Source organism: Sphingobacterium sp. WM (assembly GCF_029542465.1).
GTDB lineage: Bacteria > Bacteroidota > Bacteroidia > Sphingobacteriales > Sphingobacteriaceae > Sphingobacterium > Sphingobacterium cellulitidis.
The window spans coordinates 115,343-173,013 of sequence record NZ_CP120709.1 but is presented as its reverse complement, the minus strand read 5'-3'; the positions used below and the strand labels follow the sequence as shown (position 1 = coordinate 173,013).

The window sequence follows — 57,671 nt, the reverse complement described above, 5'->3', positions numbered from 1 at the left end:
ATTGCCCACAGACTATCAACCATTCAGAAGGCAGATAAAATAATCGTCTTAGACAAGGGTGAAATCAAAGAAATTGGAACTCACCATGAATTACTTGAACTGGAAGGTTATTACAGAAAGTTATATGATCTGCAGTTTAATTCTGCAGGAATTTAAATAGACTTCAAGTTGAAAGTCCTTATAAACAAAAAAGCTCGCAATAACTTGCGAGCTTTTTTGTTGTATTAGTTCAATCCTCTTTTCTTCATCAAATGGATTGGATCTGGATCTGTTCCGCGGAATTTGCGGTACATTTCAGCAGGGTTTCCGGTTCCACCTTTCTCAAGGATGTTATTACGGAAGGACGCCGCTGTATTTTGGTCATAAAGACCTTTTTCTTTAAATGCTGCGAAAGCATCAGAATCCAATACTTCTGACCAGATATAGCTATAATATCCAGCAGAGTATCCACCACTGAAAATATGTTGGAAATAAGTACTTCTATAACGAGGGATAATCGCGTCGATTAATCCGATTTTGCCCATTGCTGCTTTCTCAAAATCATTCGCTTTCACTTTGATTGGAGAAGTAGCGCTGTGGTAGTTCATGTCCAACATAGATGCTGCCAAGTATTCCACTGTAGCAAAACCTTGATCGAAGGTACCTGCTTTTTGCATTTTTTCGATTAATGCATCAGGGATAGCTTCTTTAGTTTGATAGTGTTTTGCATAAGTTTTCAACACCTCAGGATCCGCTGCCCAGTTCTCCATAATTTGAGAAGGAAGTTCAACGAAGTCACGAGGAACAGATGTTCCAGCTAAACTTCTATATTTTACGTTTGAGAACAAGCCATGTAAAGCATGTCCGAATTCATGGAATAAAGTAGTAGCCTCATCAAAAGTTAATAATGCTGGGTTATCACCTACTGGTTTTGTGAAATTACATACAATAGAGATAACTGGAGCAATACGTTTACCGTTTTGACGGCTTTGAGAGCGGTATGAAGTCATCCAAGCACCTGAACGTTTCGATTCACGTGGGAAGAAATCTGCGTATAATAAACCTAAATGAGAACCATCCTTATCGCGTACTTCATATACTTCCACTTCTGGATGATAAACAGGAACGTTATTTAAAGCCACAAATGAAATACCCCATAATTTATTGGCAGTAGCAAATGCACCTTCACGAACATCTGTTAAGCTGAAATAAGGTTTAATTTCTTCTTCATTCAAAGCAAAACGTTTTTGACGAATTTTCTCCTGGTAGTATCTCCAGTCGTAAGGAGCTACCGTAAATGTATCTTTTGCTGCATCAATTTCTTTTTGGATATCCGCTGCTTCGATTTTAGCTTTTGCTAAAGCTGGCGTCCAGATCTTGTTCAACAATGCATTTACATTTGCAGGATTTTCAGCCATAGACTCCTCTAATACATAAGCTGCATGTGAAGAATAGCCTAATAATTTAGCTTTTTCCAAACGTAGGTTAGCGATTTTTACTAAGATTTCCTTGGTGTCACTATCATTGTCGTTATTACCTTTCAATTGATAGGCTTCCCAAATTTTCTTACGCAATTCACGGTTATCTGCATATTGCAGGAATGGCATCACCGATGGATTCTGAAGCGTAAATAACCATTTACCTTCTTTGCCTTTTTCTTTCGCTGCTGCAGCCGCTGCCGCTTTTAATTCTTTTGGCAATCCCGCTAGGTCTTCCTCTTTGTCAACAACCAATTCAAATGCATTGGTTTCTGCCAATAGATTTTGACCAAACTGAGTGGATAATACTGAAAGTTCAGAATTGATTTTCTTCAATTTCTCTTTATCCTCGTCTTTCAGATTTGCTCCTGAACGAACAAATCCTTTGTATGTTTCTTCTAATAATTTTTGATCTTCAGCATCCAATCCAGCGTTTGCTCTTGCATCATAAACGGTTTTCACACGTTTGAAAAGCTCAGGGTTCATATTGATCTCATCTCTATGAGCAGACAATACTGGCGCCAGTTCCTTTGCAATTGCCTGGATGGAATCGTTGGTATTCGCACTGTTTAAGTTGTTGAAAACAGTAGCAACACGAGTTAACAGTTGTCCTGCATTTTCTAATGCGAGGATTGTGTTTGCGAAATTTGCAGGTTCATCGATTTTTAAAATAGAATCAATCTCCGCATTGTGTACTTTTAATGCTTCTTTATAAGCAGGTCTGAAGTGTTCATCTTTGATAAGATCAAATGGTGGAACTTCAAAGTTAGTTTCGTACTTGGCTAATAATGGATTTTTCAAATCTACAGCTTCCTCTTTTTTAGTTTCGTTGTTACACCCTACTAACAAGCTGGCAATCACCAAGCAGTAAGGTAAAAACCCTTTTTTATTCATTCTCTTCTAGTTTGTTTCAATTTTTGTGCAAAGGTACTAATCTTTTGATTAAGTATACCATTGTTTATATCTCACAAACTACTAAGAATTTATATTTTTTTCCTTATTTAGATGTAACAAAACTAAATCCTTTGCGTCTAATAACTAAAGCATTAACATATGAAAGAATTCTTTTTCTGGTGCGCTGGGGTTCATAAGGAAACCTTAAACCGTTTCCCTGAGGAGCAGAATAAATATATAAGCATTGGTGCGACCATTTTTTTCACTGGCCTATTTGCTGCCTTGGCAGGCGGATATGCCTTATATTTTGTATTTAGTGGTAGCTCATTTGCCCTATTCTTTGCATTAATATTTGGTATTATCTGGGGATTGGCGATTTTTAATCTGGACCGCTATATCGTATTGAGTATTGACAAAAGCCGTAGTGGCTGGATGCAACTCCTACAGGCTTTGCCGCGGATTCTACTAGCCATCCTAATAGGTTTGATTATTTCAAGACCCTTGGAGTTAAAAATCTTCGATAAAGAAATCAGAGAACACCTTCGGGCTGAATATCTTGTCCAACAAAAGGCAAAGATTGACACGCTAAACAAGACCTTTGAGAACAAATATCGCGTTGAATACAGCCAATTGAAGGCCTTGACAATACATGCGGATTCTTTGGAATCTAGCATCAAAACCTCAAGACAACAATTAAATCATGAAATCTTTGGGACAAAAACCGATGAGACTTCCGGAGTGATGGGTTATGGTCCATATGCAAAGATGAAGGAAGAAAACCTCAATAAGCAACAAGCTTATTTGGATAGTTTAAGGGGAAGGTTGCAGGCCAAAGAGTCGGAACTATTACAGCGAAAAACCGCCGAAGGGTTAATGGATCAACGAATATTATCCGATAAATCTTTAGATAGCGCAGTCAATGTTGCTGGATTTGCTGACCGTAATGCCGCCTTGAGCAATTTGCACAAGAAGCCAGACGGTACAATCAATAAATCAACAGAAAATGCGGTTATTTTTATCGCCTTGTTATTTATCTTTTTTGAATGCCTTCCAGTATTTGTCAAGTTGATGAGTGGCCGAGATGCTTATGATAATGCCATCAAAAATCAAAAACAAATCCATAATTATGAATCCGATACGGGGGTCAATGTAGAAAAAACAGCCATTGATAAAATCGATGATTATCGGGTGGAGGCTTCTATCAAAAGACGAATGGATAATCTCCAAAAAGAATTTGCGGAAGAATAAAGCGCCTGTCTAAAGATTTCAGTATACTTGCCATTCAATAATCTTCACCTGTTTCTACAAGAGTGGAGACATTTATTGACCTATGAATAAGTACAAAAAAATCTAAACACCATGAGCAAGCGTTATATGTTATTAGCCCTAGGGTTAATTTCTATCTTTCAACTAAGCCAAGCACAAGAAAAAAGAGGTCGTATTCGGGACTTCGGAATTCAAATCGGTATTCTTCCAACGGGAAATAACAATGCAATTACAGATGTTGCCGGTATCACTGTAGGACAAAAAACAATTATCAAAGGAGACTCTGTTCGCACTGGAGTTACAGCCATCATACCCCACCAAGGAAATATCTTTCAACAAAAAGTCCCTGCAGCAGTTTTTGTTGGGAATGGATTTGGCAAGATGATGGGTATCTCTCAAATTGAAGAACTCGGAAATATTGAAACCCCAATTTTACTGACCAATACCCTGAATGCTCCAAAGGTAGCCAATGGCTTGATCGACTATATGCTGTCCTTGCCAGGCAATGAAAATGTTAGGTCAGTAAACTCTGTTGTTGGAGAAACTAACGATGGCGGGTTGAATGATATTCGCGGGCGTCATGTTGAGGCTGCTGATGTTTTGGAAGCAATCAAAAATGCTCATTCAGGAAAAGTCGAGGAAGGAAATGTGGGTGCAGGTACTGGGACTGAATGTTTAGGATTTAAAGGTGGAATAGGCACCGCATCGAGAAAAATTCCTGCTTCTCGCGGAGGTTATACAGTCGGTGTATTGGTGCAAACCAATTTCGGCGGAGTCCTAAATATCAATGGAGCACCTGTTGGTCGTGAACTCCACAATTATTACATGCAAGAGCCTAAAGAAGCTCATAAGGTGGATGGATCCTGTATGATCGTTATTGCTACTGATGCCCCTCTATCTGCTCGTAATCTCGAAAGACTCGCAAAACGATCCTATATAGCTTTTGGAAATGTTGGTTCCTTCTCCTCAAATGGAAGTGGTGATTATTCTATCGCATTCTCCACCAACCCTGCTAATTTAATTCCGCATGAAAGCAAAGACATCGAATTAACAACTAACGAAGTGGGTAATGATTATATGTCCCCTCTTTTCATGGCAGTTTGGGAAGCAACCGAAGAAGCTATCCTCAATTCCATGTTTATGGCTGAGGATATGAAAGGCATTAAAGGCCGGACCGTAAAGGCAATCCCTATCAAAGAAACTCTAAATATATTAAAGAAATACAAGGCTCTAGATTATGATAAACTTCCGAAAGCTGTTAAAAACTAAAATTAAAACTGCTTTTGTTGTTTGTTTCTTCTTGATCCCTCTGACTCACTTGAGTGCGCAGGACAAGAAAATAGCCATTCAACAAATAGCAGAGAAAAATGAAATTCCTGCAATTCAGTTGAACTACCAAAAGAAAGGGAAGGACCATTTATATTCTTACGGATTAAAAAAGGTTGACCAACAGGATTCAATCGATAAAAACACGGTTTTTCAAGCAGCTTCCTTGACCAAGGTAGTTGCGGCTTATACTTTTCTAAGATTGATGGATCAGGGCTTGATTGAATTGGATAAACCCCTATGGGACTATTATCAGTACGACCGATTAGCGAACCACCCCTTCAAGGAAAAGATAACAGCCCGAATGGTGTTAACCCATCGCACTGGCCTATTAAACTGGGAAGGTGATGTTCCTTCTGAAGAATGGCGAAAGTCAGCCCTTACCTCGCAATTTGAACCCGGAACTGATTACATGTATTCTGGTGAAGGCTTTTACTTCCTCCAAGAGACTATGGAGCATATCAGTGGAAAGTCTTTTCAGCAATTGGTAGAGGAGGAAGTTTTAACTCCTTTTATAATGAGCAATTCCGCAATAGTTTGGCATGATGATTTAGCTGCAAACGCTGCATTCGGACATTTGGAAAACGGAAATGCTCGAAAATTAGGTATGTATCGGAAAAGTAATGCTGCCTATACGCTCTATACAACAGCTGAAGATTACAGCAAGTTTATCAGTAAATACATCTTTGATGGTTTCGGCTTAAAGAAAAAAACACATAAACTCGCCTTGAGCAAACTATCTGAAGCCAAAAAGTCTGATGGAATTAGCCCTGATGATCAGTACGTACCATGTGCTTTAGGCATGCGGTTGCAAATCAACGAAGTCGGTTCTGCTTATTGGCATACCGGTTCCAACCCAGGCTTCCGATGTTTCTTTTTGGCCTATCCGAAATCGAAAGAATTATTAGTCGCATTCACCAATTCCGAAAATGGTTTTAAGACCATTCCTGATTTATTGGCGTTATTTTTGAATAATAAACAGACATTCTGGATGTATAAATGGCGCCAGGGTGAGTTAGACTAAAAGGATATAGATATGATTGGAATTGTCGGCGGCGTAGGCCCTCTAGCAGGGGTAGACGTCCTTAAAAAAATAATTGAAGAAACGAATGCACGCAGAGATCAAGATCACTTACCGGTATTATTGTCTTCGCAATCACATAGAATTCCCGATCGAACTGAATACCTGTTAGGGAAAGAACCGGTAAACCCCGGGATTGCTATTTCTGAAATTGCATTGGAACTTGAAAAAGCAGGAGCAACTGTAGTGGGAATCCCCTGCAACACAGCTCATTCCCCAAGGATTTTTGAGGTGATCCAAGAAGAATTGGAAAAACATAATTCAAATATACAATTACTGCATATGGTGGCTGAAACTGCTAAGTTCATTCAAGAACATTCTCCTAATGCAGCCGTGGGAGTATTGTCTACCATTGGAACCCGGAATACAGGCCTATATAAGCAGGTTATCGAAGCCCATAATTTAAAATGTATCGAGCCTAACGATGAATTGCAGAATAAGGTACATGCGTCCATTTATGATGAAACTTATGGAATCAAAGCATTTTCATCACCCGTAACAAACCGTGCGCATGATCAATTGGTAGCTGCAATCCAGGAATTGAAAGGCCAAGGTGCTCAAGTGATTATTCTAGGATGTACGGAATTACCACTTGCATTAAGGGAAAAGTCATATTATGGACTACCGGTTTTTGATCCTAATCGCATACTAGCTAGAGCTTTAATAAATGCTATAAATCCATCAAAACTTAACCCTGTAGCGGATTAGGCACATGCTTCGTATTATGTAGACATAATAAAAATGAAAAACATGAAACAAAGCAAACTATCTGCTCTTTTAATTTTAATGCTAGGATTATTTTTAATGCCACAAGCATCTAAAGCACAAGAAATGCTAATGAAAGTGAATACCGACATTTTCCCGAAACCTGAAAAAGGATTTAAGAAAATGGTAATCGAAGTACCTTACTCTGATTCGGACAAAAATAAAAAGATTGAATTTACAGTAGGAAAAATGATGGAGGTTGATGGCTGCAACCATTATGGTCTTCAAGGAACAATTGAGACTAAAGATCTTGAAGGTTGGGGATATAATTATTATGTCTTCAATTCAAATGGTGAAGTCATTTCAACTCAAATGGCATGTCCTGATGCGCCGAAGAGAAATCTTTTTGTGTCAGCACAACCGAATCTAGTACCATACAATGGTAAAATGCCAATTGTAATCTATATTCCTGAGGAATTTGATGTACAATTCAAGATATATACTAGTAATGATGAAGTTTTCCGCGCACTAGAAGATAAGTCTAGCAACAAGTAATTTCACATTCTTTAAAACAGTTAAAAACCCAGACATGAGTATGACCTGGGTTTTTATTTTATTACTTATTTTTATTGTTTAGGCAATTTCTATGGCATACACGACTATTTCAGAAATAGATAAAATATATCAGGCACAACTCAAAAACAAATCTGCAATAAAACACAGTACCGCAGATAAAAGAGTCGCTTGGATAAAAAGTCTTTTAGCAGCGATCAATAAAGAGGAGAAAACTATTGAACAAGCGCTATATCAGGATTTTCATAAATCTGGAATAGAAACTGCCATTACCGAAGTCCTTGCCGTTCAATTGGAATTGAAACATATTTCCAAAAATCTAAGAAGCTGGATGAAGGACAGGTCGGTAGGTAGGTCCATGATGATGCCTAATGTCAATGCCTATCTTCATTATGAACCTAAGGGGAATGTCATGATCATTACCCCATGGAATTATCCTTTTCAACTCCCATTGGTTCATCTGGCCGCTTGTATTGCAGCTGGAAATACTGCCATCCTCAAACTCTCCGAATTCTCCCCGCACAGCAACAAGGTAATTAAGAAAATCATTAAGGATTTATTCCCAACAGACCATATTGCCGTAGTTGAAGGCGCTGTAGAGGAAACCACGCATTTATTGAATTTAAGGTTTGACCATATTCATTTTACGGGATCTCCTAAAGTTGGAAAGATCGTTATGGAGGCCGCCAGTAAAAACCTAACGGATATTACACTCGAATTAGGAGGTAAATCTCCTGCAGTAATTGATAAAAATGTCAACCTCAAACAGGTTGTAAAGAATCTGATTTGGGCCAAATTTATCAATGCCGGGCAGACTTGTATCGCGCCAGATTATGTCCTTGCACATCGACACCAAAAGCAACAAATTGAGGAATTATTTAGAAGAGAATTGGAAGAGGCTTTTGGAACAGACGCATTGAATTCGCCTGATTACGCAAGAATCATCAATGATAGACAGTTTGAGCGATTGAATGATAGCCTGGAATCTGCAAAACAATTAGGCGCAACAATCATCGCTGGAGGAAAGACTGACGCTAAACTTAGGTATATAGCCCCTACAGTCGTTACTAACATCGCTTTGAACAATTCCCTCATGACTGATGAAATCTTCGGCCCTATCCTTCCTATTGTCTATTACGGGCAAATCCAGGAGGCTATTGACTTTATCAATTCGAAAGAAAAACCATTAGCCTTATATGTGTTCAGTAAAGACTCAAACTTCAATAAACATGTTATCCGTCATACAAGTGCGGGATCGACCTGTATCAATGATGCCGTCATCCAAATTATGCAACCCAACTTACCATTTGGTGGAGTTAATAATTCTGGAATAGGGCAATCCACAGGGAGATACGGTTTTAAGGCTTTTTCACATGAAAGAGCAGTGGCCGATGTCAAACTGTTCCCGGTATCTTCCATGTTCTGGTATCCCTATACGGAGAAGACCAATAAGATGTTGCAGTGGATTAGGCGATTATTTTAACCGAAAATCTTGTTCCAAAGGCTTTTCTTAATCCCTACATAAAACTCACCATTTTCTTTTTTCAAAGGATAAATCCGGATAAAGTTATGCTGTGGTTCATCGCCTTTTCCATTTTCTATATTGAATTTATGACGATGGAAAGGACAAACTAACTTTCCTCCTTCACACCATCCATTTGTTAAATCCGCGCCTGCATGCGGACAACGGCTTGAGGTAACCGATAGAACATCCCCCTCCCTGATCAAACAAAGCTTTTTCCCAGCTACATGCAAAGCCTTGACATAATTCCGGCTCTCATCTATTTTTGTTGGCACTTTATGCCATTCTAAATCGTCATTTTCAAAATTATCCATCTCTATGAACATTGATTTATAAAGGCAAGTTAACAAATGAACACAACAAAAAAGAGGCGAACCTGTAGGTTCGCCTCTGATATTTTATGTAATTGCTAAATTCTAAACGAATCTCTTAGCATTTACTTTACGCTCATTTTCTGTTAGGTAAATCTTACGCAAACGGATACTTTGTGGAGTAACCTCGATGTATTCGTCAGCTTGGATATATTCCATACATTCTTCCAAAGAGAATTTAATCGCTGGAGCAATACGTGTATTATCATCAGAACCTGATGCACGCATGTTTGTCAATTGCTTTCCTTTAGTAACGTTGATAGTTAAATCATTATCACGGATGTGCTCTCCTAGAACCTGTCCTTCATAAATCTCAACTCCTGGATCAACGAAGAAACGACCACGATCTTGTAATTTATCAATTGAATAAGCTGTTGTAGAACCTGTATCTAAAGAAATCAATACACCTGCCATACGTCCAGGGATTGTACCTTTCCATGGCTCATAACCTTTCAAACGGTGCGCCATTACAGCTTCACCAGCTGTAGCTGTCAATACGTTATTACGTAATCCGATAATACCACGTGAAGGAATTGAGAACTCTAGGTGTTGCATTTCACCTTTAGTTTCCATAATCAATAACTCACCTTTACGTTGAGTAACTAATTCAATTACTTTACCAGATACTTCTGCAGGAACATCAACTACCAATTCTTCGATAGGCTCATGTTTCTGACCATTGATTTCTTTAACGATTACTTGTGGTTGACCTACTTGTAACTCATAACCTTCACGACGCATCGTTTCGATCAATACGGACAAGTGAAGAATACCACGACCATATACTAACCATGCATCAGGTGAATCCGTAGGAACAACGCGTAATGCTAAGTTCTTTTCTAATTCTTTCTGAAGACGGTCATAAATGTGACGAGAAGTCACGAATTTACCTTCTTTACCAAAGAATGGAGAGTTATTGATGGTAAACAACATGTTCATTGTCGGCTCATCAATGTGCATAACTTCCAATTGCTCTGGGTTTTCAAAATCAGCAATAGTATCACCAATTTCAAATCCATCGATTCCCACAACAGCAACAATATCACCAGCGTGAACTTCTGAAACTTTCACACGACCTAATCCTTCAAATAATTGAAGTTCTTTAACACGTGATTTTACAATTTTACCATCACGTTTTACCAATGATACAGGTTGGTTTTCTTTAATAGTTCCTCTTACAACACGACCAATCGCGATACGACCAACGAATGTAGAGTAATCTAATGAAGTAACCTGCATCTGTAAAGTACCTTCTGATACTTTCGGCTCAGGGATATGTTTGATGATTGCTTCTAATAACTCAGTGAAGTCTGTAGTTGGTTTAGTCCAATCAGTTGACATCCATCCTTGTTTTGAAGAACCATATAATACTGGGAAGTCTAATTGTTCTTCTGTAGCACCTAAGCTGAAGAATAAGTCGAATACATTCTCGTATACTTCTTCTGGGCGACAGTTTTCTTTGTCTACTTTATTTACAACAACAATAGGTTTGATACCTAATGCCAAAGCCTTACCTGTAACAAATCTTGTTTGAGGCATAGGACCTTCAAATGCATCTACTAATAGAACAACACCGTCAGCCATTTTCAATACACGCTCAACCTCACCACCGAAATCGGCGTGACCTGGAGTATCAATAATGTTGATCTTGGTGTCCTTATATTTTACAGATACGTTTTTCGATACGATTGTAATACCACGCTCACGCTCCAAGTCATTGTTATCCAGAATTAATTCTCCTGAATTCTCATTGTCCCTGAATTGATTGGTGAAGTGTAAAATCTTGTCAACTAGGGTAGTTTTACCGTGGTCAACGTGCGCGATAATCGCTATGTTTCTGATATTCTGCATTGAGCAATAATGTGTTATAAAAATAAAGAGGTGCAAAGATATATAATTTGCACCTCATTTCTTACTAATTCCTATTAATATTTTATTAGCATGTCGTTTATTTATGATTAATTCTCAAAGACTTGACTCTAAATCTCGCAATAAATTAGCCCCACAAAGGATTCCTTCAAACCAAATTTTACCCTAATTCAATCCCCATACTCCAATATTTTGACCTAATCAAACCTCATTTATTGACAACGTAACGACAAAAAGAGAAAAAGTAAAGCCTTATCAATCAAATATTTTTTCCGTATTACGGTTTTTTGTGGGCTAAAACCTATTATTTATCGATAAATAAGAATTATTTTTGCTCCACTATTAAGCCATATTAACATGAAATTTTTAAATTTATCTATCGCAGGCATTGCTATGCTTATGCTCTTCAGTTGCTCAAAAAGCGACTCCAACGTTGAACCAAACCCTTCAGACAAATTGCACACTGTGAAATTTACTGTGGATGGCTTCACCCAATCGTACAAACCTATCGATACAAAATCAGCAACAACAACAAGCACCGCATCAAGCCCAATTAATGAAATCCTTTATATCCTTTTGGATAAGGATCAATTACCAATTGACACTTTAAAAAGACCTGTTTCAGGAAATTCCAGCAGCATCAATTTGAAACTTCTAAATGGTAATTATACTCTGAGAGCAATTGGATATAATAATTCGAATTTAGGAAACCTTTATACGAAATACGAAAGGGTAGCTACGGTTTTTCAACCAAAAGAAATTTTTAAAATTAAGGATTATGATATAAGCGATATCTTTACCTTGAATACTGAATTTCAGGTTTCTAAGGACTCTACCTATAAAAGTCAAACTCTAAAAAGAATTTCTTCAAAATTAGAATTGAACATATTAGATAAAATTCCTGCACAAGCAGCTTATATCGAAATCTCAACAATTTCAAGTAATCATTTTTACGGTGCTTCGAAAGATTTAAAGAATAATATTACCTTAACATATAATACAAGTTATGTAAGCAATGTAATTGACATTACCTCCCTAGCATCCTTAACAAACCAAACAATTTCAACGAATGTCCTAACAGACAACCAAACTTACACAGCCCCGGCTGAAAGAACCACACCAGTAAAAATCAATGTATTGAACAGCACTGGTGCTGTTATCATTAGTAAAGAAATTTTGAATGTAAAATTGATGCCGAATACTATCACTAGGCTATCAGGTAAGCTTTTTGAAGATTTGAATAGCGAAAAGAAAGGAAACTTTGCTGTAACTATCAATCAAAACTTCAACACGAATATTATTACTCAAACTTTTTAAGTCAATAATTTAGCTTAAAAAAGCTAAACACAAAAAAAAGTTGCTATTCGCTTGAATAGCAACTTTTTTTAAATTAATGAGGCTTATTTTATTACCCCTAGCTCCTTACCAACTTTCGTAAAAGCAGCAATAGCTTTATCTAAATGATCTTTTTCATGTCCTGCTGAGATCTGAACACGGATACGCGCCTTTCCTTGAGGAACAACTGGATAATAGAATCCAATGACATAAATACCTTCATCCAACATCTTCGAAGCAAACTCTTGAGCTAATTTAGCATCATAAAGCATGACAGGAACAATTGGGTGAAATCCAGGTTTAATATCAAATCCTGCTTCAGTCATTTTATCACGGAAGTATTTTGTATTATCTTCCAATTTATCACGAAGCTCAGTAGTTTCGCTCAACATATCCAACACTGCAACCGAAGCACCTGCAATCGCCGGAGCTAATGTATTAGAGAATAAATATGGACGAGAACGTTGGCGAAGCATATCGATAATTTCCTTACGACCTGAAGTAAAACCTCCTGACGCACCACCTAATGCCTTACCTAAGGTACCAGTGATAATATCCACACGGTCGATTACATTGAACAATTCGTGAGTACCACGACCTGTTTTACCAATAAAACCAGAACAGTGCGACTCATCGATCATCACCAATGCTTCGTATTTATCTGCTAAATCACAGATTTTATCTAATGGAGCAACTGATCCATCCATTGAAAATGCACCATCAGTAACAATAATTCTATGACGAGCACCTGAAGCTGCTTTCAACTGCGCTTCTAAGTCTTCCATATCACAGTTCTTATAACGGAAACGTTGTGCCTTACACAAACGAACACCATCGATAATCGAAGCGTGGTTCAGCTCATCAGAGATAATCGCATCCTCAGCACCTAACAATGGCTCAAATACACCACCATTCGCATCAAATGCCGCAGCATATAAAATAGTATCTTCTGTACCTAAGAATTTCGAAATCTTAGCTTCCAATTCTTTGTGGACATCTTGAGTACCACAAATAAAACGAACTGAGGACATCCCATAGCCATGGCTATCAATAGCCGCTTTCGCCGCTGCAACAACCTTCGGATGTGAAGACAATCCTAAATAGTTGTTTGCACAGAAGTTAATAACTTCCTGTCCAGTACTAATTTTAATATCTGCTCCTTGTGGAGTTACAATAATGCGTTCTTCTTTGTATAATCCTGCATCCTTAATTTCTGCAAGTTCCTTTTCAAGAGCCGGTTTTAAAGTTTTATACATAGTATTTCAATTAATCCGCATAAAGATAACCTTTTTTTATCTCTCCTAATTACGAAAACGATTGTTCAAAATACATGAACTCATGAAACCCAATACAATAGCCCTTAAAAAAGAAAAAGGAATCATTTCTGATTCCTTCCTTTTTCTCTATTTAATCCGTTTCCAAGACTCTGTACGCCCGATTAAACTTATTCCGATGTAACCTCGGATATCCAGCTGATCATTCCCTTTCAAGGTCATTTTACAGCTGTAAGTCTTTCCGGACTTAGGATCATAAATCTCACCATCAACATAAGTCTTGCTGTCTTTACGGAAATTGGTCAGGATTTCTAATCCTTGAATATTCCGCGACCGCAACTTTGGATCTGGATTTTTAACATCTTTCTTCGCGGCATCTTTTATCCAATAAAGCTTGCCGTAAAACTTATCATTCTTTTTGTAAATCTCAATTCTGCCCTCTCCGCTCTGGTTTTCCCATTTCCCTAAAATCGGATCATTATTCTGAGCAAATAATGTTATAGTAAATAATAAGGCACAGAATGTTGCAACTAGTTGTCTCATAACCTTCATGTTTAAAATTGTTGGTTGAATATACATATATTTTTCTATGTTAGCATAATAATATTTTTGTTACCCCTAAAATTAACGCCTTTTAAACCGCTTTATTGGCATTAATTTTGAACCATTTTCGTACACACAAATAATTTAAGTTATGAGGTTCATTATTAGTCTCTTAGTCACAGGTTTAGTCGTTGCAATCGCGTCCTGGATCATTCCTGGTGTAACTGTAGCTGGTTTCGGATGGGCTATCCTAACGGGTTTGGTTATTGGCTTGGTAAATGCAATTGTAGGTGGAATTCTACGTTTATTTACTTTCCCATTAAATTGGTTAACTTTTGGTCTTGTATCATTTATCATCACCGTGTTGATGATTATGTTATCCGATAAAATCATGGGATCAAAATTTGATGTAGCAGGATTTTGGCCAGCTTTCTTCTTTGCAATTATCGTTGCTGTTATTGAAATGATAATCGGCCGTATGGGAAGCGATAACAAATAAAAACTCAAAAAACCACTATTTTAAAACAAACAGAACGCCTAGCTTATTTGCTGGGCATTCTTGTTTTATCCAAATCCTAGGTCAATTTGCATTAAAAAAGGGCTTGACCATCACAGCCAAACCCCATAGTATAAAGAGAAATTTTAATCCTATTTTGATTTTTTCTTCATTTTATTGATCCAAATCATTACTCCTGTAACAGGCAATGATGTCGCAATTAAACAAGAAATGAAATATAGCAGTTTCGTAAATGGCCCATAGATATCACCAATATGCAAAGCCTTGATCGAAGCTGAAGCTCTTTCATTAAATGGCTTCTCACGAAACAAATCTCTTTCCAACACTTCACCACTATATTGATCTAATACTAATTTATCCCCTGCAGATGGTGCAAAAAATCCCACTCTGTTCTTACTGATTGATACAGTTCCGACACTATCTTTCGCAAAATTGATCGTAACATCCCCATCATAAGGAAGGATTTTATTCACCGCCAAGATCGTTTCCTCAATATTCAAAGCTTTCTTTCCATCAGCAGGAATATTGGATAATACCGGAGCCTTTTCCACTTTTGCTGCATCTGGAGACTTGTATGTTCCCCAGGTCTTTTGCCAACCAGCACGGTACCAGTCAAATGACCAGAAAGGACCAGTTACGGCCATAAAGAACAATATAATACAGCTGTAAAAACCTAACGTATTATGTAAATCATGGTTCACGCGTTTCCAATTCGCATTCCAACGAATATTTAAACCATTCTTCCATGATCTCAACTTATTCGGAAACCAGATTACAATCCCGGTTATTACTCCTAACAAAAACAATAAGGTAGCCGTCCCTGTAATCCAAGATCCCAATTTCCTGTTTTCAACTCCTTCAAAAATGGGTTCTTCAATTTCATTTAATAACAACCAACGGTGCAAGCTAAACATCTTACCCATAAACTCAGCTGTCTTAGTCTTCACATCACTTGGATCACCAATGATTTGTCCAGTATATGGATTCACAGCCAATTGATTTGCTCTTGGTCCACGACCGCCTCCAGGACCTCCAGGTCCCGCTTTCGCAGCTGCTGGAGCAGCAGGTTTTCCTCCTGAAACTTCTTTATTCTCGGATTTCCCTATCTCGGCTTGAGCTGGTGCCGCTTTCTCAGGCTTCGTACTTTCAGCCTCTTTTCCTTCCCCTTCTTTTTCTTTCTTATTGTACATGAACATGGTCGTTGCATTCTCTGCAAACGGAACCTTAACACCTACAATCTTGCCATTTACCTCCGGCTCTACTATTGACAAAAGCTCATCAGCATTTTTCTTAGTTCCTTCAACTTTTACCTTATTGAACTCTGGCATTGCCATCGCCCTAATCTCAGTGTTGTAGGTATAGATTGTCCCTGTGATACAAACAATGAAGACTACAATTCCTGAAATCAACCCGCCCCATAAATGGATGTCGTTGAACAGCTTCCGCACCTTCATCCAGGTTGTTGATTTTCTTACTTTTTTACTCATTTTTCTCTTTGTACTATTTAATGAAAAAATCAGGTGAGCAATTGAATGCACACCTGAATTGATAAATTATTGATGTATTAATAAATACCTATGTATTGATTTCCAGTTTTGTTGACAAGCTTCGCTCCAACAGTCATCGCTCCTGTTTTTCTATTGAAAACATAAATGTTTCCATCTTTACCTACGGCAGCAACAGCAATAAATACATCATCTCCTTCTAAAGCAATGTTTTGAATTTGACGGAATTTTAAATCTGCCTCACCTGGTATATCGTATTTCTTAGCAGTATTATTTTTCAAGTCAACTCTAGCGATATAACCACCATTTCCAGCAACATTATAAACTACATAGCCAATACCATCACCAACATATTTCCAAGTCTCAATGTAAGAGTCCTTAACTCCTAAAGCTTGATCCAAGCTAAATACATAAGAAGCATCATAATCATTGGTAGAGCTGTTAATTCTTAAGATTTTTGAACCACCTGTACCAGCAGCCTCACCAGATGTTGCCTGATAAACATGACCATCCGTACCAACATATTGCATCGTACTACGGTAGCCATTTGTATTACCTCTAGTTTTATTTGAAGTGATAACTTTTGGATTCGATAAGGATGGGTAATCCAATACCAATGTTTTAGCCCAGCTTTTTTCTCCAGTTCTGTCTGTTGCCCAAGTTGGTTTACCATCTGTTCCTAGTGTGAATTGCTTGGTATTGTCTTTAGAAACTGCAGCACCAATAAATACTTTATTACCCGCTTTATTGATTACAGGAACATCAATACGGCTAAAATAATAACCAGCAGCAATCTCTTCTGCAGTCATTTTTAATTCAAACTTATTGGTCTCTGTGATTCTAGGATTGTTCAAATCCAATGAAATTACATCAATAGCCGAAGATCTTTCCTTATAAACAAAATTCGGAGCTGAACCTGTGTAAACAACATCATTACCTGCCGCCTTAACAGCAACTCCAATTCCTTCCGCTGCTTTTAACCAACGTGGTGAGGTACTTACATAAGTCGCCGTTTCAACTTCCGGACCATCTGGCGTTAAATTCTTGCCGCCACGAACTCTATATTTATTGAAAATACCACCATCATCACCCGTATATTGGATGTTATACAAATATTTCCCGTCAGCAGATCCTTGTAAACGCGCTGTTCTTGATGACTTAACATGCAAGCCTTGGTCAAATACATTTACTGAAAAACTTGGATTCTTCGCCTCTTCCGGTTTCATACTGAAAACCATGGTCCCAGCATTACCATCACCTGGCTCGGCATCCATCAATGCCCCAGAAACTGTAATCCAACGAATATTATCTTCTACCTCAACTTCAGGTCCTGAACTATCCTTAGAACAACTTGAAAAAGTTATGTTTGATGCAATTGCCGCAAGTACAGCAAACTTTAAGAGATTCGATTTCATATGATTATTATTTGAGAGTAATTATATTTTGTTAATTGAGTAATTCAGCTTTAAATAAAACCCACGCCCTGGCTTTTGAACCGCAAAATTGTCGTAGATCTCCGCGTTAAAAATATTCTTGACATCCAATGCCACAATTATCTTCTTGCTCGGAAAAACATAACTCATACCAAGATTCTGTGCATACTGCGAAGGAGTAATGAAATTATCCGATTCTGGCCAAACCGTGCTGAATGGTGCCACATAGCCAATATTATAGAAGAGGTTTAATTGAGATGATTTTTGAATCAAATTATCCAGACGATAATGGATATTTCCATTCATGGTGTAAAAAGGTTCGTTTGGAATTTGCTTATTGTAATAGGTCATCTTTTGACCTGTCGTCGCATCAAACTCCTGCTTGAACAATGAATTGAATTTTGAAAAGTTAAACATCAAACTCAACTTATCTTTATAGCCATAACTGAATTCTCCTTCAAAACCCAAGGATTGTGATTTACCTAAGTTTACAAACTGGGTCAACTCTATTTCTTGGCTGTTTATCAATTCATTCGCCCTTGGCATAATTCTATCTTTGGTGTTTCGCCAAAACACATTGGTCCCCAGCACAAATTTGTTATCGCCAAATTCAAACGTTCCTAAACGAAATCCAGCATTATAATTATCACTGACTTCAGGCAGTAGAACAGAGTTTGACAAAACATTATCTTCAGGGCTACCAAAAATCTCATTGTCTGAGGGCATGCGAACAGCCTTTTCAGCTGAAGTCAATAGAATAAACTGGTTAAATAATTTATAAGATACCGCCAAGCCATATCCTGAGTTAAACCTGTTATCACGAATTTCATCCTTCACGATAACAGTCTGACCATTTTCTATTACACCCTTATATTTGATATCTCCCAACGATTGCTGGTAAAGCTTGTAGAATAGATTCGTCGTTAATTTATTATTGAAAGTCTGGGCTTCATAATTAAAGGAAAATACGCTCTTAGATAAATCATTTGAACTATTTACCCCTGAATTACCATCCTTGATCAATAAGTTTTTGTCCTTACGATCAACTGTATAAAACACATGGTTTACAGATAATCTATGTCCTGAGAAAATATCATAACTAAGATTCGAACGGATATTCGTCACCTGACGATTAATATCTGTCAAGGAAGGTTTCCCTTGTTGTGCCCCATCGCTACGTTTAACAGGATTACCCTTAAAATCTATGCGGATCTGCCCATCCCAGTTATATGCCCATGGAATAGTATCCACGATATTGGTATTACGGAAACTATGCACCGCATTTAAATTCAACCTCAAACCCGGTACAAATAAATCCTTCTTATTATAGGTCAAGCTTAATACATTCGCCGTAGCATCTGAGGTCCTGCCCATATAAGGAGTCCCCATCGTCTGGCCATGCTGAATTTCTTTATGTGAATCTGAAATATTATACCCTAAGAAAAAGACATCCGCCCATTTTACATCCGTAAAACCAAATTCAAAACGACCTGAAATTGCTTTATAACCATCAAAGAAACGTTTTGTCCGGTAATTACGTTGCACTACTCCATCTGGCATGATGTATTTTGAAAACTTCCCCCAAATCTCATAGTCATTATCAGAATTTAAGAAACTCCCTGAAACCCGAGCCGTAAATCCATTTTTGGAATTTCTATATAATCCACTCACATCCGATTGGGTTGTATTGAAAGAACCGTATGAAACAGATGCCGATAAATTATTGGTAGAAGTTCCTTTTTTAAGAACAATATTGATAGCACCACCCAATAAATCCCCACTTAAATGCGCTGGCAGAACACCCTTATAAACCTCAACCCGCTCAATCATCGATGGAGGAATATTATTTAGATTAAAGGAAGAACCATAGGTGGAAATCTCTATCCCGTCAATAAAAATCCCAACTGAACGACCTGTCATCCCATTTAGGTTATATTGAACTTCTGATCCTAATCCGCCACTCTGACGAACCCGAACTCCAACCGTACGATCTAATAGCTCATTGGTTTGGATATTACGAGTAGATGCTTCCTTTGTCTCAATCACATTAACAGCAAAACCCTTGGTCTCAATCTCGCGTTTGACCGAATTTCCTTGAACTCGAACCTCGTCTAAACTGATGTCTCCACGCGGATCAATATGAATATGTAAATCATAACTCTCCTTTTTAACATCCAGGGGAAGTCTTTTGGGTTTGATTTCAATAGATGTTACTAAAATCGTTTGCTTCCCATAAGGTACAGCCTCTAATTTATAGAAACCATTATGGTCTGAAACACTTGCAATTGGTGTCCCTTCAACTCGAACAGTCGCCTGAGCAACCGCAGTGCCATCTAATAAATGAACCTTACCTGTAATAGTAGAAGTCTGTCCATAAACGATGGTACAGAGGATAAAAAATAAATTGGTAAGGTAAAATTGTTTCATTATTACAGAATAATATACTAACTTCGACTTTCTTTAGAACAAGTCTAAATAAATACTGCTGCAAATGTAGAATTATTCTAAATAGCAAAATGACGCAATCGGAAAAAAAAGCTACGCAATCGGAAAAATTATCGGAATCCAATAACAGTTTGTCAGCTAACATGCTGGAACTGGGGACTCTTATGTATTTTACGGTCTTAAAAGGTCGCCAAAGATTCAACTTTATTTCCCCAATTGAAGGCTATTTAAATCTATTGATCCTCGATGACTCAGCAAATTGTACCATTCAAATACAACAAGAAACCTACCTCCTCAATGCTGGAGACAACTTATTAATCCATTTGAATAAGGCTGACTTGTTCGACCTCAAAAGCATCTGCCTTGACAATCGAATTCTTTTAATGTTGATCCCGAGCGATAAACTTCTTGCATTTCACGATAAGTATATCACTGATAAAAACAGGTTTCAACATGGTCTTTTGACCAAAGCAGACGCAAGAATTGAACTTTCTCTGCAACAGATCTTTGATCTTTATGAAGCTGATTCTTATATCAATCAGTTGAAAATTCAATCCCTTCTGTTGGAAATCATTATTCATCAGGTGGAAAGTCTGTATGTAGAAAATGAAAACAAAGAAATCATCGTCAATAAAAACCATTATGACAAAATTCAGATGGCCAAGAAATTAATCGATGAGGATCTTTCAAAAAATCATACAATTTCAGACTTAGCCAAGTCGGTAGGAACCAACGAACAGTATTTAAAGAAACATTTCAAGCAATTCTATGGTAAGACCATCATGAATTACATCACTGAAATGAAAATGGAGCATGCTAAAAAGCTTATTTTAATGGGAAAATACCGCATCTCTGATGTGGCCCGAATGACAGGTTATAAACATTCAACCCATTTTACAACCGCTTTTAAAAAGTATTTCGGAATCATCCCAAATTCCTTGCGCTATACCTTCTTGATCGCTCATGAAGGTGTGCAAGCCTTGCCGGATATCCTAAATAATATTCACATATTTTAAAACTCTTTATCCTTAATAATTACAAAAAAAACCGGATTGTTTAGACAACCCGGTTTTTCTTTGCTTCTGATTTATTAAAACTTATAACTCAATGTTCCTGTAAAACTTCTTGGCGGAATAGGGTTCACACTATAATTCTCATGAACATAGTAATTGAAGGCATCTCCAATATTGCTCACTTTTCCCAGGATACTCCAATTTTTATAACTATAACCCGCAGAAAAATCAAATGTGCTGAATGGATCCACGGCAATCAATCGGTCTAAACCATCCTTGATATTTGCTTTGGTATTATTCCATCCTGCATTCCTTTTACCTGTGTAAAAGGCTGATAAACCAAGTTTCAATCCTTTCAAATTACCATTTTGGAAAGTATAAAAAGCCGTTCCATTGGCTGTATGAGCCGTTGTCCCAACCAAACGAACCCCTTCAACATTCCCTAAATCATTGGTTTCCAAATATCGCATAAAGTTATAGCTATAACCTGCCATGATATTTAACCCCTCTGAAATCTTACCTGTTAAATCCAACTCAACTCCATCTGAAGCTGTTTTACCAGTAAATTCCTTCATATTTACATCAACTTTGGTCGGATCTGTTGGGATAATAGACTGTGCAAATCTATTATTTACAATTCTATACCAAGTCAGATTCGCTGATAATCTACCTTTAAAGAAATCATTTTTTACCCCTGCCTCGTATTGATCAATTACAGACGGTCCCATAGGCTGATAATTGATATCATATCCTGAATTAGGAGTGAAATTATTAGAATAACTTACAAAGATACTCGTAGTCGGAATAGGTTGATAAATAAAGGCAAACTTAGGAGACCATGCTTTATCTACCTTATTGCCCATGTCAACATCATCTTTTCCTTTATTTGGAGTAACTGTCGTCTCGCCTTTCGCATAGTCGTAAACCTCCGCATTTTGGGTAGTTTGATGGGTATAACGAATACCTGCCAACACTTTAAATTGTTCCGTTAAGGAGATCAAATCCTGAACAAATACACCATAACGGTAGATATCCGTACTGGTTCTGGTTTTTAATCCAACTCCTGGCATATCCGTACGCTTAATCGAATTATACGGATCAAAGATATTTATGGTATCATAAACCGCGTTTGGCGCTACATTGAGCCCATTCGCAAAAATATTGAAGGCATAATTCTTCGTGTTCGATTGGTCCGCATCTGCTCCAATGACAAGCTGATGTTTCAGACCTCCTGTTTTTAGGTTTCCACGTAAATTAACTTGTTGATTGAAAGTAATCTCATCCTGTTCTGTTCGATTTAAATTCCGAGGAAACATGGAAGACTTCGCTTGAATTCTTTCTGAACCATAATAATCCCGGCCATATTGCTGGTAACTCGCTATTGCTTGCAAATTCCAATTCTCTGAGAAAACATGCTCAAAATTTAATTGACCATTCTTAGAATTGGTTTTATTGAAAGCCCAGCCTGTATTCAAGAACGTATTTCGACCAACTTCTTTATTGATTTTTCCATCTACTGAACCAATTCCGAAATCTGGTGTATAATCAGATTTCAAATAATCGAACATCAGGTTAATACTAGTTTTATCTGAGATTTGATAGAGTAGGGAGGGGTTAATATAAAACCGTTTACTTTCAACATAATCGCGATAGCTTTCTGCATATTCTCCAGTTCCAACTACTCTAAATGCTAATTTCTTTGAAATAGGCCCATAAACATCCACAATGGGTTTATACTGATTATAACTACCTACACGCATCGAAACTTCACCACCATATTCAAACTTTGGCTTTTTAGTAACCAAATTGATAACCGCACCGCCAGTTACACCTCCATATAAAATCGCGGCACTTCCTTTTAATATTTCAACAGATTCCAAGGTGCTGGCCTCAATCGATCCACCATTATTTGTTCGGGCGTCGTTTTTAAAGATATTATTGGCACCTAAGCTATATCCACGAGCATAAAAATTCTCATTGACACCACCACGATTCGCCCCCATAGCAACTCCATTCGCATTCTTCAAAGCATCACTCAATCTATTTACCTGTTGGTCGGCAATGACTTGCTTGTTTATAATTTGAACCGCTTGTGGCAAGTCCCGATCAATAATCCCTGCCTTGCCTACATTCAGTACTTTATCATTGATCGAGTTGTATCCTGTAACTTCTACTTCCTGGATTTTTTGATTCGATTGCCTTACTACTATGGTTCCTAATTGCGTAGTGAATTCCTTTGGATTTACATATACGGATTCCTTGTCATAGCCAACCCCTGTGATTTCAACGTTGAACGAACCAGAAAAGGGAATATACAATTCGAAGTACCCATTGGCATCCGACATCGTTACTTGATCCTGAACCTTTACATTTAATCCCGAAATGGATTCATTGTTATTGCTGCTGACTTTACCCTTTAAGGTGGTTTGTGCATTCGCTGCAGTAAAAATAGTAGTTGCTCCTATCAGAGCTAATATATATTTTGTCTTCATTACCTTTATTTGTACTAATTCTAAATAGTATGCAAAAGTAACCTTGACTTGAATAGCAAAAAATAAACAATCCGACAAAAACTTTAATAATCCGAAATTTTTAATAAACATTTCATTTATACAGCTTTCTTCCCATCAAATCAGCCTGCTGAAAACAAGGACATTAAAAAAGCAGCTGTCCGATGTGGACAGCTGCTTTCCTTAATTAATATATACTTTATTAAAATTTCCAACGAACGAAAGCCTCTATTGCTTCGTAGTTCGCAAGGCCTAATTGATGATATAGACCCGCTGTTTCACTAGTACGGTCTTCCGCACGAACCCAAAATTCTCTTGGATCATCTCCTGGGAATACAGGAAGATCTTTTTGAGATTGGTGTTTGAAAATCGCCAAACGCTTGCGCTTTACTTCTTGTGGTGAAAGTGGTACAGCCATTTCGATATCATGAATAGGATACTCATGCCATGCTCCTCTGTATAACCATAACCAACAATCCTTAGTCCATTCATCTGTCTCTCTTAAACGCAATAATGCTTCTAAGATAATGTCGAAACAAACTTTGTGGGTTCCATGTGGATCCGCGAAATCACCAGCAGCAAAAACCTGTTGTGGTTTTACCTGACGTAATAATTCCATGGTTTGTTGAATATCATCCTCAAAATCAATCTCTTTGGAGAATTTACCACGATCGTAGAATGGAAGATCCATAAAGTGAATATTCTCATCTGGAAGACCAACAAAACGTGCTCCAGCAATTGCTTCACCCTTACGGATTAATCCCTTAATAGTTCTGATAATTTCAGGATCTACTTGATTTGGTTGTTTTACTTTGAAAAACTCACGTGCATCGTCATAGATCTTACGAGTTACCCCATTGTCATCTTCAACAACAACGGCATAGTCTTGTACAAACTCTAAATAACGCAATACATCATCATCCCATACGGCAGTGTTACCTGAAGTTTGGTATGCCACATGCACATTATGACCTTGATCTGCCAAACGAATGAAAGTACCACCCATGGAGATCACATCATCATCTGGATGTGGAGAGAATAATATTACATTTTTATGTGCCGGTTCAGCTCTTTCAGGGCGATTAGAATCATCAACCCCTGGTTTACCACCTGGCCAACCTGTAATAGTACGTTGTAAATCATTGAAAATACGGATGTTAATACTATAAGCAGTACCTTGCTCAGTAATCAATTGAGCCATACCATTATTGTTATAGTCATCATCTGTAAGTTTCAGAATAGCTTTATCCAAATGTAAGGAAAGCCATACCACAGCCTTTTTAACTAAATTATCAGTCCAAACAACATCATGCGCTAACCAAGGCAAGTTGAACCTCGTCAATGCTGAGGCTGCATCCTCGTCTAGAATAAACTCTACATGGTCAGACATCTGTAGATAAGTCGCTGGAATATCCGAAGAAATTTCACCTTCAACTGCTTTTTTAACAATTTCCGCTTTCTTCTCATTCCACGCCATCAAAACAATTTCCTTGGCTTTAAAAATTGTTCCAACACCCATCGTAATCGCTTTTGTAGGTACATTTTCCTTACCACCGAAATCGCGTGATGCATCTCTTCTTGTAAGGTCATCTAAGGTTACTAAGCGAGTACCTGAGTTTGGCGCTGAACCTGGCTCGTTAAAACCAATGTGTCCTGTACGACCAATTCCCAATAATTGAATATCCAAACCTCCTAAACTGGAGATCTTCTGCTCATATGCTTCACAAAATTTTTGGACATCTTCCGGCGCTAATGTACCGTCCGGAATGTTGATGTTCTCTCTAGGAATATCAACTAGATTGAACAAATGCTTGTTCATGAATGCTACATAACTTTGCTCCGCAGTAGGTAACATCGGATAATACTCATCCAAATTGAATGTTACTACATTTTGGAAGCTTAAACCTTCTTCTTTATGAAGACGAACAAGTTCTTTGTAGACTTTAATAGGCGTTGCTCCTGTGGCTAATCCAAGAACAGCCTTTTCCCCTTTCGCATCCTTGTCTTTGATAATCGAAGCAATGCGCTCAGCAACTTTAACAGATGCCTCGTCTTGAGAGGGATAAACCGTTACCGGAACTTTCTCAAACCGGGTTTCCTCTAATAAATTTAATCTTGCCATTTAAATTGAAAAATACCTTAGTGAGCCTCAAATTTAACAATTTATAAGGCTGTCAAAGCAAAAAATACAAATCTTTTTATTTTTATCGCCATTTTTGGCAAAAATCACAGCCAATGCAATTATTTTAATCATTAATTATCCCAACCACACTACTATTATTTATTAATTTATTTTTTTCTACTATAGAACATCAAGAAAATTTTACAAAAAATAATCTACCAATTAAGTAGTTTATTTATAATTTTGTCGAACAGAAATCAACATATGAAGAATTTTATATTATTTATAGCATTCATCCCCAGTTTATTATTCGCTCAAACGAAGGAAGAACTCATTGCTCAAGTCAAAGCAAATCCTAAAGAAATCAGCTCCATTCGTCTAATTCAGAAGGTCGGTGGTTATTACCCTGATTACAATGAATTAGCAGCATTATTTAAAAAACTAGATAAAAAAGTTAGAAAATCTAATGAAGGAAAGCTCTTTGACCGCTATTTAGATGCATTAAAAAACACATTGCCCGGAAAAACTTCACCAAGCATTACTCAATTGGACTTAACTGGTGAACCTTATTCCTTATCAGATTTAAAAGGTAAATATGTTCTGATTGACTTTTGGGCATCATGGTGTCCTCCTTGTCGAGAAGAAAACCCTAAATTGGTAAAAACCTACGCCGAATTTAAAGACAAGAATTTTGAAATCCTTGGTGTTTCTTTCGACAGAGAGTTTGATGCATGGGCTAAAGCGGTAAAAGATGATAATCTGACTTGGAAACATGTATCCGATCTTCAAGGCTGGGATAATTCAGCAAGTATAGCCTATGGTATTAAAGCCATTCCTCAAAATATCCTCGTCGACCCACAAGGTAAAGTGATTGCTAGAAACCTTCATGGGGATGACCTGAATAATAAATTAAGAGAATTACTGAAATAGAGATATTCCAAAACACAAAAAGGATTCAAGTTAAACTTGAATCCTTTTTTTATTTCCTTTATTGGCTATTAATCCAGCCTATAAGCTACAACGCTATTATTCAAAAAGGTAGGAACATATAAAATTCTTTCCTTTTGATTATAACCTAGATCTGCCGTTTTCATTTTACCTTGAACATCAAGAAGCTCAGTTACGGTTCCATTGGCAGCGATATGATAAATCAATCCGCCCCAACAAGTAACCAAAAAGCTACCATCACCTACGGGTTCTAATCCATCTCCTCCAAGCTTCAATCCTTTTGCAAGTACCGTATATCCTTTGTTAGGCTCAATCTTGCAAAGCTCCGGACCTACCATCGCATATAAAACCCCGTCAATAACTCTCAATCCATTGACATCCTTCAAATCTTTCATATATAAAGAGGGTTTATTATTATGAATTAAATAGATTTCTCCTCTTCTGGTATCAGATACATAGACCTTACCATTTTTATCAACCGTAACATCATTCAGGAATTGAGCATCAGGAATCTTGATTTCATTGATAACATTGCCAGTAATCATATCAATTACGACCACTTGATCAATATCAGCTACATAAAGTAAATCCTTGTGCATCGCCAGACCTTTCGGAGCATTTAATCCTTGTACCCAAGTAGCATCTTTTAAACTACCATCCATATTCAATATTGCAACACCGCCTTTACCATCTTTGGCAACACCATCGCCATCAATCAATGAAACATATAAAACTGATTTATCTGCATCGTATAAGACCGATTCAGGAGTCGGCAATTGCTCTTTAGATTCCCATAATTGGGTCAATTTCGTCTGACCAAAGCCTAGTTGTGAACATAAGACCAAAAGTGAAATAAATAATGTCGTTTTCATATATAGTTGTTTTTGACGCGATTAAATATAAATATAAGATTTTTTTAAAGGTTTTTGATAGCTTTTAAGCGATTATTACTTATTTTCAACCACACTCAATTCTAAACTTAAAAAATAATAACAAGAGAATATGAAACCATTCTTGGACGAAAATTTTTTGTTGCAAAGCCAAGTAGCAGTAGAACTGTACCATGATTACGCCAAAGATCTCCCAATAATAGATTATCACAATCATTTACCTCCAAATGAAGTAGCTTCGAATAAGCAATTTTCAAATATCACGGAAATTTGGTTGCAGGGAGACCATTATAAATGGCGAGCCATGCGTGCAAATGGAATTGATGAAAAATATATTACTGGAAATTCCTCGGATCTCGACAAATTCAAGAAATGGGCTGAAACTGTTCCTTACACCTTGAGAAATCCACTTTATCACTGGACACACTTAGAACTTCAACGTTATTTTGGTATCCATGATTTACTTTCTGCAGATAATGCTAATCAAGTTTTCGAGAAAGCCAATCAGGACCTTTCCAAACCTAATATGTCAGTCCATGGTTTGTTGGAACAGATGAAAGTCGAAACTATCTGTACCACAGACGACCCCATTGACTCTTTGGAATTCCATCAGGCATACCTTAAAAATCCAGGTAAGTTCAGTATGTTCCCTGCTTTCCGTCCTGATAAAGCCATGGCCCCAGAAAATAAAGAAGCCTTCAATCAATATGTGAATAAGCTTGCTGAAGTTGCAAATACAGAAATAAACAGTCTCCAAGACTATTTGGACGCTCTAAAATCAAGACATGATTACTTTGCTGAAAATGGCTGCTGTGTATCAGATCATGGCCTAAGCCATCTTTACGCCGAAGATTTTACTGAATCTGAAATCAATGCGATCTTTAAAAAGCTGAGATCTGGAAACAACCTGAGCCTAGAAGAAGTCAATAAGTTCAAATCAGCCCTATTGATTCAATTCGCAGAATGGGATCATGAAAAAAATTGGGTGCAACAGTTTCATGTGGGCGCATTTAGAAACACGAACTCGGGTTCCTTACAAAAATTAGGACCTGATACGGGCTTTGATAGTATCGGTGATTATTCTCAGGGATTAAGTTTAGTGAAATTCTTGGATCGTTTATCAGCAAATGACAAACTCGGAAAAACAATACTTTATAATTTAAATGCTTCCGATAACGACCTGTTCGCCGCGATGTGTGGAAACTTCAATGATGGAAGTATTGCTGGAAAAATTCAATTTGGTTCAGCTTGGTGGTATCATGACCAAAAGGATGGTATGACCAAACAGATCAATAGCCTCTCAAACATTGGCTTAATCAGCCGTTTTGTGGGGATGTTGACCGACTCCAGAAGCTTCTTATCTTTCCCAAGACATGAGTACTTCAGAAGGTTGTTATGTAATATCTTCGCTGAAGACATCGTAAATGGCGAACTTCCACATGATATTAAATGGATTGGCAAAATAATTCAGGATATCTGTTATTATAATGCCAAAGCCTATTTTCCTTTCAACAATCAAAAATAAATCAGGATTTTTCCAGATTTAACCATTTTGGAACAGGTGGAGCTTCATACGCCTCCATTTGTTCCAATAAATCCTCAATATTATCAGCATATAAAATCATCCTTTGATTTTCCTCCTTCAATAACCCCGTATCCACCATATGCTGAATAAATGCAATCAGATGATCATAAAATCCATTAATATTTAATATCCCTATTGGCTTTTTATGTAGTCCTAACTGACCCCATGTAGTCATTTCAAATAACTCCTCCATGGTTCCAAAACCTCCCGGCAAGGCAATCACCCCATCACATAGAGCATTCATTTTTGCCTTGCGTTCATGCATCGTATCAACTTCGATCAAAGTTGTAATTCCGTTATGACCAATTTCCTTGCTATTCAAAAACTGTGGAATAACCCCAATTACCTGACCTTGATTCTCCATAACCGCATCCGCAACAGCACCCATCAAGCCTACTCTGCCTCCCCCATAAACTAAAGTAATCCCACGCTCAACAAATACACGACCAACCTCACGAGCTGCATTCACAAAAGTCCCCTCATGTCCAGGACTTGAAGCACAAAAAACAACTATTTGATTTAATTTCATTGAATAAAGTTATACAATCCACCCGAAAAGTCTATACCCGAATCACAAAATCTACCCCAATTTGCTTTCATTGTTAATTGAAATTTGTGGTCAACATACATCAGGGACAGACATCGGTCTAAATACTCTATACTAAATACTAAATACTAAATACTTCAAAAACCAAAAGGCCCCAGTTTGGGAGACTGAGACCTTTATTAACTAAACATTGAAACAAAGTTCTTTATTAGTTCACTGACACCCGATCTTTTTCCTCATTTTTCGAGTCACTTTTACGGATTTGTTGTTTTAAGTTTCCGAATTTATATGTGAAAGTCAAGCGGACTGTTTGATTATCATTGTATTGACGAATTCTTGAACGAAATTCGTTGAAATCTGTATCTAAATTATTTCTACTGCTCCTGAATACATCGGTCATCGCCAATTTTAAAGAGCTTTTCTGATCTTTAAAGTTGTAGTTTACACCCAAGTCGGTATTAATTCTACCCTGGATTTTAAACAGGTTGTATATAAAAGGCGTGTTTCCATTGACTGAGGCCTCGAATGACCATTGTGGATTTACCCTGAAATTATGAAAGCTATTTGCTTGGATAAAAAAGGATCCACGGTCAACAACCGAACCGGCGATAGGACCTTTAAAATGCATATAGATTCCCGTAATATTATTATTCATCGTCCAGAACTTACCAACTTTGAACGGTATATTCATGTTTAAATAGGAGGTTACAGAACGACCTAAGTTCTCTCTGGTCACCCATGTCTCATTCTTGATAGAGTCTTGACCCATACTTTCAACAATCGCATCGTTCGTAATATCAGTTCCTAAGGTGAAATTGAACATTTGCATCAGCGTATAGTTCAATGTGAAACCATGCGTATACTGAGGCTTAACATCTGGATTACCTAATTGATACGTTTTCTCATCAATATAATATCTGAACGGATTCAAGAACCTATAATTAGGACGAGTTATTTTCTTTGCATAGCCCAAGGAGAAAATATGATTCTCACTTAAGTTATAACCTAGGTTCGCCGATGGGAACCAATCCAAGTAATCCCTTTCAAAATTCTCGCCTGTGGATACAAATTCTGAATTCGATTTCGTGTATTCTGCACGGATGCCAACTTTGGTAGTCCATTTACCGAAGGCTCTGCTGTAATCCATATATCCCGCAGCAATTTGCTCATCATAAATAAAATGATTTGATCGATTAGCGATATTTTCCCAAACATCCCCTTTTAACCGATCATAGATCATGTTATTATCAGACTGAACTTTACTGTATTTCAATCCAGCTTCTAAGTTTCCTTTCTTGAATGGTTTTACATAATCCAATTTCCCAACATAAATATCAATATCGGTTGGCATGATACTACGATCAAATGTTTCCGGCTTTACCAAGGATCCATTTGGAAATTCCATACGATTATGGTAATTCATGTTCGCATCATTATTGAAAATACTCCAGTCTAAGTCCAAGGTCAATTTCTGACCCAAAGTATCCATCTTATATTCATTATTGAAGTTCAGGGAAACACGACTTAAACTCATATCATTCACTGCTGGTGACCTCAAAATGGAATCAATCACTGAAACCGATTTCCCAATCGTTGTCGCACTTGTATTTTCTGAATCTTCAGAGTATTTGTTGCCTGAAACCTGAAACATCATCGTATTATTTTCAGATGTTTTCTGCTCAATCCCAGCACGGAAGTTATGGCTATTATTTTTCTCTAAGATCTGTGCTTTTTGATCGAAATAAGTAATATTGCCCGCATTCCTAATCTCACGATATATATTCAACGTATTCTCTTCCTTATTATTGGTATATGCGTACGAACCAAACAAGGTTGTATTGTTCTTTTTATAATTGATATTTAAAGAAGTATTCCCTCTTGGATGTTTACCATGTGCCGCGCTAGCGATAAATGATCCATTAAAACCTTCTGTTTTGCTTTTCTTCAACACAATATTGATAGTCCCTACAGCACCTTCAGCATCATCTTTTGCCGAACGTGTAGTCGTTACTTCAACACTCTTGATTTGACTCGCGTCTGTAGATTTTAAAAATGTCGCCAATTGCTCTCCTGTCATATAGGTCTGACGCCCGTCAATAGTAACCGTTACACCCTGCTGACCCATCAATTGAAGGTTATCATCCTTATCAACACTTACACCTGGCGCACGCTTTACCACCTCTAATGCATTATTTCCAGCAGCTAAAGTCGAATTCTCAACGTTTAATACAAGCTTTCCATTCACATTTTGAACCAGAGGTGCTCTACCTTCAACAGTGACGGCCTCAATAGCTTGACTGCTTGGTGAGATCTTAATATCCTCAACCTCATAAGTCTTATCCCCAAGTTCGAAAACCGCAGATTTACTCTTGCCATACCCCACAGAACTTACCTCTATATAATATGAGCCCTTAGGTGCTTTGATGATTGTGTAAACTCCATTCTCGTCTGTAACAGCACTTTTGATTAATACATTTGCCGTACTTGACATTAAATATACCGAGGCCGAAACCACCGGTTGATTATCCTGATTGACGACCTTCCCCTTGATATCAGTATCCTGTGCCTTTGGATTTGCAAGGGCTTTCCCGACGACCGATGCAAGAAAAAGGATCATGATTGTAATTATTCTTCCCATTATAGTTTTTCGCTAGTTAGTTTTTTGTAAAATGTTTAATTGTTTTTTTTGCCCTTATGCGTTATTCTCTTCTGAAGACGCTTTTGCGCCTTCAGTAGTTGCTTCTTTATTTTCTTTTTTTAATTTTTCTTTCGCTTCCTCTTCAGCTTCCTTCGCTTTCTCCTCTGCTTCTTTCACTTTTTCCTCAGCTTCCTTCGCCTTCTCTTCCTCTAGCTTAAGAATACATTTCAATCCATTCTTGGTCATTATCCACTCTGAAAATTTCGATTCCTCTTTACCATGACATTCATGTGCCCAGATGTCACGAACTTTCCATTCCATATTTCGATTTAATAATACCTTCGTGCCCACAGGAAGGTATACATTCATCCGAACATGTTGATCGCGAATTAATTGCTTATCCTGTAATGCAAAATGACTATCAAACATTAAGTTATCCGCATTCTGATTCACTTGATAAGAGATTTTCGATGCCCGAGCTGATGCTGCTGCATAGGATGCCCCCTTAGCAATATAATTGTACTGTATATACGGTGCTTTCAAGGAATCAACTGGTTCTATATGAACCGAAATGTCATTCCTTAAGTAATTACCAATCAATAATCCATCTTTCCCATGATTGATTCTTTTCTTGATAAAGTCTTCATCTGTTGCCTTGATCACGCGAACATCATTCTCTGAAATAATATAGGTATCCTTTTTATCCAGTGTTTTCTCAACAGAAATTGTGCTTTCTTCTACAAAATCCTGATTAGTAACAACTACGAAGTATAAAATCATCACGATAGAAACTATCCAAGTAGCCAACAAAGTCATACTTGCATAATTATTCATCGGTCTTGTTTTAAACACGACCCGTAACATCACAAAAAACAAGGCTAGAAGTGGAATAATGATCGCTACAGTTCCCGAAAGAATAGCAAAAAATGCCGATGTTGGATCTAGTACCTCCAATGGTGGGAAGAATATAGGATTTTGATATCCCATGATGTTCAATACGTTGAACACGAAGAAGATAAACATACCTATGATACTCAACCCTGCCCAGATTAATACCAATACCGCTAAAATTTTTCCGATGATCGAGAAAAAAGATCCTAAAGAGTCTCCAACCGAACGTGCTCCTCGACTAATATGCTCGCCGGCCCCGGTAAAATTTTCACGAATACCTTTCATTTCTTCATCAAATGACTTCTTGAAATTATGAAGGTTCGCCTGCTCCCCACGCATCGCTAATTTATCCGCACGGGTTACTGCTTTTGGCATGACAGCCCATAACACGAAATACAATAACACGCCTGATCCACCAAACAAAAAGAATAAGATGAAAATTACACGAACCCATTTGGTCTCAATGTTGAAGTAATGGGCTAGACCACTACAAACACCACTTAAAACCTTATCATCCATGTCGCGCATCAACTTCTTAGATGTTAAATACTCCGTAAAGTTAGGCTCAGGGCTAGGTTCTTGAGCCGGTGCCTCTTGTGTCTGTCTAGCTTCATCGCCTTCTGCATAATCTGAAAATGCCGCTTTTGGCTCGGTCTCCATTCTAGGCTCATCGCCATTCTCCAACTCAAAATCGCTAACACGACCCATTTGAGATATCACTTGCTCAACATCCTCACGATTGATAACTTCCTTGCGCCCCGTTTGAATACGCTCCGAAAACATCTCTGCAATACGATTCTCTATATCCTCTAAGATCTCACGGCTATCTTCTGATTTTCCAAAATGTCTCTTAATCTCGATCATGTATGACCGAAGGGTTTCATAGGCATCCTCCTCAATGTGAAAGACGATACTATTTATATTGATTATTATTGTTTTGTTCATGACTTTATTTAGTTAATGGTGTAGTTAAGGTATAAGTTAAATTTCTCTGTTTTGTAGGGACGTCTCAACCGCAAAAAGTAATTCCTTCCATGTAACATCTAAACGTTTTAAGACCTCCATCCCCTCTAAAGTGATTTCATAATATTTTCGTGGCGGACCTGAAGTAGACTCCTTCCAGTTATAACTCAATAGACCATTGTTCTTTAATCTAGTAAGCAATGGATATAATGTCCCCTCAACCACCAACAATTCAGCTTTCTTTAATTCGCTGATAATGTCTGAGGCATATATTTCTCCCCGAGAAATAATTGAAAGAATACAGTATTCCAGTATTCCTTTCCTCATTTGGGTTTGTGTATTTTCAGCTATCATAACAATACAAAGATATATCCTTTGGATGGTACTTTGCAATACATAGTACTATATTTTTTCAATGTTTAATCACAACACACTGATTTACAGGAGAATAATTTTTTGTCCAACTTCCAAACATTCTTTTCAAAACCAAAAAAATTGTTATAAAAGCTTTTATATCTGACTTTTAAATACGATTTTTATCATCAATGAATTGGATAATTAATTACGCATGGGCAATCTTATGGGCAATCATTATGATGCTCCTAATGTTATTGCCAGCAAATGACTTCCCAACGGGAGGTTTTTTTGAAGGTTTTGATAAATTAGTTCACACAGGAAGTTTCTACCTACTAACTACTTTAATTCTATTCGGAAGAATTGTTGATACCAAAAGAAGAGCAACGAAATTAAAGACGATTATCGTTGTATTTTGCGTTTCTTCCCTGTTTGCTTTCTTTACTGAAGCAGCTCAAATGTATTTCACATCAAGCCGTCAAGCTGATTGGTGGGATATCTTTGCTGATTATGTGGGAATTGGAATGGCGCTCTTCAGCTATTTACTTTTGTATAATCGGAAATTCCAATATAATTAATCCGATCTTTTCCTGAATTTATTTTATGCTCGGGCTATACTAGCAATGTATAGCTTGCAGTCGGGCATGGTCGCTAATAATTCCACGGCTGCAGAAGTTATGGTCGACCCCGTGGTTAATACATCATCGACCAATAAAATACGTTTGTCTTTCCATTCTTCTGAGAATTTACAGATAAATATATCCTCAACATTATTGATTCGCTCTTCTGTGGCCATCTTTGTCTGACTTTTTTGATATTTCCTACGCTTCAAGACAGTGCAATCCACTGAAACACCCATGCTTCTTGATAAACCGCGAGCAAATACTTCACTTTGATTATACCCTCTTTTTAGAAATCGCTTTGGGTGCAATGGAATCGGAATAATAACATCTATCCCCTTAAAATAGGGCGATTCCATTAATTGGAATCCATACCGTTGCCCCAAGAAGTATCCTACCTGCGGATGATTATTATATTTTAAATTATAGATTAATTCCTCCACAATGGAACCTGGCTTCAGGATCAACATCGAACTCGCAAATTCAAACCTGAACTTTCCCTTCAGCAATTGAACTGCTTCATTATTACTATCAAAATGAAAATCCGTCCCTGGTAAATGAAACAAGCAACTCGTGCAGAGCATATTTTCTTGACTAACAAGAACTTCCTTACAACCCATACATACCTGAGGATAAAATAAGTCCCACACCGATCGCCAAACTTTAATCATTGGTTTTTATTTTTATTTATAAATATAATTTATTTAACCATTATCGAGCCGCTTTTACCGGATTTATTTTAAAAAAAAATCACTTCTTAACATATATCAATTTTCAAGAACAATATTGACCGTACTTTTGTAGCATAAGAAAGAAAGATTAAAGATGATGGAATTAGGAATAGGTATGTTTGGGGATTTACAAATAGATACTCAAACAGGTAAAATACAAGCTCCCCAACAAAGACTACAGGAAATAATCGAAGAGATTAAGCTGATGGACGAAGTTGGTGTTGATTTCTTCGGAATGGGAGAACATCATAGGGCTGATTATGCCGTTGCAGCTCCCGAAATTGTCTTAGCAGCAGCTGCAACCGTAACAAAACGAATTAAATTGGGCTCGGCAGTATCCGTATTAAGCTCCGCCGACCCCGTAAAACTATATCAGGATTTTGCAACCGTAGATTTAATCTCGAATGGAAGGGCCGAAATTATGGCCGGAAGAGGTTCTTTTATCGAATCATTCCCCCTTTTTGGATTCGACCTGAAAGATTATAGCTCCCTGTTTGAAGAGAAATTAGATCTTTTGCTTCGAATCAATAACTCTCAAACAGTAAACTGGACCGGAAAACATCGCTCCAGCTTAATCAACCAAAGCATATATCCAAGAGCCGTAAACGACAAATTACCAATCTGGATTGCTGTAGGTGGAACCACCGAATCTGTAATCCGTGCAGGTAGATTGGGCCTACCAGTTATGTTTGCCATCATTGGAGGCTCTCCAATAAATTTCAAACCTTTGTTTGAAATCTACGAACAAGCCTATAAAGACAATGGTCATGACATGAGCAAATATCAGGTCGGTGTACATATGCACTCTTTCTTCGGAGAAAATTCTAAAGAAATCGCAGATTGGTACTATCCGTATTATTCAGCTCAGATGAATAGAATTGGTGCTTCCAGAGGATGGCCTCCATACCAAAAAACGCAATACGATTACGGCCGCTCAAGCCATGGACATCTTATCGTCGCTGATGTTAATGAATCCGTTGATAAGATCCTCCAAATTCAGGAAACTTTTGGTCTAACTAGATTTTCCGCACATACGGATGTTGGTAGCCCAGACCATAGTAAAATGATGAAGGCTATTGAACTCTATGGAAATCAAATCATTCCAAAAGTTAAAGACGCATTGAAATAAATACAAGAACTATTAATAAATAAAAGAAGAGCCTCGGTTCTTCTTTTTTTATGGAATTTGATACCTTCCTGCATCCCCCAATAAAATTAAGCTATGAAAAGAATCTTTATTTGGCCAATGCTCTTGTTATTAACAATGGCATCATGCAGAAATAACCATCAGGAAGATGTGGCCTCAGCCGATCAAATGGAAGCGGCTAGCAACGTAGATAATGTTATGCTAGAACCATCAGCGTTGAAAGGCAACAATGTTGATAGGAATGATGCATCGACAAATGAACCTATTCAAAATCAACAAAATAATAACAGCAAAATAATCCGTTCAGGCAATATTTCCCTGGAGTCCAAAAAAATAGAACAAAGCAAGGCAAATTTAGATGCACTATTAAAAAAATTCAATGCCTATTATGAACAAGAAAATACGAGTAATAACAACGATTTCACTTCTTATAACCTGACAATCCGCATCCCAGCAAACGCATTTGATAATTTCTTGAGTGCCCTGGAGAAAGGTGAAGATAAGCTTACGGATAAAAACATCAGTGCTCAGGATGTTTCTATTCAATACTATGATTTGGAGTCCAGGTTAAAAAGCAAAAGAGCTTTTCTTGAACGCTATCAAAATATGGTGAGTAGTGCAAAGAATGTTAAGGATCTACTTGAAATCCAAGAACAGATCAGACAATTGCAGGAGGATATCGACAGTAGCGAGGCAACTATGCGAAACCTTAGCAACCAGGTAAATTATTGCACATTAACAGTTAATCTATTCGAATACCAAGCAAACCTTCCAATGGGTAGCAACTCATTCTGGGTAAAAATGAAAGATTCATTGGTGTTCGGCTGGAATATGATCCAAACACTAGTTCTAGGAGTAATTGGAATATGGCCAATCTGGATTATTGCTGCAGTAATTATCCTGACCATCCAAAAAATCAGAAAAAACAAGAGGGCAAAAAAGATTAATTCTTAAAAGTCAAAGCAGCACATTTCTGACGATCTAAAATCAGATAACTTGAGGAATATGCATTAGCTTGAATATAGGAACTTAGGTTCAATTGATCCTTCTTAATCCGAATGATCTTTTGAACCTGATTCCTTTGTAGGAAAACCAGATATCCTACTTCAGGATCGTTGGTGGATAGATTTTCCGGAAGTACCACTCCCGTTTCCTCCAGTATTTGCCCACAATAATGGTAAGATGCCAATAACATGAGTGAATCCCATGGAAAGCAATCCATGCGCTGAAAATCTATTTTTGATTCGGGTTTAACTTGGCTGAAAGTAGATTGAAAATCTCCAATACAAGCATTCCTTTTTAGCTGTGTACAAGAACACAACATCATCATAAACAATACAAATAAAAGACTGATTTTCATTTTATTAATACGGTCTGGTACAAAAACCCATGTAATTATAATAATAGTTAGAAATAGAAATTGTAGCTCATCAAAGAGATAACAAATTGATAACGAAAATTTATCATGAAAGTCTATTATTCGGCCTAACAGAATTTTATTACTTCTAGCTTATATTTTTTGATGTATCTTTGTACCGTGGAAAAAGCAGTAAAAACGGTAGATATCAGGAGTTTGAGTTTAACTCAGTTAAAAGATTCACTTGTTGAAATGGGTGAGCAGGGATTTCGCGCTAAGCAGATTTATGAATGGCTTTGGCAAAAATCCTGCACTGATTTTGACGAAATGAGCAACTTGAGCAAGTCTCTTCGGGAGACCTTAAAAGCCAATTTTACCATCAATGCTGTAAAAGTTAAACAATCCCAGATCAGTTCAGATAAAACCATCAAAAGCACGTTCAGTTTATATGACAACAATGTCATTGAAGGGGTACTTATCCCTGCTGATGACCGTATGACAGCATGTGTGAGCTCTCAGGTAGGATGTAGTTTAACCTGCAAATTCTGCGCTACGGGTTATATGGATAGAAAAAGAAATCTGAATGCCGATGAGATTTATGATCAGGTAGTTTTGATTGCCAAACAAGCCGAAGAAAAATACGGACATCCCCTAACAAACATTGTTTATATGGGAATGGGTGAACCCTTGTTGAACTACAGCAACATGATGAAATCTGTAGACCGTATTACCTCTCCAGATGGCTTAAACATGGCTGCAAAAAGAATCACAGTATCCACTGCCGGAATTGCCAAAATGATTAAAAAACTGGGAGATGATGAGGTTCGTTTTAACCTAGCTCTTTCTCTGCATGCAGCAAATGATGATAAAAGAAATGAAATCATGCCTATTAATGAGCAAAACTCATTAGCAGCATTAGCAGAAGCATTGAAGTATTTCTACGCCAAGACTAAAAGCCCAATCACATTCGAATATATCGTCTTCAACAATTTCAATGATGAAATCCAAGACGCCAAAGAATTAGCAAAATTCTGCAAGAATGTTCCCTGCAAGGTCAATATCATCGAATATAACCCAATTGCATTAGCAGATTTCGTCAATGCAGAAGCCGACAAAATCGACCAATTTGCAAATTACCTACGCAGCCAAGGTGTAATCACCAATGTCCGTCGTAGCCGAGGAAAAGATATCGACGCCGCATGTGGCCAATTAGCCATCAAAGATAAAACCGAAAGCGCTTCGTAGGGGCGTATTGCATACGCCCCCCTTAAACAACCGCATACGCGACTAATATCGACTCGGCTTTTCGACCTAATATCGACTCGGCTTCTCGACCTAATATCGACTCGGTTTCTCGACCTAATATCGACTCGGCTTCTCGACCTAATATCGACTAGGCTTCTCGACCTAATATCGACTCGGCTTCTCGACCTAATATCGACTCGGTTTCCCTACCAATATCACAACCGCATACACCATGTTTCATCCGGAAACATTTTATAGAAAAGGGCTTATGCAATAAGCCCCTACCTGATTATCCGTGGATATGTTCCTTCGTTCCGTAGGATTGGATTAATTCCCCTTCAAAGTCCAACCACTCTTTCCAGCGTTTATCGACATCTACGTCTTTGGTATATTTTTTCGCAAAATTCAAAAAGGTCGTATAATGATTGGCTTCTGAGACCATCAGATCATAATAAAACTTGGCTAGTTCCTGATCTTTTATGTTTTTGGAAAGGACTCTGAATCGTTCACAGCTTCGGGCTTCTATCATCGCCGCAAATAATAGACGATCAATAAAAGCTTGATTTCTCGAACCATCCTTCTTGGCAAATTTCATTAATTGCCCTACATAATCATCCTTGCGTTCGCGGCCTAATTCATAACCGCGCTCTTTGATAATATCAATCACCATCTTGAAATGTTCCATTTCTTCAATGGCAATGGCAGTCAATTCATGAACCAAATCCTCAAGCTCGGAGTTTTGGGTAATTAAGGAAATAGCATTGGAAGCTGCTTTCTGCTCACACCAAGCGTGATCCGTCAAGATTTCCTCCAAATTAGATTCCGCAATATTTGCCCAACGTGGGTCCGTCAAAAGTTTAAGTCCTAACATAGTAATCAAAATTTCAACAAAGGTAATGAAAACAAAATCATCCCCCTAAATACATGAAATAATGCTAATTTGCAGCATGAGAAAAACAATACTTTTCATCGGTTTAGTATGGCCAGAACCAACCTCCTCTGCAGCAGGTTGGCGAATGCTCCAACTCGTGGACCTATTTCTTTCTCATGGTTATAAAATAACCTTCGCTTCTGCGGCAAGTAAGTCAGAGTTTAGTTTCCCTCTACTGGAAAAAGATGTGCAGGAAATCGAAATTACATTAAACGACTCTTCTTTTGATGAAATCATAAAGGAGCTAAACCCTGAAATAGTGCTATTCGACCGATTTATGATTGAGGAACAATACAGCTGGAGAGTTGCTCAAAATTGTCCGGATGCCATCCGAATTCTGGATACCGAAGACTTACATTTCGTAAGACAAGGACGTCAAAATGCATACAAGAAAGGAATCGAACTCGATGATTCTCTTTTATATTCTGACCTTGCTAAAAGAGAACTAGCAGCAATTTATCGCTCAGATTTAAGCCTGATTATTTCTGCTTTTGAAATGAACCTCCTTCAAGAAGAATTCAATGTCCCTAAGTCCTTATTATGTTATCTGCCTTTTCAGGTTTCACATAATCAGGAACAATCAAATTATGGTTTCGAGGATCGGGAACATTTTACCTTTATTGGCAATTTTCTACATGAACCTAATTGGAAAACCGTTCAGGTCATTAAAGAATTATGGCCTTCCATTCGAAAAAGATTACCTGAAGCAGAAATGCATATCTATGGCGCCTATCCTACTGAAAAGGTATGGCAGCTAAATCAACCTAAACAAGGGTTTAGGATAATGGGCCGTGCAGATCATGCCATTGAAACCCTAAAAAAGTATAGGGTTCTTTTCGCGCCAATCCCATTTGGAGCTGGATTAAAAGGAAAATTTATTGACGCTCTTTATGCTGGTACTCCTTCAGTCAGCTCAAAGGTTGGGGCGGAGGCCATGTTTCAAAATCAAGAATGGCCAGGTACAATAGCGAGTACAACGAATGAATTAATTGATGCTTCAACAGCACTGTATCAAGATTCAGTAGCATGGAATACCGCATCCAAGACCGCTGAAAAAATCCTGAAATCCCTAATAGATCCTAATTGGGGAATGGAGTTTTTAACGCAGATTGAAAAATTAGAAACTGATTTAAATAGATTGCGAATGAAGAATATGGTTGGCCAAATTTTATGGTCCAATCAATTTCTCGCCTCAAAATATCTATCGCAATGGATTGAGGAAAAGAATAAAAAATAAAAAAGGCATACACGTAATACGCATATGCCAGTTCTCAAAATTAAGTTTAATTTCTACTTTCTTTTAAACTCTATCTTCGTATTTGCTGCATTATCCTGTCCGGAAATAGAAAATCTAATCGTAGACTGAATAATACTTTCGTTTATCTTGTATTGAACATTATCAAAATACATAGTTTTTGAATTTTCAATTCTGTATGCAAAAGACTTTGAACCACCTTTACCATCATAAACATAGGCATAGCCGTCTTTATCAAAATCTAAATAGGTTCCTCTGCTCGTTGAAGCAATGGTATCCGTAATCTCTTTTCCATCTACAGTGGTAGTTTTCACTACATTCTTCCATTCCCCAGTACGAATTGCATTCAGAGCAATATCATTCTCCGCACTATTCAGGGTTTCTTTACTACATGAAGCAAATCCAATTGCCACTAAACCCAAAATCATTAACTTTTTCATAATGCTATAATCTAATTTCTTTAAAACTCATTTACTCCTCGGGCATACTTCCAATCATTATGCCAAGAAATGTTAAGAAAAAGATTTCTATCCTTAGACTAAGCGGTAAAAATCTAGTTTTTTATCCATTTAGATAGACAGAAACAACATTTTTAGTCAAAAAAAACACCTTTGAAAAAATTTTCAAAAGGTGCGCCTTTCATAGGTACTTTACGAACTAATTCGCTATCAACCAAAATAGGAGGCAATCACAGCTATAGCAAATACCTTCCTGCAAACCACCGGAAAAAGACCCACTGATTTTGCAAATGATTTGTTACCAACTTAGATTTTAGTGTTTCAAATACACTATTTAACAGATTGATTTCCTATATTTAGTAAAACTATTATTTTATGAAAACATTAAAAGGTCCGGGTATATTTCTTGCCCAGTTTATAGCAGATGAAGCTCCATATAATAATCTAGAAACTATTAGTGAATGGGCGAGCTCCCTTGGTTTTAAAGGCGTGCAAATCCCTACGAATGACCCTAACTTCTTTGATATGCAAAAAGTTGCGGAAAGCAAGACTTATGCGGATGAGATCAAAGGAAAGCTTAAAGAAAAAGGAGTTGAGATCACAGAATTATCCACCCACCTTCAAGGTCAGTTAGTAGCTGTTCATCCTGCCTATGATAAACTTTTTGATGGCTTTGCTCCAGAAAAATATAGAAATAACCCTAAAGCCAGAACAGAATGGGCGATTGACCAATTAAAATTGGCGGCAAAAGCTTCCGCGAATTTAGGTTTGAATGCTCATGCTACTTTCAGCGGTGCATTATTATGGCATATGGTTTACCCATGGCCTCAACGTCCTGCAGGAGCGGTAGAAACCGGTTTTAAGGAATTAGCGAAAAGATGGTTACCTATCTTGGATGAGTTCGATAAAAACGGAGTAGATGTTTGTTATGAAATTCACCCTGGTGAAGACTTACATGATGGCGTGAGTTACGAGCGTTTCCTAGAAGCCGCAAATAATCACCCAAGAGCTTGTTTACTATATGATCCGTCCCACCTATTATTGCAAGGAATGGATTACCTAAGTTATATAGATTATTACCATGAACGCATAAAAATGTTCCATGTGAAGGATGCTGAATTCAACCCTACAGGAAAACAAGGTGTTTATGGTGGCTACTCTGGATGGGTAGAACGTGCTGGTCGATTCCGTTCCTTAGGAGATGGCCAAGTCGATTTCAAAGGCATATTCAGCAAGTTAGCTGCTTATGATTTTGATGGCTGGGCAGTTATGGAATGGGAATGTGCATTGAAAAACTCTGTCGATGGAGCAACCGAGGGTGCACAGTTTATCAAAAACAATATTATCAAAGTAACCGATAAAGCATTTGATGATTTCGCAGCAACTGGCGCTGATGAAAACTTCAATAAAGAAATTTTAGGTATTTAATTCTTAAATAAAATTCTCTTAAGAGCCGCTCGAATCGAGCGGCTCTTTTTTTGTCCCAATTTATGGAATAGCTTGACTCAAACTCCCACTTTCTGGGGACTTTCTTCGGACCTTCTTCGGAGGTCTGTCGGAGCTTGTTCGAATTTTTGCGGACAAGGTCCGAAGGATTTCCGGGACAACTCCGCTCCTAGGTAAAATTTGAATAAAGCTATTCCATAACAGGAATGAAAGTTGAAGGATTAGTACGTAATTATTTCAAACAATAGCGAAGAATCATCCAAAAATTCATGGCTTTATTTTTAGCCATTTCTCATTAAATGCTAATTAGTTAGATTTCGACTTTCGTCAATAAATTGTTGTTATTTTATTTATTTCAGGAATTTTTATAACAAAATAGGTTTGGTTTCGTTTAAGTAATACACATTACTGTAACAAACTTGATATAAAGTTTGAGGATTTAATCCCATTTCTTCCAGGAAATAGGCTATTTAAATCACCATTTGAACGGAATTTTTATTTAAAAAGTACTCTGATAAACAATTAATATATGACGCAAATCCTTTACCGTTCGCTATTCATAGCATGTACGTTCATGCTTTTTTGCCATCAAGGTCGGGCAAGCACTAACGAGAAAAATCACAAATTAGAATTAAAAACCAAGTTACCTTCCGCAAACATCGATTCCTTAGATATCATTGGAAAGATTACTGATTCCACTGGTACAGCTGTTGAAGGTGTGGTAATCACTGAGCAGGGGACCACAAATTCTGTCCTTTCCAATGAGAATGGAGAGTATAAAATTGCGGCCAACCCCAATGGGGTATTGGTTTTCCTAAAATCTGGCTTTGCCACCCAAGAAATTCATGTCAATAATCAAAAGCAATTGGACGTGAAAATGTTGGTTGCTACGCCAGAATCAGAAGCTGAAGAAACTGATTCAGCCAATGTGGACAGCAGCCAAGTCGATAGCACGATAACTGAAACTGACAGCAGCCTGGTTCAAGTGGATAGCTCCCAAAATGCTGTTGCGACAGATAGTACAGCTCAAGAAACCACAGGTACAGCTCCATCTGGACAAAATACAATCACTGGAACCGTGACTGGACCTTCAGGTCCATTGCCGGGAATTACAGTGAAGGTTGTTGGCTCAAATGCCACTGCCAGTACCGACGAAAACGGGAAGTTTCAAATCGCCGCGGATGCTAAAAATAAAATCCGATTTTCATCCATTGGTTATAAAACCATAACCCAAACCGTTGGAAATCGAAAAGACATTCAAGTCGTCATGGCAACAGAAACCAATACCATCGAATCCGTTCAAGTGGTTGCTGTAGGATATGGTACCATGAAAAGAGCTACCCTTCCAACAGCCGTTTCGAGTATTGGAGCCAATGAAATCGAAGATGAGGTTCTACCAAGTGTTACTCAGGCTATCCAAGGCAAGGCTGGTGGTGTGCAAGTGACTCAAAAGTCAGGTTCACCAGGTGGTGGTATCAGCATTCGGGTTCGTGGTACAACCTCCATCAACGCCAGTTCAGACCCACTATACGTGGTAGACGGAATCCCAGTAAACAGCACTACAAATTTCACCGGAGGTTCTACTTTTGACTTTGGTGGTGGTACTCAAGGGATCAATGTCCTTTCTTCAATCAATCCTTCGGATGTTCAATCCATCGAAGTATTGAAGGATGCGGCATCTTCTTCCATCTATGGTTCCAGAGCCGCTAATGGGGTCGTATTGATTACAACAAAAAAAGGTCTTGCAGGACAAAGCCAATTCAACTTCAATATGTATGAAGGGTTTTCGCAGGTACCGAAAGAAAGGTATTATGATTTCATGAATACTGCCCAGTATCAGGACTACATGAAGGATTACTACAGAATCTTACAAGAGGAAGACCCTAGTAAAACGATTCCTGATCAGATATTCTCCAATCCAGGAGTGAATACTGACTGGCAAGAAGCTATTTTTAGAACTTCCCCAACCAGAAATTATGAACTTTCTGCAAGTGGAGGTAGTGATAAAACCCAATATTATACTTCAGTAGGCTACATGAAGCAAGGTGGGGTATTGTTATCCTCAGATTTCGACAGATTAAGTGGTCGATTAAACCTGAATCATCAACATAGTGATAAATTAAGATTTTCAACTTCGATGAACTTGACTAGAGCAACGAATCATAGGGTTCAGGAAGAAAATTCAAAAGAAGGTTCGACAAAATCAGGTATTTTCTCGCCGCCTAATATTCCGGTTTATGATGACAATGGAAACTATTACTATGATCAAGTTAGATTAACCAGAGAGAACCCTGTTGCTATGTTGGAATTACCAACCAACAAGGCTCAAACTTATCGTATCCTAGCGAATGCAAGTGCGGAATATAATATTATTCCAGAGTTATTATTGAAGACAAGCTTCGGGACAGACTTAAGTTTTATTGATGAAACCTTTTTTATGCCTCCGACTGGATTACGCTCATACACAAGTCAAGGTGGTATTGGGGCTAGCAGAAGTACCCGCGATCAATTATGGATCAACGAGACTACACTAACCTTTGACAAAACGTTTGGTGACCATTACATCAATGCTTTAGGTGGTTTCTCGGTTCAAGGATCACGTTTGGAATTCACTCATGCGCAGCGCTCAGGCTTTCCAAACAACGATATTCCTTATGTAACTGGTGGTGGTGTGATAACAGGCGCCAATGCTTATCCTGAAGAATGGGCTATCGCATCTGGATTTGCCAGAGCATCCTACGTATATAAGGACAGATATATTATCAATGCGAATGTGAGAATGGATGGATCCTCTCGATTTGGAGCTGATAACCGTTGGGCAGTATTCCCATCGATGGCTGCAGCATGGAGAATCTCTGAAGAAGATTTCTTAAAAGATAATGTGACTTTCAGTGATTTGAAATTAAGAGCATCTTGGGGGATTACAGGTAATCAAAATATTGGAAATTATGCGAGTCGTTCCTTATACTCCAGTGGTAACAATTATATGGGCCAGGCGGGATTTATTCCAAATGTGCTTGGTGACAAGGGTTTGAAATGGGAAACTACCAGACAATGGAACGTTGGGGTAGATGCCGGTTTCTTCAATGATAGAATCTCCTTATTGGCAGATTATTACTACAAGAAAACAAGCGATTTATTGATTGGTCTTCCAATATTAACGAGTTCAGGATTTATTAATCGCTTCACGAACTCCGGTGATATTGAAAACAAAGGATTTGAGTTTGAACTAAGCAGTAAAAACCTAGTGGGAGAATTCAAATGGAATACTTCCCTAAACATGACTTTTAATAGAAATAAAGTTTTGGCATTACCAGAAGGGTTATCCGAAATGCGTGGAGGTGTTGGCGATTTGAACCGTGCGATTCCAGGTATGCCATTGGGAGTTTTCTATGGTTGGAAGGCATTAGGTGTTAATCCAGAGACTGGGATGATTGATTATTTAGGTAGGAATGGCGAGGCAGTAACACCTACAGACTATGAAGATCACGTGATGATTGGGGATCCCAACCCTCAATTCTTCGGTGGTATTACCAACAATTTTGAATACAAAAACTTCGACTTGAGCATCTTGGGACAATTCTCCTATGGGAATGATATTTTCAATTACAACCTGGCTTCAGGTCTAGAAGGATTTAACCCAAGTTCCAATCAATTTATAGATTTCGTAGATAGATGGCGTGAGCCGGGAGATATTACCGATGTACCGCGTCCTGCTCCGGGAAGCTTAGATAATGGTGCTGTTTCTTCAAGGTTTGTTGAAGATGGTTCATTCTTTAGAATCAGAAATATCACCTTGGGCTACTCATTACCAACAGAGGTCGCAGAGCGTATCAAGATGAAGAGATTACGCTTCTATGTGACAGTACAAAATGCATATGTATTCACCAAATATAGAGGTTATGACCCAGAGGTTAGCTCGAGCCATGGTGGTGCAAATACAGGATTAATTTACGGTTATGACTATGGAAGTTATCCACAACCAAGGATTTTCACTACAGGTATTAACTTAACTTTCTAACGGTCGCAAATATGAAAATGAAAAATAGAATATTATCCATATGTTTCGTTGCATTGACAGCGATTTCCATGAGTTCATGCAACAAATTTCTAGATAAAGACCCTTTAGGTCAGATTACAGAAGATGAATACTTCAACTCCGAGACGAATGCAAATGCGGCAGTTATTGGAGCATACCGGTCCATGATGAATTCTTATTCATGGGGCCAATCTACCTTGATTGTTCCTGAATTTTCGGCTGTGCATGTTCGACATTCGGCTGTCTATCCGGAATATGAAACCATAGCCGCGCATGAAATTCAAGCAATCAATCCATGGACAGCCAATATGTGGCAGGCATTATATGCAACGATCAATGCTGCAAACAATGTTATTGAAGAAGTCCCGAATATGGATGCATCCATGATCTCCGATGAAAAGAAAAAGGTCCTGGTTGGCGAAGCTAAGTTTATACGGGCATTAAATTATTTTTTTCTGGTTCGGGCATTTGAAAGAATTCCTTTAAAATTAACAGCCACCAAAGAAGGTGATGATCTCAATACGCCACAAGCTAAAAAGGAAGACACCTATACGCAAATCGTAAAGGACCTTACCGATGCTATTGCTGCATTGCCTAAAGAAAACCCATATTCAGGCGATGAATCACGCGGAAGAGCTTCCCATTGGGGTGCGAAAGCCTTGTTAGCCAAGGTTTATCTCTACCAGGCATCCTTTACGAATGATTATAAAAAAGCTGCGGACTTATCCAATGAGGTCATTAACTCAGGAGGTTTCAGTTTGGTCTCGGATTATAGCACAATATGGACTACTCAAAACACGAATGAAGCAATTTTCGAATTGCAATTCGACGATCAAGCGACCAATCCTTTAGCTTCGGTAGCTAATGATAATGCATCAGTCTTATTCTTTGCAAAGGACTCCACCGTTTTAGACCTGTATGAAGAAGCAGATAAAAGGAAAGATTTCACCATCAAGAAAGGAAGCAATAATAATTATTTCATGGGCAAGTTTCCTAATTTCTCACCAGCAAGTCAAAATGTAACTGTAATTCGATTAGCAGAACTTTACCTGATTCATGCGGAGGCAAAAGCTAGAGTGGATAATAGCGTCAGTCAAGCGGCATATAACTCATTGAAAATGGTTCAAGACCGAGCTGGAGTGACAAAGCCTATTGGATCGTTTGGGAACTTAGCGAACTTTATCACCGCTGTACAGGAGGAAAAAGAACGCGAATTGATGTTCGAAGGCGAGACTTGGTTTGATTTTGTGAGAACGAAATTGGCCTTGAAGAAATACAAAAGCCTTAGCAAAGCAGAGTACATGATATACCCAATTCCAACAGCTCAAATTTCTTTGGGCGGTGGACTAACTCAGAACCCTGGTTACTAAGTACAATAAACAATTTATGTTCTAAGGAGGCTGAATAGCCTCCTTTTTTCGTAGGTCTTATTTTTTATCCTTGACCCGATATAGCTTATCGCGATCCATGATAAAAATATTCTCTTTATCCAAGGCATAAATTGCATGGGATTCTCCTACGAAAGCAGCCGTCTCTGAAAGTAAGATTGGTTTCAATAATTCACTTGCTCTATCAAATTTATAAGCAAATGCATATCGACCATCGTCAATGTAATCAGCAGTACTGGTTAAATAAATATCATCATCAATCCCAGTGATATCAGTAAAGACTAAATAATCACCTTCGTTATAATCTTCGATTGGATTGAAAGGTTTAGAGATATCTAAGCGCATCCAATTCTTTCCAAAATCTGTAGACCGCCAAAAAGAGCGAGATCCAACGCCGTACAATTCCTTGGGGTTGACCATCCACAAGGACCTCAATGTTGCATCCACATTGGTCTGTAATGGTGAAGTATAATCTGACCAGGTTTTTCCTGCGTCAGCAGTATAAAATGGAGAACCAATGGCAGCATCCAAGACCAACCAGTTTAGCGTATCCAATATTGTAATATCAATCCATGATTTATTATTCAGGAGACTATCATTTAAGCTTACAGATTCCCAGGATTTACCAGCATTCTTGGTCAACATCATTAAGGGCTCAAGCTTATCTTTTCTTTCCCCGACTGCTATCCCAAAGTTATCATTGAGAAAACGCAATTTATACCAGGTAATACTTTCTGCGTCTGGATAGAGATCCTTGCAATCAAAGACTTCCCAGTTTTCAAACTGCGTGTTGCTCCTAAAAACATACTTACTTTCACCCAGTACATAAACATGATCTTTGGTCTGGGCGGTGCTATGGAAGGCATTGGCAAATCTAGAAAAATCATAAGCCCTCCAGTTTTTGCCGCCATCTAGCGTAGTACGAATAGCTAACCTCGTTCCTCCAACAATCAAGCCTTGTTGCGGATTGGTAAAGAGGACATCATTGAAAAAGCCAAAAGAAAGTTCCTCATTTTGAAATAGAATTTCTGCCTCAGTATCGTTTGCCAGGTTTTTGATTTTTGTGGGTTGAAAGGCAATATCATATCCATTCGGTTCGCCCTCCGTCAATTCAGAAACCTCCAGAACGGGAACATAGTGGGTCTCCTCTTGTGCTTGACAAGCATGAAGAACAGGGACAAATAGGCTTGTGACAAGCACTGTTCTGAAATTACTTTTGATTTTATCCCAATTCATAAGCTTTAGTTTAGGATCCCACTTCCTGCAAGAAAGACTCCAGGTCACTTTCCTTGGAAAGTCCAAACTTTTGTTTGAGTCTATACTTGAACATCCGTACTGATTGTGCTTCTACATGCAATACTTGGGCGATCTGTTTGGTAGACATCTGTAAATAAATATAAGCGCAATACCTAAGATCCAATGGAGTAAGTTTTTGATTGGCCTTTTCTATCAATTGCGAGAAGAATGTCGGGTGCAATTGTTGAATTTGCCATTTAATATCCTCAAAATCAGCATTCAGCAGAGTCTCTTCACGCAATAACTTTTGAATATCACGGGGGTCACCATCTTGAAGTTTGGATTGGATCTGCTTCAGCATGTCATTCTTATGCTCAATAATCAACGAGTTTGCAAGGGCTTCCTTTTGTAGTTGTTGATGTTTCAGTTCCAGTAGGTCCTGTTCGGCTTTCAAACGAGCTTGTTCCTCCCTTTCTAGACGAACTTGCATCTCAGCGTTCTGTTCTGCATCTTCTTTTTCCAAGGCTAATTTCTTTTCGCGTTCGATGGAATATCGTAGCTTAAAATGGTAAGACCTAAACATAAAGGCTAGACCTAATGTGGCCAGGATTGCCAAACCGCCATATAGATAATTTTGTCTCTGCCTCAAATCAGCTGTTTCTCCCAATAGCTTAAGTTGCTGATCTTTCTTTTCGGTTTCGTATTGAATTTCCAGCTTCTGGGTATTGGTAATTTGTTGCTGATCGAAATTTTGTTTGAGAACACTTTCTGATTTTTTCTGATAATTCAAGGCTGATTTAATGTCGCCTTTCTTTTCGGAAAGGTCTGCTAGATGTTTAAAGAGTAGATATTCCAACCTGAACAGGGAGTTATCTCTTCTGGAATCCAGCTTACTTACCCCCTCAATAAGGTATTGTTCAGCTAGTGCAATATTTCCTTCCTTGACAGCAAAGTCACTCTTGATTCCATAAATATTGATCCATCTACTGAACCTGGCGCGGTCATTCTTCAATTCCACTTCCGCCTCATCAAGATATTTATATGCCAATTCCTTGCGCTTAGCGATTGGCCCATTATCATATTCCAAATAGTAATTAGCAAGATTGATAGCGGCAACAACCAAGGTATTGCTACTCACCTTAGAAGGAAACTCCTCAAATAACTGATAAGCTCTTTGCAGATAGAAGAAATTACTGTCTAAATCCTTTTTATCTTTCGACTTTCTATACTTGTTTAAGTACACACTCGCATATCCGAGTTGCACATTCGCGATGTAATTTTTATTATCAGTCTTTTGGGCGTATTTATCACACTCTCGGATATAATGCTCCATTTTATTATTTTCATCCCAACCCGTATAGGATGCATAGATGAGATAATTGAAATAATATTTGAGATGGTCTACATTCTTTTCGTTTTCTAAGAGTTTCAGAGCTTCTTGTGAATCCTTGACCACTTGGTCGGTTAAATTCAGATAACTATTCATGAATGCCCTTGCCCGCAAAGCCATTGCTTTTGTGACAGGATTATTGGTATTATCAATTTGATCAATAACCAGGTCAACGGTTGCACTTCCTAATTTCAAACTGTCTCTTTCTAAGAATATTCCACTTTTATAGGTATTCAGGTAGATAATATCATCAGGACCATTTGCAGGGTTCTTTAAGGCTTGATTAAGGAGGTCCAAGGATTTGTCATCCTGATTTTTCAGGTTCAAAGCCTCGACCTGATTAATTACTTCCTGTGTGCCATTAAGCAAGCTTTGACCAAAGCCAGAAAAGGTAATTAGCAAAAGTACAATGATCAGAATGTTTCTCATATGGATAAATTACTCGAAAATTGGTATTGGCAATCTATTACTTTTTTTTGAAAGAATAGTCCGATTTGGAAAGAATCAAAAACCTAGCCAAGGATGTATTAACCTCACTTACAGGCGCTTATATTTCTTGTATATACTTTGTATATACAAGTTTTAAGGCATGTATACGAATTGTGTTGATTAGATAGTTATCCTTTTGATGAAAGTTTAGCAAATTTAAATTGAGATAAAATCGGCGGATAATTCAGCAGCAATTAGGTCGGTATTTTTACATATCAAATATAAACGCGGATATCATGAGTTCTAAAGTTCAAGCAGTACTAAGCTATTTAGGTATATTATGGTTACTAGCATTTTTTGCTGGGAAAGATCATCGCGATCAATTCAGTAGCTATCATTTAAAACAAGGTTTAGGTTTGATTATTTGCTCCTTCATTTTTGTTCTAATTTTGGCTATCCTGATGGCAGTGGCCCCATCGGTTGCCTTTATTTTCAATTTATGTAGCTTATTAATCTTCATTTTAATGATAGTTGGCATTCTTCATGCTATTAACAATGTGGAGAAACCGCTCCCATTCATTGGCGAATACTTCATGAATAAATTTGATTTTATTGATAACCCTAGAAAAAAGTAATTATGTCAGCAGCAATCCATTGGTCCCTACTTATTTTAGGGCTAGTATTATTAGGGTTTTCCATTGCTCAGTATATGAAGACCAAAAAGATGATGGCAACGGCAATCTATGGCGATGCTACAGTTATTGAAAATAGATTAGTAACTTCGAGAGACGATAGAGGCAGTTCGATTTTATATCAACCGGTGATGGAGATAAAATATAAGGATAAGACCTTCTCTTATAGCCCAAACTTTCGTTCCAATCCAGCAACATATAAAATTGGAGAACAGGTTCCAGTTGTATTTGAGGCTTCTGACCCACAGTCTGCCCGTATTGTTTCCTATTGGGGTATACACCTTGCAACGCTTATATTAATGATATTTGCACTACCCATGATAACAATTGGAGGCGGTTACGTGTTATTCAAATATGGTTTGATTTAAATTTTAAGATATGTCAGAACAATGTTCATTATATATTAAAGTCAGGATTTCGAAAGAGAATTTGGATGGATTCCTAAAGGCTAGACCAATTGCTAGTACGTTAAATTCTAACTGGTTGGATTGGTGGGATTCTCGGGAAATGTATTCAAAAACAGAACTCAAGAATATCCCAGCTTATCATGTTCCCAGCAATGGGGACATCCTGCAAGATATCTTAGAAGATAATCATATTATTGCTAAACAGGCTTATCAAGATGGTCATTGGTATTTATTAGGTTTACAGTTTTCTGAGAATTATTCTGAAATCCTCCCCATGTTATCCTGGATAAAGGACTTGGCAGCACATACGGATAATAATGACACGGGAGAGGCATTTATCTTTGATTATTTATGGGGCGATAAAACAGTAATGGCCTACATTCAAATTTCCGACAAACAAGGTCGCTTAACCCGATTTAATCGTACAACTGAAATTGACTCAGACACATTAGCGGAAGCCAATGCGATGTTCGAAAATTTGTCAAATAGTTTACAATAGATATATCTTAATAGATTCCTACGAGAAATGAATGAAGTAAAAATATTCTTTATTATTATCGGTACGTTCTTCATGCGCGAACAACCTACCCTTGTTGCAGAAAAAGCAATAATTTCTATTGACCCACAAAAAAAAGAGGTTGTCATTACTCAACATAATCTAATTTCTACGAGTGAAGAACAGGATGTTTCTAAAACAGAAGAACTTTTAAAACTAAAGAACAAGGAAATAAATTGGGTTGAAGAGCTAACTCCTTTCAAGAATAAATCCTTACAAGTTCAAGAAAATGGAAACTCAGTTTCATTGACTTTGTCTTTCCAATATGATAATCCCAAAGATCTGGAAGCAATCAATATAGGATATAATGATTCGGAGTATTCGGTTTTCTTGGAAGAGAAGCTTGTTGCTAAATCCGGAAATTCTCAAATTTCGGAACCTTACGTGCTTTTTAAGGAGAATGCCCCTTTTTCATTCGAGGTAGGCATTTTTGACGAATGGTTAGATCCTAACTCTACGATTCCAAAATTCAACCCCGAATTCATTGGTCAACCCTTAGTAATGAAGAAATCCGATGCCATCAAAGGAAAATCCTTAAGTCAGATTAGCGAAGCTGCAAAATATGGTACTCCGCCTTCTTACATTAAGAATGGATTGAATCTATTTTTCGCAGAAGACCAGGATTTTTTGCTATTGAATGAAGAGGTAGAATTAGAGGTAAGCTATCTGGATAACAATACGGTTTTAATTCCTATAGAGGATGCTGGAATTAATGTAGCAGGACTAAATAAAGGGGATAACTATTTTGTTTATCAAGTAGATGAAATGAACGGAAACCTTACATTACTCCCTTCTGATAACAGCGGGAATATTCTAAAGGACAAACAGCCATTATATTTCAGTACAATACCAAAAGAGGGATAGGGTTAAAGAATTAGGATAGGAAAACCCTAAATATATATTAAATAAGAAAAGTAAAAGAGGTTTCTGATTTTATGATCTGAAGTATTGCATTCTGGTTTTAAGAAGTGCATTGATTTTGATCAATTTTAAGACACTAGGGATGATAGCCATAATGGTTGCCACAACTAGTACAGATAGCATCAGACTTTTATCTTGCTTAACAAAAAGTCCAACGGTAGCAATTAACATAGACATTGCCAAGAGTCCACCGAATATAATGGCAACAGAAACTTTACGTTGAATCGTTAAGTCCTTTAATGTGTCTCCTATGTTTCTATTACTTTCCATGATGCTTAAATTTTAAGTAATTGATTCGTCTTTGTGAACTATTTATTAAATCTAAGAATTAGTTCTCATTTTGTAGCTACAAATTTACAAAAAGTTACAATTACCCAAAAGCAAAATATGAAAAAATGTTTGAACAACAATTAATTAGATAAAATAAATGAAAGCGATAGCTAATAATAACAAGAACACAAATTAGTATTTCAGAAGTTAAGGATTAGGGGTAAAATATCCCCTGAAGAAGCTGTACGCGAGGAAAGACCAAAATAATATCGCCAGAACATGAATAACTGTTTCGAATTTTTTCCCTTTCCAGAGCAAAGAAGGGTAAATAAAGAGTTGAAAGATTAATCTGATGAACCAAAAAACTCCTAATCCAAGACAAATTTTTCTTCCCAATTCCGTTTGTAACAAATCCTCAGTTTCAACTACACAAAGTAAACCCATCATCCCCACTGTCAATGCAATAAAGAAGGTATGAACCTTCATCATGGACCTGTTTATTAGTTGAAGAGGCGCTAGATCTATTTCCCAATTAAAGTACCTGGGAAAGATGACATGTATACAACTAAGCAAGATTAACAGATACCCGATTATTTTAATTTGGAAGACCATAGGGTTTTAATTTAAAGGTAGAAACAAACTTGTTTGATTTCACTTCTTTCAGAAGGCTCAATTTAGAGGCTTCAAAACAAGCTTTCCAATTGTTTTTGGAATAAAAATGCAAAAAGCCAATATTATAGGCTATGAAATTAGGCAAGTCTCTCAAATGTTCCATAATCAAGATTTCTCCAGCAGGTTTGGTAACTCTGGATACTTCGCTTAAAAAAGCAATTCGTTCCTCTTGATTACGAATTTCATGCGCTGAGAATATGCAAATGACTTTATCAAACTTTTTTTCATGGAAAGGCAAGGAAACTGAATCGACAACAATTGTATCTTGTCCATTAGGATACGCTTTTCTTGCTCGTTTAATCGACACTTCTGTATGTTGCTTTGGATTAAAGAAATCAGCTTTTAGAAGATTTATTCCTGGGAATTTGTTTTCCAGTATCGCACTGGTTTCATCAAAACCAGCATTGATATTGAGAACCTTCATCCCGTTCAAATCCCCAACCTGTTTTAGCTCATAAAGATCAGAATGGTCGTACACGTAATAAGAAACAACCAAAGATAGGAGCACTTGAAGGAAGGAAATGCCCAACAGCAACAAAAGGATAAACCTTAAGCTTGTGGAAGAAAAGGCAGCTCCCAGCAACAGTACTACTGCGACAATGAAGTACAAAACATATTGATGCCAATTGAACCGTACAATATTCCAGACTCCTTGAAATTTAAGCCGCTTTACCATGAATCAAAAACTCCTTTCTTCCAGGAATATGGAACATTTCGAATCTCAAAAGCATTGGATAAATGAATATGATCGAAGGCGAAGCTATCTATAAATTCAAAATTCGCAGATAGGACCTGAATAGGGTTTGCAATCCAATTCTCTCGTACTCCCTCAATTATCAATACTTGATTGTTCTTGTTATCTATCTCAAAGGTGAAAGGAAGAGGTCCAACGAACCTCCTAGCTTCTTTCCATGAAGGAAAAACAGAGGATTCAGGCAATTGAACTTCGTTTTCGGAAAGCCTGGAGAACTTGAAATTAAACTTCGATTTCATAGACTTAATTTCCATTGTATTTCCTTCTACCTTTTGTTCTATATCAGTGGTAGTATAAGCATATCGAGTAAATAAGTTTCCCAATAGCTCCATGCTCAATTTGTTGGTTTCAGATTTGAGGATGTAGAGACCTCTTAAGTTTTTTCCTGCCGAGGTTTGATACCTAACAAAAATTCTATAACCGATCAGAAAGAAATCCTGACCAAGGAATTTGAAAAACCCTTTGGGCCGAAGGTTCTTCGTGTTGACCATAGCAATGGTTAAGAAAGCCCATTTATCTTCAAATAAATCGAGTTTGAGCGGTTTTGGCACATATTTCTCCAGCTCAGCCTTTGCAACTGCAAAAGTCAAGATTGTAGAGCTCTCAAAGAAAGCCTCTACTGCAAAAGGATGATTTCTTAAACTAAAGGGCATTACTCCTCCTCTCGACAAGAGGTTGAAGAATAAAGGCTTGATAATAGATCAATGCCGCCAAGGAAAAAGCAAAAACCATATTTAGCTTGCCCCATAGCAACAAATGGGGAGCAAATATAAACTCAATGATATTCATGCAAACAATCAACAGGATCTGAGTTATTGCACTCAAGGAACTATATTTCCTTGAAATAACCCAAATAGCCATAAACAGCTCTCCAATTCCTATTGCAAGTGTCAAAGGCCTTGAAAAAGATTCTCCTAGGATTTCAGATACAATTTGCTGATGTCTAGGCACTAAGTTTAGAATCTTACAAAAAAGACCGTTGACTAGCCAAACCAGAGAAAAGCAAGTTATTAAGAGATTGTTCCAAAGCTTTATTCGATCCATTTTTACTATTAATAAGTCCTGAATACGCAAAGGGAAATTGACCCTTGCATATCTATTAAAAATAGCAATATTTCTCCTTATTTAACTTTACTCGTATATCTATTAC

49 protein-coding genes (1 of these 49 cut by a window edge) are annotated in these 57,671 nt (G+C 37.6%); 24 read left to right on the top strand and 25 right to left on the bottom strand.

The features are described from left to right. Positions 1–156: the end of an ABC transporter ATP-binding protein gene (locus tag PZ892_RS00735; protein ID WP_277711957.1), read on the top strand. The gene continues 1,608 nt to the left of window position 1, outside the view; the window shows 156 of its 1,764 coding nt (coding positions 1,609–1,764); the start codon falls outside the window, past its left edge; the stop codon is at positions 154–156. A 68-nt stretch (positions 157–224) separates the two neighbouring features. Here the strand turns inward: PZ892_RS00735 and PZ892_RS00730 are convergent, their stop codons facing one another. Next, entirely contained in the window at positions 225–2,351 is a 2,127-nt protein-coding gene (locus PZ892_RS00730; protein ID WP_277711956.1) for a M3 family metallopeptidase, read from the bottom strand. A 159-nt stretch (positions 2,352–2,510) separates the two neighbouring features. Between PZ892_RS00730 and PZ892_RS00725 the strand changes: the two genes are divergently transcribed. From PZ892_RS00725 to PZ892_RS00700, 6 genes are all read left to right on the top strand, one after another. Next, positions 2,511–3,599, top strand: coding sequence for a DUF4407 domain-containing protein (locus tag PZ892_RS00725; protein WP_094280975.1), 1,089 nt, complete (start codon positions 2,511–2,513; stop codon positions 3,597–3,599). Between the two features lie 111 nt (positions 3,600–3,710). Then, entirely contained in the window at positions 3,711–4,886 is a 1,176-nt protein-coding gene (locus PZ892_RS00720; protein ID WP_277711955.1) for a P1 family peptidase, read from the top strand. Then, positions 4,855–5,967 carry a serine hydrolase domain-containing protein gene (locus tag PZ892_RS00715; RefSeq protein WP_277711954.1) on the top strand — a complete coding sequence of 371 codons (1,113 nt, stop codon included), beginning with the start codon at positions 4,855–4,857 and terminating at the stop codon, positions 5,965–5,967. Before PZ892_RS00720 ends, PZ892_RS00715 begins: the two co-directional genes overlap by 32 nt. Positions 5,968–5,979: 12 nt before the next feature. Next, entirely contained in the window at positions 5,980–6,732 is a 753-nt protein-coding gene (locus PZ892_RS00710; RefSeq protein ID WP_094257570.1) for an amino acid racemase, read from the top strand. 42 nt (positions 6,733–6,774) lie between these two features. Next, on the top strand, positions 6,775–7,284 hold the full coding sequence (locus PZ892_RS00705) for an ecotin family protein (protein ID WP_277711953.1): 510 nt from the start codon (positions 6,775–6,777) through the stop codon (positions 7,282–7,284). 91 nt (positions 7,285–7,375) lie between these two features. Beyond that, on the top strand, positions 7,376–8,785 hold the full coding sequence (locus PZ892_RS00700; protein ID WP_277711952.1) for an aldehyde dehydrogenase family protein: 1,410 nt from the start codon (positions 7,376–7,378) through the stop codon (positions 8,783–8,785). On the opposite strand, the gene PZ892_RS00695 is transcribed toward PZ892_RS00700, so the two are convergent. Beyond that, positions 8,782–9,138, bottom strand: a complete 357-nt coding sequence (locus PZ892_RS00695) for a Rieske 2Fe-2S domain-containing protein (protein ID WP_277711951.1) — start codon at positions 9,136–9,138, stop codon at positions 8,782–8,784. The genes PZ892_RS00700 and PZ892_RS00695 overlap by 4 nt on opposite strands. Before the next feature lie 102 nt (positions 9,139–9,240). Next, a complete protein-coding gene (typA, locus tag PZ892_RS00690) occupies positions 9,241–11,046 on the bottom strand; it encodes a translational GTPase TypA (RefSeq protein ID WP_094257566.1) in 1,806 nt (601 codons plus the stop codon). 375 nt (positions 11,047–11,421) lie between these two features. On the opposite strand from typA, the gene PZ892_RS00685 reads away from it, so the two are divergent. Next, entirely contained in the window at positions 11,422–12,381 is a 960-nt protein-coding gene (locus tag PZ892_RS00685) for a hypothetical protein (protein ID WP_277711950.1), read from the top strand. 83 nt (positions 12,382–12,464) lie between these two features. Here the strand turns inward: PZ892_RS00685 and kbl are convergent, their stop codons facing one another. Together kbl and PZ892_RS00675 are read right to left on the bottom strand one after the other, a co-directional pair. After that, a complete protein-coding gene (gene kbl, locus PZ892_RS00680) occupies positions 12,465–13,655 on the bottom strand; it encodes a glycine C-acetyltransferase (protein WP_094257564.1) in 1,191 nt (396 codons plus the stop codon). A gap of 147 nt (positions 13,656–13,802) precedes the next feature. Next, on the bottom strand, positions 13,803–14,216 hold the full coding sequence (locus tag PZ892_RS00675; protein ID WP_277711949.1) for a DUF2147 domain-containing protein: 414 nt from the start codon (positions 14,214–14,216) through the stop codon (positions 13,803–13,805). A gap of 151 nt (positions 14,217–14,367) precedes the next feature. On the opposite strand from PZ892_RS00675, the gene PZ892_RS00670 reads away from it, so the two are divergent. After that, complete coding sequence (locus PZ892_RS00670) at positions 14,368–14,715, top strand: phage holin family protein (protein WP_094257563.1); 348 nt, start codon at positions 14,368–14,370, stop codon at positions 14,713–14,715. A gap of 149 nt (positions 14,716–14,864) precedes the next feature. Here the strand turns inward: PZ892_RS00670 and PZ892_RS00665 are convergent, their stop codons facing one another. From PZ892_RS00665 to PZ892_RS00655, 3 genes are all read right to left on the bottom strand, one after another. Then, positions 14,865–16,220 carry a PepSY-associated TM helix domain-containing protein gene (locus PZ892_RS00665; RefSeq protein ID WP_277711948.1) on the bottom strand — a complete coding sequence of 452 codons (1,356 nt, stop codon included), beginning with the start codon at positions 16,218–16,220 and terminating at the stop codon, positions 14,865–14,867. A gap of 77 nt (positions 16,221–16,297) precedes the next feature. Further along, positions 16,298–17,653, bottom strand: coding sequence for a hypothetical protein (locus PZ892_RS00660; protein ID WP_277711947.1), 1,356 nt, complete (start codon positions 17,651–17,653; stop codon positions 16,298–16,300). Between the two features lie 21 nt (positions 17,654–17,674). Beyond that, complete coding sequence (locus tag PZ892_RS00655) at positions 17,675–20,098, bottom strand: TonB-dependent receptor plug domain-containing protein (protein ID WP_277711946.1); 2,424 nt, start codon at positions 20,096–20,098, stop codon at positions 17,675–17,677. A gap of 89 nt (positions 20,099–20,187) precedes the next feature. Here PZ892_RS00655 and PZ892_RS00650 point away from each other — a divergent pair, with 89 nt between their 5' ends. After that, a complete protein-coding gene (locus PZ892_RS00650) occupies positions 20,188–21,132 on the top strand; it encodes a helix-turn-helix domain-containing protein (protein WP_277711945.1) in 945 nt (314 codons plus the stop codon). 74 nt (positions 21,133–21,206) lie between these two features. Here the strand turns inward: PZ892_RS00650 and PZ892_RS00645 are convergent, their stop codons facing one another. After that, on the bottom strand, positions 21,207–23,621 hold the full coding sequence (locus PZ892_RS00645; protein WP_277711944.1) for a TonB-dependent receptor: 2,415 nt from the start codon (positions 23,619–23,621) through the stop codon (positions 21,207–21,209). A gap of 220 nt (positions 23,622–23,841) precedes the next feature. Next, positions 23,842–25,761: a glucosamine-6-phosphate deaminase gene (nagB, locus tag PZ892_RS00640; RefSeq protein ID WP_094257557.1), complete on the bottom strand. Its 1,920-nt coding sequence runs from the start codon at positions 25,759–25,761 to the stop codon at positions 23,842–23,844. 264 nt (positions 25,762–26,025) lie between these two features. Between nagB and PZ892_RS00635 the strand changes: the two genes are divergently transcribed. Further along, complete coding sequence (locus tag PZ892_RS00635) at positions 26,026–26,691, top strand: TlpA disulfide reductase family protein (protein ID WP_277711943.1); 666 nt, start codon at positions 26,026–26,028, stop codon at positions 26,689–26,691. Positions 26,692–26,759: 68 nt separating this feature from the next. On the opposite strand, the gene PZ892_RS00630 is transcribed toward PZ892_RS00635, so the two are convergent. Further along, on the bottom strand, positions 26,760–27,581 hold the full coding sequence (locus PZ892_RS00630) for an ATP-binding protein (protein ID WP_094257555.1): 822 nt from the start codon (positions 27,579–27,581) through the stop codon (positions 26,760–26,762). 130 nt (positions 27,582–27,711) lie between these two features. Here PZ892_RS00630 and uxaC point away from each other — a divergent pair, with 130 nt between their 5' ends. Continuing rightward, complete coding sequence (uxaC, locus tag PZ892_RS00625; RefSeq protein ID WP_277711941.1) at positions 27,712–29,124, top strand: glucuronate isomerase; 1,413 nt, start codon at positions 27,712–27,714, stop codon at positions 29,122–29,124. A gap of 1 nt (position 29,125) precedes the next feature. Here uxaC and PZ892_RS00620 read toward each other — a convergent pair whose 3' ends face one another. The 4 genes from PZ892_RS00620 to PZ892_RS00605 all read right to left on the bottom strand — a co-directional run bounded on the left by PZ892_RS00620 (position 29,126) and on the right by PZ892_RS00605 (position 34,577). Next, positions 29,126–29,713: a TIGR00730 family Rossman fold protein gene (locus PZ892_RS00620; RefSeq protein WP_094280960.1), complete on the bottom strand. Its 588-nt coding sequence runs from the start codon at positions 29,711–29,713 to the stop codon at positions 29,126–29,128. Between the two features lie 226 nt (positions 29,714–29,939). Further along, positions 29,940–32,369, bottom strand: a complete 2,430-nt coding sequence (locus tag PZ892_RS00615; RefSeq protein WP_277711940.1) for an outer membrane beta-barrel family protein — start codon at positions 32,367–32,369, stop codon at positions 29,940–29,942. 54 nt (positions 32,370–32,423) lie between these two features. Then, positions 32,424–34,205: a PspC domain-containing protein gene (locus PZ892_RS00610; RefSeq protein ID WP_277711938.1), complete on the bottom strand. Its 1,782-nt coding sequence runs from the start codon at positions 34,203–34,205 to the stop codon at positions 32,424–32,426. Positions 34,206–34,241: 36 nt separating this feature from the next. Continuing rightward, positions 34,242–34,577, bottom strand: coding sequence for a PadR family transcriptional regulator (locus PZ892_RS00605; RefSeq protein WP_094257550.1), 336 nt, complete (start codon positions 34,575–34,577; stop codon positions 34,242–34,244). A 191-nt stretch (positions 34,578–34,768) separates the two neighbouring features. Between PZ892_RS00605 and PZ892_RS00600 the strand changes: the two genes are divergently transcribed. After that, positions 34,769–35,155: a VanZ family protein gene (locus PZ892_RS00600; RefSeq protein WP_094257549.1), complete on the top strand. Its 387-nt coding sequence runs from the start codon at positions 34,769–34,771 to the stop codon at positions 35,153–35,155. Between the two features lie 23 nt (positions 35,156–35,178). Here PZ892_RS00600 and PZ892_RS00595 read toward each other — a convergent pair whose 3' ends face one another. Beyond that, a complete protein-coding gene (locus PZ892_RS00595) occupies positions 35,179–35,868 on the bottom strand; it encodes a phosphoribosyltransferase family protein (protein ID WP_277711936.1) in 690 nt (229 codons plus the stop codon). A gap of 154 nt (positions 35,869–36,022) precedes the next feature. Here PZ892_RS00595 and PZ892_RS00590 point away from each other — a divergent pair, with 154 nt between their 5' ends. Beyond that, the gene (locus PZ892_RS00590) at positions 36,023–37,057 is read left to right on the top strand and encodes an LLM class flavin-dependent oxidoreductase (RefSeq protein WP_306427052.1); all 1,035 of its coding nucleotides are present in this window, start codon (positions 36,023–36,025) and stop codon (positions 37,055–37,057) included. A 93-nt stretch (positions 37,058–37,150) separates the two neighbouring features. Next, positions 37,151–38,029, top strand: coding sequence for a DUF4349 domain-containing protein (locus PZ892_RS00585; RefSeq protein ID WP_277711935.1), 879 nt, complete (start codon positions 37,151–37,153; stop codon positions 38,027–38,029). On the opposite strand, the gene PZ892_RS00580 is transcribed toward PZ892_RS00585, so the two are convergent. Beyond that, positions 38,019–38,435, bottom strand: coding sequence for a hypothetical protein (locus tag PZ892_RS00580; protein ID WP_277711934.1), 417 nt, complete (start codon positions 38,433–38,435; stop codon positions 38,019–38,021). The two genes, PZ892_RS00585 and PZ892_RS00580, sit on opposite strands and share 11 nt — an antisense overlap. Before the next feature lie 162 nt (positions 38,436–38,597). Here PZ892_RS00580 and rlmN point away from each other — a divergent pair, with 162 nt between their 5' ends. Continuing rightward, positions 38,598–39,677 (top strand): 23S rRNA (adenine(2503)-C(2))-methyltransferase RlmN, encoded by a 1,080-nt coding sequence (gene rlmN, locus PZ892_RS00575; RefSeq protein WP_277712938.1) that lies wholly within the window; start codon positions 38,598–38,600, stop codon positions 39,675–39,677. 289 nt (positions 39,678–39,966) lie between these two features. Here the strand turns inward: rlmN and PZ892_RS00570 are convergent, their stop codons facing one another. Then, on the bottom strand, positions 39,967–40,548 hold the full coding sequence (locus tag PZ892_RS00570) for a tRNA-(ms[2]io[6]A)-hydroxylase (RefSeq protein ID WP_094281323.1): 582 nt from the start codon (positions 40,546–40,548) through the stop codon (positions 39,967–39,969). A gap of 76 nt (positions 40,549–40,624) precedes the next feature. Here PZ892_RS00570 and PZ892_RS00565 point away from each other — a divergent pair, with 76 nt between their 5' ends. Beyond that, positions 40,625–41,845 (top strand): glycosyltransferase, encoded by a 1,221-nt coding sequence (locus tag PZ892_RS00565; protein ID WP_277711933.1) that lies wholly within the window; start codon positions 40,625–40,627, stop codon positions 41,843–41,845. Between the two features lie 53 nt (positions 41,846–41,898). Here PZ892_RS00565 and PZ892_RS00560 read toward each other — a convergent pair whose 3' ends face one another. After that, positions 41,899–42,303, bottom strand: a complete 405-nt coding sequence (locus PZ892_RS00560) for a hypothetical protein (RefSeq protein ID WP_094281319.1) — start codon at positions 42,301–42,303, stop codon at positions 41,899–41,901. A gap of 393 nt (positions 42,304–42,696) precedes the next feature. Here PZ892_RS00560 and PZ892_RS00555 point away from each other — a divergent pair, with 393 nt between their 5' ends. The 3 genes from PZ892_RS00555 (at position 42,697) to PZ892_RS00545 (ending at position 49,176) form a co-directional block, all read left to right on the top strand. Continuing rightward, positions 42,697–43,749, top strand: a complete 1,053-nt coding sequence (locus tag PZ892_RS00555) for a sugar phosphate isomerase/epimerase (RefSeq protein ID WP_277711932.1) — start codon at positions 42,697–42,699, stop codon at positions 43,747–43,749. A 547-nt stretch (positions 43,750–44,296) separates the two neighbouring features. Then, the gene (locus PZ892_RS00550) at positions 44,297–47,788 is read left to right on the top strand and encodes a SusC/RagA family TonB-linked outer membrane protein (RefSeq protein WP_277711931.1); all 3,492 of its coding nucleotides are present in this window, start codon (positions 44,297–44,299) and stop codon (positions 47,786–47,788) included. Between the two features lie 17 nt (positions 47,789–47,805). After that, positions 47,806–49,176, top strand: coding sequence for a RagB/SusD family nutrient uptake outer membrane protein (locus PZ892_RS00545; protein WP_169715202.1), 1,371 nt, complete (start codon positions 47,806–47,808; stop codon positions 49,174–49,176). 57 nt (positions 49,177–49,233) lie between these two features. Here the strand turns inward: PZ892_RS00545 and PZ892_RS00540 are convergent, their stop codons facing one another. After that, on the bottom strand, positions 49,234–50,430 hold the full coding sequence (locus PZ892_RS00540) for a hypothetical protein (protein WP_277711930.1): 1,197 nt from the start codon (positions 50,428–50,430) through the stop codon (positions 49,234–49,236). Positions 50,431–50,440: 10 nt separating this feature from the next. Next, on the bottom strand, positions 50,441–52,249 hold the full coding sequence (locus tag PZ892_RS00535) for a hypothetical protein (protein WP_277711929.1): 1,809 nt from the start codon (positions 52,247–52,249) through the stop codon (positions 50,441–50,443). Between the two features lie 296 nt (positions 52,250–52,545). On the opposite strand from PZ892_RS00535, the gene PZ892_RS00530 reads away from it, so the two are divergent. From PZ892_RS00530 to PZ892_RS00515, 4 genes are read left to right on the top strand one after another with little or no spacing between them, the layout of a single operon-like run. Continuing rightward, positions 52,546–52,884: a DUF4870 domain-containing protein gene (locus PZ892_RS00530; protein WP_277711928.1), complete on the top strand. Its 339-nt coding sequence runs from the start codon at positions 52,546–52,548 to the stop codon at positions 52,882–52,884. Between the two features lie 2 nt (positions 52,885–52,886). Then, positions 52,887–53,309: a DUF3592 domain-containing protein gene (locus PZ892_RS00525; RefSeq protein WP_094281305.1), complete on the top strand. Its 423-nt coding sequence runs from the start codon at positions 52,887–52,889 to the stop codon at positions 53,307–53,309. 10 nt (positions 53,310–53,319) lie between these two features. Next, positions 53,320–53,847: a hypothetical protein gene (locus PZ892_RS00520; RefSeq protein WP_277711927.1), complete on the top strand. Its 528-nt coding sequence runs from the start codon at positions 53,320–53,322 to the stop codon at positions 53,845–53,847. A gap of 27 nt (positions 53,848–53,874) precedes the next feature. After that, complete coding sequence (locus tag PZ892_RS00515) at positions 53,875–54,768, top strand: hypothetical protein (RefSeq protein ID WP_277711926.1); 894 nt, start codon at positions 53,875–53,877, stop codon at positions 54,766–54,768. Positions 54,769–54,837: 69 nt separating this feature from the next. Here the strand turns inward: PZ892_RS00515 and PZ892_RS00510 are convergent, their stop codons facing one another. From PZ892_RS00510 to PZ892_RS00495, 4 genes are all read right to left on the bottom strand, one after another. Beyond that, on the bottom strand, positions 54,838–55,095 hold the full coding sequence (locus PZ892_RS00510) for a hypothetical protein (RefSeq protein ID WP_094257532.1): 258 nt from the start codon (positions 55,093–55,095) through the stop codon (positions 54,838–54,840). A 207-nt stretch (positions 55,096–55,302) separates the two neighbouring features. Then, complete coding sequence (locus tag PZ892_RS00505) at positions 55,303–55,584, bottom strand: hypothetical protein (protein WP_218823978.1); 282 nt, start codon at positions 55,582–55,584, stop codon at positions 55,303–55,305. Positions 55,585–55,690: 106 nt separating this feature from the next. Next, on the bottom strand, positions 55,691–56,443 hold the full coding sequence (locus tag PZ892_RS00500; protein WP_277711924.1) for a methyltransferase domain-containing protein: 753 nt from the start codon (positions 56,441–56,443) through the stop codon (positions 55,691–55,693). After that, positions 56,437–57,174, bottom strand: coding sequence for a DUF2071 domain-containing protein (locus PZ892_RS00495; protein WP_182497828.1), 738 nt, complete (start codon positions 57,172–57,174; stop codon positions 56,437–56,439). The genes PZ892_RS00500 and PZ892_RS00495 overlap by 7 nt, the downstream gene beginning before the upstream one ends. Between the last annotated feature and the right edge of the window lie 497 nt (positions 57,175–57,671).

Coding starts and splice junctions, on each gene's coding strand:
- PZ892_RS00510 (WP_094257532.1), bottom strand. CDS start 55,095: ATGGAAAGTAATAGAAACATAGGAGACACATTAAAGGACTTAACGATT.
- PZ892_RS00710 (WP_094257570.1), top strand. CDS start 5,980: ATGATTGGAATTGTCGGCGGCGTAGGCCCTCTAGCAGGGGTAGACGTC.
- PZ892_RS00580 (WP_277711934.1), bottom strand. CDS start 38,435: ATGAAAATCAGTCTTTTATTTGTATTGTTTATGATGATGTTGTGTTCT.
- PZ892_RS00555 (WP_277711932.1), top strand. CDS start 42,697: ATGAAAACATTAAAAGGTCCGGGTATATTTCTTGCCCAGTTTATAGCA.
- PZ892_RS00620 (WP_094280960.1), bottom strand. CDS start 29,713: ATGAAATTAAATCAAATAGTTGTTTTTTGTGCTTCAAGTCCTGGACAT.
- uxaC (WP_277711941.1), top strand. CDS start 27,712: ATGAAACCATTCTTGGACGAAAATTTTTTGTTGCAAAGCCAAGTAGCA.
- PZ892_RS00720 (WP_277711955.1), top strand. CDS start 3,711: ATGAGCAAGCGTTATATGTTATTAGCCCTAGGGTTAATTTCTATCTTT.
- PZ892_RS00630 (WP_094257555.1), bottom strand. CDS start 27,581: ATGAAAACGACATTATTTATTTCACTTTTGGTCTTATGTTCACAACTA.
- PZ892_RS00650 (WP_277711945.1), top strand. CDS start 20,188: ATGACGCAATCGGAAAAAAAAGCTACGCAATCGGAAAAATTATCGGAA.
- PZ892_RS00520 (WP_277711927.1), top strand. CDS start 53,320: ATGTCAGAACAATGTTCATTATATATTAAAGTCAGGATTTCGAAAGAG.
- PZ892_RS00675 (WP_277711949.1), bottom strand. CDS start 14,216: ATGAGACAACTAGTTGCAACATTCTGTGCCTTATTATTTACTATAACA.
- PZ892_RS00610 (WP_277711938.1), bottom strand. CDS start 34,205: ATGAACAAAACAATAATAATCAATATAAATAGTATCGTCTTTCACATT.
- PZ892_RS00515 (WP_277711926.1), top strand. CDS start 53,875: ATGAATGAAGTAAAAATATTCTTTATTATTATCGGTACGTTCTTCATG.
- PZ892_RS00715 (WP_277711954.1), top strand. CDS start 4,855: ATGATAAACTTCCGAAAGCTGTTAAAAACTAAAATTAAAACTGCTTTT.
- PZ892_RS00600 (WP_094257549.1), top strand. CDS start 34,769: ATGAATTGGATAATTAATTACGCATGGGCAATCTTATGGGCAATCATT.
- PZ892_RS00730 (WP_277711956.1), bottom strand. CDS start 2,351: ATGAATAAAAAAGGGTTTTTACCTTACTGCTTGGTGATTGCCAGCTTG.
- PZ892_RS00660 (WP_277711947.1), bottom strand. CDS start 17,653: ATGAAATCGAATCTCTTAAAGTTTGCTGTACTTGCGGCAATTGCATCA.
- PZ892_RS00605 (WP_094257550.1), bottom strand. CDS start 34,577: ATGATAGCTGAAAATACACAAACCCAAATGAGGAAAGGAATACTGGAA.
- PZ892_RS00725 (WP_094280975.1), top strand. CDS start 2,511: ATGAAAGAATTCTTTTTCTGGTGCGCTGGGGTTCATAAGGAAACCTTA.
- PZ892_RS00570 (WP_094281323.1), bottom strand. CDS start 40,548: ATGTTAGGACTTAAACTTTTGACGGACCCACGTTGGGCAAATATTGCG.
- PZ892_RS00695 (WP_277711951.1), bottom strand. CDS start 9,138: ATGGATAATTTTGAAAATGACGATTTAGAATGGCATAAAGTGCCAACA.
- nagB (WP_094257557.1), bottom strand. CDS start 25,761: ATGGCAAGATTAAATTTATTAGAGGAAACCCGGTTTGAGAAAGTTCCG.
- PZ892_RS00665 (WP_277711948.1), bottom strand. CDS start 16,220: ATGAGTAAAAAAGTAAGAAAATCAACAACCTGGATGAAGGTGCGGAAG.
- typA (WP_094257566.1), bottom strand. CDS start 11,046: ATGCAGAATATCAGAAACATAGCGATTATCGCGCACGTTGACCACGGT.
- kbl (WP_094257564.1), bottom strand. CDS start 13,655: ATGTATAAAACTTTAAAACCGGCTCTTGAAAAGGAACTTGCAGAAATT.
- PZ892_RS00495 (WP_182497828.1), bottom strand. CDS start 57,174: ATGCCCTTTAGTTTAAGAAATCATCCTTTTGCAGTAGAGGCTTTCTTT.
- PZ892_RS00585 (WP_277711935.1), top strand. CDS start 37,151: ATGAAAAGAATCTTTATTTGGCCAATGCTCTTGTTATTAACAATGGCA.
- PZ892_RS00530 (WP_277711928.1), top strand. CDS start 52,546: ATGAGTTCTAAAGTTCAAGCAGTACTAAGCTATTTAGGTATATTATGG.
- PZ892_RS00595 (WP_277711936.1), bottom strand. CDS start 35,868: ATGATTAAAGTTTGGCGATCGGTGTGGGACTTATTTTATCCTCAGGTA.
- PZ892_RS00565 (WP_277711933.1), top strand. CDS start 40,625: ATGAGAAAAACAATACTTTTCATCGGTTTAGTATGGCCAGAACCAACC.
- PZ892_RS00590 (WP_306427052.1), top strand. CDS start 36,023: ATGATGGAATTAGGAATAGGTATGTTTGGGGATTTACAAATAGATACT.
- PZ892_RS00525 (WP_094281305.1), top strand. CDS start 52,887: ATGTCAGCAGCAATCCATTGGTCCCTACTTATTTTAGGGCTAGTATTA.
- rlmN (WP_277712938.1), top strand. CDS start 38,598: ATGTATCTTTGTACCGTGGAAAAAGCAGTAAAAACGGTAGATATCAGG.
- PZ892_RS00545 (WP_169715202.1), top strand. CDS start 47,806: ATGAAAAATAGAATATTATCCATATGTTTCGTTGCATTGACAGCGATT.
- PZ892_RS00615 (WP_277711940.1), bottom strand. CDS start 32,369: ATGGGAAGAATAATTACAATCATGATCCTTTTTCTTGCATCGGTCGTC.
- PZ892_RS00655 (WP_277711946.1), bottom strand. CDS start 20,098: ATGAAACAATTTTACCTTACCAATTTATTTTTTATCCTCTGTACCATC.
- PZ892_RS00635 (WP_277711943.1), top strand. CDS start 26,026: ATGAAGAATTTTATATTATTTATAGCATTCATCCCCAGTTTATTATTC.
- PZ892_RS00560 (WP_094281319.1), bottom strand. CDS start 42,303: ATGAAAAAGTTAATGATTTTGGGTTTAGTGGCAATTGGATTTGCTTCA.
- PZ892_RS00535 (WP_277711929.1), bottom strand. CDS start 52,249: ATGAGAAACATTCTGATCATTGTACTTTTGCTAATTACCTTTTCTGGC.
- PZ892_RS00670 (WP_094257563.1), top strand. CDS start 14,368: ATGAGGTTCATTATTAGTCTCTTAGTCACAGGTTTAGTCGTTGCAATC.
- PZ892_RS00540 (WP_277711930.1), bottom strand. CDS start 50,430: ATGAATTGGGATAAAATCAAAAGTAATTTCAGAACAGTGCTTGTCACA.
- PZ892_RS00550 (WP_277711931.1), top strand. CDS start 44,297: ATGACGCAAATCCTTTACCGTTCGCTATTCATAGCATGTACGTTCATG.
- PZ892_RS00645 (WP_277711944.1), bottom strand. CDS start 23,621: ATGAAGACAAAATATATATTAGCTCTGATAGGAGCAACTACTATTTTT.
- PZ892_RS00705 (WP_277711953.1), top strand. CDS start 6,775: ATGAAACAAAGCAAACTATCTGCTCTTTTAATTTTAATGCTAGGATTA.
- PZ892_RS00505 (WP_218823978.1), bottom strand. CDS start 55,584: ATGATGAAGGTTCATACCTTCTTTATTGCATTGACAGTGGGGATGATG.
- PZ892_RS00685 (WP_277711950.1), top strand. CDS start 11,422: ATGAAATTTTTAAATTTATCTATCGCAGGCATTGCTATGCTTATGCTC.
- PZ892_RS00500 (WP_277711924.1), bottom strand. CDS start 56,443: ATGGTAAAGCGGCTTAAATTTCAAGGAGTCTGGAATATTGTACGGTTC.
- PZ892_RS00700 (WP_277711952.1), top strand. CDS start 7,376: ATGGCATACACGACTATTTCAGAAATAGATAAAATATATCAGGCACAA.